This is a genomic window from Bacillus cereus (assembly GCF_002564555.1).
Classification (GTDB): Bacteria; Bacillota; Bacilli; order Bacillales; family Bacillaceae_G; genus Bacillus_A; species Bacillus_A cereus_K.
This window is the reverse complement of the sequence record NZ_NUVD01000089.1, coordinates 113,920-162,248: the sequence shown is the minus strand read 5'-3', so window position 1 is coordinate 162,248 and position 48,329 is coordinate 113,920. Positions and strand designations below refer to the sequence as shown.

Genomic DNA, 48,329 nt, shown 5'->3' with positions numbered 1-48,329 from the left:
TTATTCAAAAATATTATATGTATTATTCTTCAAATTATGTTTATCCACTTTAAAAAATTAATATACTTAATTTATATTTAACGAAATCAAGTAACAAAAACATTATTATATCAACGTTTTTGTTACTAACTTTTATTCTCCGCTCCGTTTCACCATAATTTCCCATTGTAATTCTTAATATTTAAATGTAATATTATATTGTCTTACTATCTATTTATAACTCACACACTAACTAGAAAAGGGAACTCTATATGAGTTCCCTTTTCTAATTACTATTACACAACACATCAGAAATTTTATACGATGATGCAAATCATTATTTAGTATTTCGTTTCTACATTTGCTACTCATGCGAATCATTCTAGTGTAATTGTGTTCACCGAAGTAGTTTTATTCTTTTTTCATAAAAAGAATAAAACGGAAATCTAGCAAAATGCTAAATTTCCGTTTTCCTCTTTACATATTATTTTTCCTCTAAAAATTCAAATGTATTTTTAAATTCTTTATCATTCACCTTGATATCCGCATCTTTCAATAAATCAGTGACTACTTGCTGTTTCCATTTACCTGTCGTATCTTGTAGTCTTTGTTGTTCTAAATCTTTACGAATTTCACCCTTTACTTCATCAAACGGCTTCAATTCTTTTTTATCGGTCACTTTAATAATATGGTAACCGTAAGATGTTTTAACGGGCTCACTTACTTGTCCTGCATCTAATTTATACGCAGCTTCCTCAAATTCTTTCACAGTTTGTCCAGGAGCAAAACCTGCTATTTCGCCTCCCTGTTCCTTTGAACCAGTATCTTCTGAGTATTGTTTCGCTAAAGCCGCAAAATCTTCACCATTATTTACCTTCTCTTTTACTTCTTTAGCGGTTTTTTCATCTTTCACTAAAATGTGACTTACTTTTATTTCTGGTTTATAGTTATCTTTTACATCTTTTTCTGTGATAGTCGCTTTTATCGCTTTCTCAAATGCGATTTCTGGCTTCAATTTTTCTTTTAATTCATCTTCGTTTTTCAATCCAAGTCGTTCTAAAGTCGAGTTAAAGTTGTCACCCATTTTATCCTTTGCTTCTTCTACTTGTTTTGTTGCTTCCTCATCTGAAACTTTATATTTATCTAGCAACGCCTTACTTAACACCATTTGGAATAAAGTACTTTCCCCATATTTTTGTCTTAATTCTTTACTTAACTCTTTCTCTGTAACATTTCCTACTTTTGATGTTACTACGTTGTTTGAGAAACCACATGCACATGCAACTAATGCCAGTACCACGCATGAAATAATCGTTCCCCAAAATAGCTTTTTCTTTTTCAATTCAAATACCTCACTTTTATCATTATGCAAAAGTAACTATACACTGTTATTGTGAAAATAGTGTGTTTTCCACATGTAATTCATTTCATTTGAATCAAGTATGTACCATATTTTTCATCTACAAATGTAAAGAGTCTTCTCACTATTCATTAGTGAGAAGACTCTTTACACATTCCTAAAAAACATTTAACTAATATGATTACCTTATGATTAAATGTTTTTCCGGTATCCAACTACTTTGTCCGATATCTACCGCACCTTTTACTCTTCCCCACACACGAAAAGATTTTGATCCATCTATATTGCCTTTATAATGAATACATTCAGGCTCTCCGTAATAATTCACTCCGTACCCGACAGGATATTTTGAAGAAGCATAATACCATTTTACATCAAAATGTTTTAAATATGCCCACTGCTTATCATTCCCTAAGCAAATCATATCTTTATCGCCACCTCCCCAATAACCATTTAAGATTAAATACGGGATTTTCTGAGTGATTGCACCTGTAAACTGAGGATTTTCAGGATTTTCATATAAATTTATACCGTATCCATCTGGATATTTTGAAACTGCAATACCAATACCATTCGGTTGTTTTGTATCAACTACGTTAGATTGATTTACCTGGTTCGAACCTATGAACCAAGAAAGCGACTTATTTCCTATTAATTGATTCAAATCACATTTCCCAATACCAGGAACATTTCCCGAATCTGTATATTGCCAAATATCACACGGATATGCCGGCTTATTTCCTCCATAACGAGGGATCCATACAAAATCAGCTTCAATATTTCGCGCTCCAAATGATACGTACGTGTGATGCCCAACATATAGACCTATTTTTTTCGCACCTAAACGGCGTAATTCATCAATAAAGGCTTGTGTCCCGCCTTGCATATCTACCATCGTTTGAACTTCGACGTCCGCCACCCAAAACTTAGCTGCTTTATCACCACGATTCCAAAAATCTTGTGCCTCTTTCTTTGCATCAGCAATAGATATAAATCGACAAAATGCATAATTGCCAAATGGTATGTTGCGCTTTTTCATTTCACTCACATAATTTTGATACATAAAATCTACCGTATTTGATCCATCTTGAACTCTAGCTATAACTAAATCTAGCTGAGGTGCTGCAATATCCCAATTAATCGTTCCATTCCATTTTGAAATATCTACAATATAACCCATTACAATTCAACTCCTTATTATTATTATTATATTCAAAGCTTGTTTTATTGTTAGCCCCATATACCTAATACTAGCTAGCTATCTATAATATAAATAAGGGAAATCTTTACTTTTTTTAATATATACCCATCAAAAAATACCTCTATCAATTTTACGTTTATTTCATACAAAAAACTCCTACTACATTCATTTGTAAATAGGCTATTAATATCAGTTATTTTTGTTGATAATAGAAAAAACTTTCTACATTGCCTGTACGAGAAAAACACATATAAAGTAGCTACCTTTTTATAATGCTCTAACGCTCATTCTTTATTTAACTTCATACGCTATCCCGCCTTTTTAAAATTATAGTCACTGATTGCTAGCCGATACATTTTGGTACAAAATAATATTAATACATAGAAAAAAAGACATTTTCGATTATTGAAAATGTCTTTTTTCCCTTAATAAAACAACTTTGGTGCTAAACCTGTATTTTGTAATTGTGGATTCTCACTGCTCATAACGCAATCTGTAGAAAATAAAATTTGGATATCACAAACCCCATCCTCCATCACATCACGAAACACATTTGCAGCAACACCTGTAAACGTTTGACATAGATTTGAAATATCATCGTTAAAAAATTGAATCACTTCCGCTTTAAAAACTGGAAAAACAACATTCGATCCACCAGGGAACTGAGGCTGTACCACAACTTGTTCAAAATAAGGATTATTTTCTAGTGCTACTAGAAATAAATGTGCAATTTCAAATGCATCTAGTGGACAAGGAATTGGATTTACAATTTCATTTTCATTATTAGTTACAATAACTGTCACACTTACATTCCCAAATTGGACAAAAGATTTTAGAAGCGTTGCTAACGCTATCGCTTTTTCATTACTTAACGCATGCACTAAAATAATAAAATTTCCACCAACCGGAATAAGTGGACCAACTGTAACAGTCGGATCAGCACCTACTGAATTTATTAGTTCATTAAAATATGTAATCCACGGTGGTGAAAGCTGAGGTTGTACATTTTCTTCCACCCTATTATTACCTCCTCATACAATTCTTACTACTATAATATGTAATGGGACATAAAATACATTAGATAAACCAATCATTTTTCACTTTTATCTATTCTATCAATTTAATATTTTATAGAGTATTCTCAGCTTTCTTCCATATATTTAAGTACTTATACGACCATGAGCTTCTATATTATAATCAACTTAACTAAGATTTCATATTATATAAATACACCTTAATAATCATTTAAATCAAAAGGTGAAGCATATATAATGTGAAATCTTAGGAGCTGATTTTATGAAAAAAAGACCTCTCATGTTTAAAGTTCCACCAAACTCAAAACTAAAAATCACATTCTTCGGTCCTTGCAACGAAGTAATCACAAATGTTTCTATCATTAATCAACTACTCACCTCTAAATGTCAAATTATCACTCAATATCCAACCTATACGAAATATGAAACTGAAGTACGATTATTATCCCATTGTTAATCCGCGTAATTCATGATGCTTACATCTTAAATACTTCGATAACTTAGAAAGAAACGAATTCGTTAACAGACTAAAATTACTCATTTAATTTTAGGTAGAATACTAGCTGATCTATCCGGCCTCTTTAACAAGGAAAATTTAAAATCTCTTTAGTAAATTTCTAATTTAATATTACATGTGAATGAAAAATCACTTCAGATCTTTTGGAGGGATTTTTCATTCACGATTTCCCAATAATTTCTTTACAAAATAAAAAAGTAGCTGTTAAGCTACTTTAAATTCGTTTTATCCCCAAGAGAAATGGTATATATATTCTCCCGCTACATTTTCATTAATTCCAGTAATCCTAACAAATCGCATTAACTCCAACCCTTGGAGAAAATACACCGTAAGTGTTACTGGTACCTGTGACCACATAAATTGATAAAGTTCGTTCACTCTCTGCTTTGTTGAAACAGTTAAATCATATACAGGACCATTATTCCATGCAGAGGTTTGAACTGAAGTGAACGGAAGGTCTTTCCCATTAACTACTATTCTTACCACACTTTGAGTTATGTCCACAACAATCTCCTCCACTATTACAAAATTAGACCTGTTTCCATACTCATATTCTTATAAATATTCTTAGCTTTAATAAATGTTTGAGGAAAATCTCTATTTTCAGTTTAAAAAACTTGAGTTCTACACCATCCCTTTTTCACATATCTTCTTTCATACAATTTTCCGTTTAAAATTACCTTAAATCTTGCTCGAACAACCTAATCACAAGAAAAATTCCTTTATAATACAATTAAGTAATTTATAGGTGTGTTATTCATGACAGATACATTAAGACTCGTTATCTTTATTATTGTTGCAATTATTAACTTATACCTAGAGTTTAAAAAACCTAAAAAAAGTATATTATCAATTGTTTTTCTATCTATACTCCTCATTGGGGCTACAGGATTAATCAAAGATATTTTATCCCGACTTTTATAAAACTCAATATTCCATGAGTGGAGCAGTTAGCTTTTGCTAGCTGCTCTTTTAGGAAGGATTTCCTTCCTATTATCAAATTGGTAAAGTTCAGAAAGGGAGTGTACTATGGCAGAAATTAAAGTGAGCCTTACACAATTTTTAGACTTCACACTGAAAAGTAGTGCTGCTAAAACAACCTTTGTAAAAAATCTAAAATCTCAACCTGAATACCAACCAATTTTTGATTACTGGAAACAATTACGAGAAAATGTTATTAAATTCCATCAAAATAAACTACCTTTTGAATGTTTCGAAACATTAGTGCAAACAGTTGATCAGAAAAAAAAGCAAAACTATATTGATGTCATAAAACAGTACAAAAAATTTATTAAAAACAAAGACATCTCTTGGTTCGATCCAGGTAAATCACATTGGATATCAGATGATTTAATCGTCCGCTCATCACCTGAACTCGGTTTGCTCATTAATGATGAGCCGCATCTTATCAAACTATTTTTCAAAGGAAAAAGAGAGCGAATTGATAAATACAACATCAACTCAACACTAACATTATTAAATGAATCAACATTTTCAAATGAACATAACGATGTGAATTATACAGTCCTTAACATCCAAAAGAACAGAATGTTTACGAATAACTCTATTAATAATGAGCATTTAATAGCACTTGAATCAGAGGCTAACCAGTTTTGTTATATATGGAATAAAATGTAATAGATACGATTCATCTCTTTCAATACCTTGTTCATGCATAATTTGAAAACAACTTCAATCAGTTTCGTTTCATTGAAGCCTACCTTGTATTGTGTCTCAAAACAAGGTAGGCTTCAAAATAGTTTCGTTCCCCATTTCAACAGCCTAATACACGCGGCAACTTTACTTTTGGAACCTCCCTAATGTTCACTTCAATTATGCCGAATATCTTTGGAATGGCGTAGGCAAAAAAATTCGCATCCATACACAGGATCAAAAACCTCTTCTGGAAAGAGATTTCTGGTTTTGCCCTACTTAAAATGGCCCCCCCTGCAATCTCATAAGTTTGACACAACTCCAGAAAAAGCTTATAAAGAAAAGTGAGGTTCCTGATATTCGGTTCCATGATCTAAGGCATACCCATGCAACACTAATGTTGAAACAAGGTATTCATCCGAAGAGCGTAAGTGAACAATTAGGACATAAAAAAGTAGGTATCACACTGGACACCTACTCGCATGTCGTACCAGGCCTACAAGAAAAAGCAGTCGAAGATTTTGCAAACAATCTATTTCAAAAACACTAATGTTTGCAAAATGTTTGCAATTACGGATTTTGCATAAAAATACTAGCTTATCCGTGTGACATTGAGAGGAGCCAAAAACATGAGAGAAATCAAATCTGAACAAGAATTCAAAGACATCATCGCAAGCGAGGAGCCTGTAGTTGTTAAGTTCTTTACTACATGGTGCCCAGATTGCGTACGCATGGACAACTTTATCGGAGATGTAATGGAAGAGTTCAATAAATTTGAATGGTATTCTATTAATAAAGATGAGCTCCCAAGTATTGCTGAAGAGTATCAAGTAATGGGTATCCCTAGTTTACTTGTATACCAAAATGGTGAAAAACTAGGTCACTTACATAGCGCTAATGCAAAAACTGAAGAGCAAGTTACTGAGTTTTTAGAAGCATACTAAGAAACGAAAAAAACCTCTGATAATTTTTCAGAGGTTTTTTCGTTTCTTTTCAAAATATCCTTTGCATTCGTGTCTTTAGGGCAATTGAACATAATAATGCTTTTCTCCTCTCCTTATCCAAGAAATTATTTTTATCATTCCTTTTATATAAGTCCCACAAGGAATTGCAAACGATTATTTTGTGAAAAATATATATGAAAGGAATTATGCGAATCATTATTCTCGCCACCTTTCCCTATACCATAATCTTCGTTAATTGCTTAACAACTTTCTGCTTTGTACTTTTCAACATTTTTTTCCTTAACGAAACTTTGTTATCCCCTACTTAAAAAGCTATAAAACGTCAACAATGTTTGTATAGACCCACACAAGTTTCGTTTGATACTCTATGTATAGAAAGAAATTCCTCTAAAGAAAGGTGAGTGATTAAATTGGATACTCTTTCTCATAAAGAAGCTGATAAAGGTGCTATTGTCAGCATTATGGCCTACATATTTTTATCCTCTATGAAAATCATCATCAGTTATATTACCCTCTCTAGCGCATTGCGTGCTGACGGTTTGAATAACTTAACGGATATTGGTGCTTCTTTAGCAATATTAATTGGTCTAAAAATTTCTCGTAAGCCTCGCGACCCAGACCATCCATATGGCCATTCTCGTGCAGAACAAATCGCATCACTTGTTGCTTCTTTTATTATGGCGACTGTCGGATTAGAAGTTGTTGTTAGTGCCATTCAATCGTTTTTAAATCCGAAACAAGCAGCGCCTAATATACTTGCAGCTTGGGTTGCTTTATTTTCTGCTGTCGTTATGTACGGTGTTTATAAGTATACGAAAAAGATTGCAGCGCGAACAAAAAGTAAGTCATTAGAGGCCGCTGCAAAGGATAATTTATCAGATGCACTCGTAAGTATCGGTACAGTAATAGGTATTGTCGGTTCACAGTTTCAAATGCCTATTTTAGATCCTATTGCCGCTTTAATTGTAGGCCTTATTATTTGTAAAACTGCATGGGAGATTTTCGTAGAAGCTTCTCATATGCTAACAGATGGAATTGATCCTGATAAAATGGAAGAATATGCTGATGCAATTGAACATATTTTAGGTGTAGAAAATATTGTAGATATTCGGGCCCGCATGTATGGGAATCAAACGTATGTTGATATTACTATCGAGGTAGATGCTCGTATGGATGTTGGAGAAAGTCACTGTATTACTGACAACATCGAAGCTATGCTTCGAAAAAAGTTTGGAATTTACCATGCACATATTCATGTTGAACCACTGGAAAAAGAACCTATTATGACATAGGTTCTTTTTTAATGAACGCTTTATGAAATATAACACATAAAACGAGCCAGCTACCGCCAGCTGCCCATCCTGCTAATATGTCAGATGGATAGTGCACGCCGAGATATATTCGGCTAACTGAAATAGATAATACAACAAAGCTTGCTATAAGAATAATCAACAATTTTTTATGCAATGAAATACGCTCTTCAGTAATTGTGACGTATGCAATAAATCCTAAAAAAGCAGTAGCATTCATCGTATGACCGCTCGGAAAACTATATCCAGTTGCCGTAACAAGCTGCGTTACATCAGGTCTTGCCCGTCCGTACCATAGTTTAAGCATACTGTTCAAATAACGTGATCCGTAGTAATTAATTGTTAGAAGTAGTGCACTAAGCAACTTTTTTCTAACAAGAAAATACATTACAAGGATAATGAGTAACGGAAAATATATTCTTTTTGAACCAATAAAAGAAACACAAGTAAAATATGCAGTCAAATAATCGTTTCGGAAACTTTGAATAAAGTGTGCAACTACATTATCAAAGTTTTCGATACAAGTGGTATGATACGAAAGTGATAGTGCGACAAAACAAATAAGTAGGGTAAAGCTTAACAAGTATAAATGTCGATATCGTTTCACATACATAACCTCACTATGCAAAAAATGGAGCGGTTGTTTTAGTTTTCCTCTCCATTTCTTTTTTATGCATAGATTTTAAAAAAGATAATTGTTAATTTTTTGCTCCATCGTCGGAATATCTTCACTCGTTACTGTGAAGCGAATAGTCTTCTCATCTAGATCAAGTGCTTCTGCAAATAGACCTGCTAATCCACGAGATTTTCTATCTACTTCCATAATAATTTCTAGTCTGTCGTAAGCACCTGGCAAGATTAATAATTCTAATTCCTCTAATTCCCCACAATATTTTCCGTAAACTGGAATGAACTCAAATTCTTGTGCGAATGGAACTCGCTTGCGTAATCGATGCGGTAATTCTTCACATTCTATATGACGCGCTTTAAAACCTAATTGATTTACACTATCTAATACACTATTTAACAATGCATTTGGCAACACTTGAATGTAATCACGATCGCTTGGATCTATACTACGTTTAATATCAAGCCCTGTATGTACCCAAACAGTTTTCATACCAAGTGTAAGCGGAGCTTCAACTGGCATTTTAAATGAAAATGGAATTTCCATCTTTTCATTCGGCTCTACAGAAAAAGGTTCTGTTAAACGAACTCGCTCTAAATCATACGTTGCTGTTACTTTTTTATCATCCACTTCTCGTACATAAGAAGTCGATAACGTTAAGTAAATGCTTTCAATTTGTTGGCTAACTGAGCCACCAGTTATATGAACCTTACCTACTATCTCTTCTCCAACAATATACTCATCTTTTTCAAGAACAGTATCTACTTTTGCACTACCAATACCAACGCTTGCTAAAAATTTTTGAAACATGGAGTCTCCATCCTTTCTAAAGCAAAAGCTACATCTTTTTTTAAATCTTGTACATTCTCATAATACGGCGTTTTCATTTGTAACATTCTCATCAGCGTTTCGCGATTATATTTTTCTAGCACTAGCTCTTCATACCATGGTCTCTCTTTTTTTTCAGAAGATTCATAACCAGCATACAATAAAAATAAAGCAAAATGACCAAGCGCATAAAAATCACTACGAAATTGAACTTCTCGCATCAAAGCTTGTTCACCTTCATAAATAGTCGCTCGCTCATCTATTTCATTTTTAAATTTCGCTAATCCAAAATCAATAATACTAACTTGATTTTCTTTCATTAATATATTCGGAATACGCAAATCTCGGTGGATAATACCTTTACTATGAAATACCGAAACAATTTCTAATATTTCGTATAAAATTTCAAAAACTTCACGTTCTGTATATACATGCTCACCTAAAAAAATATAATCTTCAAAATTTTCACCAGGCATATACTCCATCACAAAAAAGCTCTTTTTCTCCCATACGAAATGATCATATAGACTAGGAATTGCACGATGATTTAATGTTTGTAAAATTCTTTTCTCTTGTTCAAATGATTTTCTACCAGACTCATATCTTTGTTTACTTTGTCTTAATTGTTTTAAGACTTTATATCTATTTATTTGCAAATCATTAACGACATATGTAATCCCATAACTGCCCATTCCAATTACTGATTCAATTTTGTAACGTTCTGCTACGATTGTATTTTTTCGCAGTGGTCTATCAAATAAAGCTAGTACACGACGCCATTTCATCAGCTACTTGAAAAGAAGCTACGGCTTTTACGTTTTCTTTTATAATGATGATGCCCATAACCCGATGAACGTCGTTTATAATCGCTACTTGAATAAGAGCGCCCTCTATGGCGATAATCACTGCTCGAATACGAACGATATTTTTTCTTTCCTAACAAAGAATCAATAATTTTTTTGAACATCCCTTCACCTCTTGAGTAAAATTTCCTTTTAATTATACCAATAATTGTCGGCTATGTTTGTGACAAATTTGTAAAGAGTAAAAAACGACGAGTTAAGCCCGTCGTTACTTTCAATCTTCCTCTTCATCAAAAACCTCATCAATCATGCATTTCTCTAATAAATACTCGAATGTAATATCTGCGAGATCTTCAATTTCTTCTCGTTTTGGCACGTAGCCTCTTTCAATTAGTTGCTCATAAAAAAACTCCGCAATCTCTTCCGTATCAATTACGACTTCAATTTCCTTCATGAGCATCACTCCTTTATTTCTGTTTTATGAAAAAATCTCAAAATTATGTATATGAGATTAGAAAAAATAGTTTTTATTTTTTATAGATCATATCATTTGGACAAGGTGCATACGATGGTAGTACAAGCTATTCAAAGGGGGAAATAAGAATGGAATATCAATATGAAGTAGAGCAAACAAAAGAAGAGTTCATGCATGAAGATAAATGGGCAGACTCTCTTATTAAATGGCTTTTTATTTTTTTAATAATTGTAGGCATACCTTATACTGCATATGTTGTTGTTCAATTTATTCTCTCTTTCTAGTTAACTATTTTTTCTCTGTCAATTTAACTAAATAATTATGAACAACATCCATAACAATTTTATATTCTTCATCTTTAAATGTATCGAATAATAATTGATAATCGTTATAAATATCAAGTAACCCATCAATGATTTCTTGACGATTCGTCTTAACACTCACTTTTTTCGAGTTGTTAATTGACTTTAATTTCCCTAAATCCAATTTATTCATACCTGCTTTATCTTGTTTCATTTTCTTCAAAATTGCATTTGCCGTTTGAGCGTTAGCAAGTAAAGTTAAATCTGATTCATCCGCTTCTAACCATTCACCATCCGTAATTCGTGACAATTCATATATTGTATCTTCCCATGCATCATTCTTATATCTCCACACTTCTGTGCGAAAACCAACAATCCGGAAAACATCTTTATCATATCCAGTTACTTGCACGAGATCACCAAATGTGAAATTATAATTTAATTCAATCCACTCAGTGTCACCTTTTTTCATATCTTGTTCAGTAACGGGCTGCAGTGTCTGTTCTACGTAAAATCCATCGTGATTATTTACTTCATATACATAAACTTCATCTAAAACCTTCATATTCGTAATTTTCCCAACGGTTCCATATAGTGTAATCACGACTATGTCCCCTACGTTGTATTTAGGTTGTTTTTTTCTTGCCATCTCTATCTCTCCTTTTTTTGACGTCGTGATTTTGATAACAGTATATGCAACCTGCACAAAAACGCTTATCACAGAAGCTTATATTCATAAATTTTTTCGATAAAAAAATATCACTATATAAAATTTATGTGAAACGCAAAAAAGCTAGTGAATAGACTAGCTTCAAATCAAGAAATTTTATATAAAAACATACAGAATGCTTCACTTTCAAAAAGTAATGTATTCTGTATGTTTTCAAATCATTTTTATCTCTCTTGTATGTATAAATCCCACGCTTCATCAAATATAGACATACTTTCTAGCATTCCACTTAACTCTAAGTATGAGCTAATTTCATCATAATCTTCAGATTGCTTCGGAAAACTTAAATCATCATACATTGCCTCTGCTAAATCTGAAATATCATTTCTAAATAAAGCTGCACGATGCTTCATCATATAATGGTAAAATGTCTTTTTCAAAAAAATTCCCTACCTTTCTAACTTGGGTACATTATACAAGGCAAAAAAGAAAAAAACCAGCATAAAAGCTGGTTAAAAGTCGAAATAATTCCTTTTTAACAATCGTGGTCTCCCCATCAACTCTTCATATGTTAGTTGTTTTGGCAAGTCTTTTGTATAAATTAAAAACAGTTGATCTTCAATTTCTTTTACAGTATGGTCAGCTTGATAGTCCATTCCACATGAGGAACAAGAAATACATGGTGTCTCTTGGATTTCAATGGCTTTCGTACCATCTGGCAGTTCCCAATATACAGTATTTAAGCCTTCTTTCGCTTCTGTACTGTCACACCACATACAATTCATACTGCATCACCCTCAGTTTTTTTGTCATTTTCTTCTAATTTAGCCATTTGCGATTGATATTTTTTATCTTTTAATTGATCGCGCTTATCACGTTTATCTTTTAAAGATGCATGAGTTTCATTATCTTCATAGTCTTTACGACGATGCATGCGCTGCAAGTCGTCTGGAACAAGGTTAAATTTCTTATCGCTCATAAGACCTGCGATACCAACGTCAGAACGTTTCTCTTCATAAGTCGGATAAATTTCTTTAAAGTACCCTTCTGCTCTTCCTGGAATGTAATTTTCTGGTTCTGGATACGTCGTAATTACACCTTCAAAGTTACGAAGAACAACTTTATCCGCACTTTGTGAAATTAAATAGTTCGGCTGTAGCGCAATTTTCCCGCCTCCGCCTGGTGCATCAACAACGAATGTTGGTACTGCATAACCAGATGTATGCCCGCGTAAACCTTCAATAATTTCAAGACCTTTAGAAACTGGCGCGCGGAAATGTCCGATACCTTCAGATAAGTCACATTGATAAATGTAGTATGGACGTACACGGATTTTTACTAAGTCATGCATTAGCTTCTTCATAATTGGAACACTGTCGTTAATACCTGCTAAAATTACTGCTTGGTTTCCAATTGGAACACCAGCGTTCGCTAGCATTTCACATGCTTTTTTCGATTCCTCTGTAATTTCAATAGAAGTATTGAAATGTGTATTTAACCATACTGGATGGTATTTTTTAATAATATTACATAAATTTTCTGTAATACGCTGCGGGAATACAACTGGTGCTCTCGTTCCGATACGAATAATCTCAACATGCGGAATCTCACGTAAATTTTTTAATACATATTCTAAAATTTTATCGTTAATTAGAAGACCGTCACCACCGGAGATTAATACATCTCGTACTTGTGGTGTTTCACGAATGTAAGAAATCGCATCGTCTAATTGTTTTTTCGGTACACCCATTCCAATTTGTCCACTAAAACGACGACGTGTGCAGTAACGACAATACATTGAACATTGATTCGTTACTAAAAATAGTACGCGGTCTGGATAGCGATGCGTTAACCCTGGAACTGGTGAATCTTCATCTTCATGAAGAGGATCTTCTAAATCATATTTTGTTTTATATAACTCTTCCGAGATCGGTACAGATTGCATACGAATCGGACAGCGTGGGTCATCAGGATTCATTAGCCAAGCATAATACGGTGTAATATTTAACGGGATCGTTTTCGTTGAAATTTTAACTCCCTCTTCTTCTTCAGGAATTAAGTTAATCACTTTCTTTAAGTCATCTAACGTTTTGATCGTATTCGTTAATTGCCAAACCCAATCATTCCATTGTTCTTCTGTAACATCTTTCCATAATTCGATATCCTTCCAGTGACGATTTGGTTTGTATACATCATGTAACATTGCTATTCCCCCTTTTTATACGCTCATCCTTTATATAAGCAATAGTTATGCCAACTTTATATTATTGATAAGTAAATGTGCGGAGAACCCTATTACATCAGCGAAAAAATTTTTTTAAGCGTAGTATAAAATCAATACATATTATCATATTCATTACTTTTTATATATGTAAACGCTCTTTTATTGGTGCAAACACACAAAAACCGCCGATTATTCGGCGGTTTTGTCGTACTTGCTCAGTTTATATTGAAGCGTTTGGCGAGGAATACCTAACATTTTTGCGGCTTGTAATATATTCCCTTCCGTCTCCATTAGCGCTTGGTCTATTAATTCCCTCTCTGTTTGATGCAGCGCTTCTCGAAGCGGTAGTATGCTCTTCTCCTTCGGCTTCGGGAGTTGCTCTTTCCGAAATGTACGTGGTAAACACTTTGCAGTTACTGTACTACCTTCTGTAATAATGACAGCATGTTCAATCGTATGTTTTAATTCGCGTACATTTCCTGGCCAGTGATAAGACTGCAATCTTTCCTTTGCTTCCTTATCGATTTGAAGCACACCTTTCTTATAACTTTTGTTGTATTCTTCCAAGAAATATGACGTTAATAATAATACATCCCCGGTTCTTTCGCGTAATGGCGGGATATATAATGAAAATACATTTAATCTATAATATAAATCAGTACGAATTTTATTCTCTCTTAAACATACTTCTGGTGGCTGATTCATTGCAGTAATAACGCGAACATCTACTTTTCTCGTCTTATTATCACCGATTCTTCTAATGACTCCATCTTCTAATACTCGTAACATTTTCGCTTGTAAATCCAGTGGCATGGAATTCAGTTCGTCTAAAAATAATGTTCCACCATCTACAAGTTCAAATAATCCTGCTCGCTCAATTGCCCCTGTATAGCTACCTTTTGTCGTTCCAAATAATAAGCTTTCTAATAATGATTCTGGCAATGCTGCGCAATTTTGAGCAATAAATGGTTTATTTTTTCGTTTAGAAGCCTCATGAATCGCTTGTACAAATAGCTCTTTTCCTGTGCCAGTTTCACCATATATGAGAACATTCGCATCAGTTGGTGCTACTTTTTGTGCTAATTCTTTCGTTTTTTTAAATCTTACATCATTTGTCACTATTGTCTCAAAAGCGACATGCTTTTTGACCACTTTTTTGCTAGATGATCGCTTTATTTTCGACTGTAAATCGACAATTGTATCAGTAAGTTTTTGAATTGTAGAATAATCCTTGGCAATTTCAACAGCACCAGCAATATTCCCATCTATAAAAATAGGCAACGTCGTATTTACTGTACAAACGTCTTCTCCATTTAAGTTTTGATAATGCTGAACTTGATGTATTATTGGTTTTTTTGTATCTAATACTTTCATCAATGTACTCGTTTCCCTAGTTAAAGATGGGAATGCTTCTAACAAATGCTTTCCTAACACTTTTTCAATTTTGGATCCATCGTGTTTTGCAGCAACTGTATTATAAAAAATTGTAATACCATTTTCATCTACTGCGTGTATAGCCTCATCAATACTGCCCAAAATCGCTTCAATGACTTCTTGTGTCGAAACTGCTAGCAATGTCATCCCCCCTCTTGCCGAAAATCCAGCAAATACTATGCCGGATTTTCGGCATACTTATGTGCGATTATAAGCATGACGATTCCGTTCTATTATTTTGATGAAATTTGTATATATTTCTATTGCTTATTTATGGTTAAGTGAAACTTTAATCAGTGGGGCTTCATTCATCCCCACTGATTATGAATCCGAATCCCACCTAACTTCTTTGCTTTACAGCCGAATTTTGAAGTGGGATCCTTGCCGTTTTCGAATAGCTAGATAAATCTTTCACCCATATATTCATATCTTCCAACTTATCAAAAATGTAGCAATTATTCGCCAGTCTTCCTGTGTATGTATAGCCTAACTGATGAAAGGCTGCATTCATACCAAAAGATAGCGAACGAGCAATCGTATAGGAACAGAAAATAGATTTTTCTTGAAGCTCTTCTTCTAACTTTATTAGTAAGCTTTTCATAAATCCGTGTTTGCGATATTCAGGTAAAGTCGCACAATTCGTTAATTCTGCATTCTCTTCCTTCACATTCAATTCTGCAGACGCTGTACTAATAATTTTCCCCTCAAATTCATAAACATAGTAAATCGTATCGTCTTCTTTCATCGTCTGTAATACATAGCTTGCTTCATTTAAAGGTGTCGGATAAACTTCAAATACTTTTCCAAAGACAGTTGCTAATTCTTCTGCATCTTCTTCAGTCGCTTTTCTTAACAGAAATTTCTCTGGGACTACTTTTTCCTTTACTTCTTTTGCTTTTACACCACTTAAAATAGTATCCTCCTCAGTCCAATACATACTATTTCGTCTTTTATCATTAGTATATTTCACGAAAAAGTATGCATCGTGTCCTTGAAAATAATGTGGTATCGTTGCTTCCAATAAGAAACCGAAAGAGAGCCATGTTGAAACATGCTCTCCCTTCCCTTTTATTATACATTTAGTGAAAGAATGTTTCTCTGCAAGTCCATCAATTGTCTGTATAATACTTTCAACATTTCCAGTATAGTGATCTACTCGAATACGTTTATTAAAATAATCTAAAACACCTTCTACTGTATAGCAATTTGTTTGTTCTTTAAAAGATTCGTAGTATTTCATTTTTTCACCTCACACCAATCTAATAATGTACATGCAATAATTTTTGCAGAAGCAATCATTTTATTAATTTCTATATATTCGTTTGGATAGTGTGCCACTTTCGTCTCTCCTGGACCAAATACTATCGTTGGTACATTGGCGATTTTGGTAAATAAACCTCCATCAGTCCCCCACGGCGATGCTTCTATAATTGGTTCGTTCCCCTCAATTTCAACAAAATTATGTTTAAGTGTCGTTATCAGTTCATGATTTTCTTCAAGTTCACCAGGAACCCATCTCGCTCCAAACCATTCTACTTCTACTGGATTTTCTATAAACCAATTGTCCACATCATTTAATTCACCAATCCAACTTTCAAACTCTTCTTTTGCCGTTTCTATAGTCTCATTCGGTGCAACACCACATCTTCCTTCTAAAATTAACGAATCTGGAACGGAACTTGGCCAACTCCCACCGTCAATTTTTCCAATATTAATTGGGATTGGAATTGGAATACCTTTATATAAAGGATCTGTAATTCTGCTATTTCTTTTCTCCTCTAGCTTTCTTACATGCTCTACAACAAACATACTTTTTTCAATTGCACTAATTCCTTCATAGCGTGTTCCACCGTGTGCTGCTTTTCCTTTCACATGCAGACGAAACCACATAGACCCTTGTTGTTTCGGGAAAAACTTCATATTAGTCGGCTCTGGAATAATAACACCATCTGCCTTATATCCTCGTAATATAGTCGCTAATGTTCCTGCTCCGCCACTTTCTTCTTCTATTACACTTTGAAAATGGATATCTCCTTTTAATTCAACACCAGATTCAATAATCGCTTCCATTGCAAGCATAAGTGCGACATTGCCGCCTTTCATATCCGTCGTGCCACGGCCATATATACGATTCCCTATTTTCTCACCGCTATAAGGGTGATGGTCCCACTGACTTACATCTCCTTCTGGTACTACATCAATATGCCCATTTAATATCATAGATTTCCCATCGCCACTTCCTTTTAAAGTAGCCACAATGTTCGGGCTGTCTGAAAAACTTGTACGCGGTGATACAAAATAAGGGTGATCTTTCATTTTAGAAAAAGAAGGCTCCCAAATATCAAGATCTAAACCTAACTTACGTAGCTTTTCAATCACAATTGCCTGCGCACCACTTTCATCACCAGATACGCTCTTTTCTTGAATTAATCGCTTTAAAAATTTCACACTTTCCTCTTCATGACTCTCAATATAATCGCAAACCTGCTTTTTTAATTGCTCCATATATTACATCTCCCCTCATTCAATTACTAGTAAGTTAGAGCCAATTTTAAAATCAGCTTCCGTATGTTGTTTTATATCTTCCACTGTGTATGGGCTCATTAATTCTTGTAAAATGAGTCCATCCTGCGTCACTTCCATGACTGCCATATCCGTAATAATTAAATCTACACATTTCTTTGAAGTTAATGGTAATGTACACTCCGAAACAATTTTTGCATTTCCGTATTTATCGACATGATTCATCACAACAACGACCCGCTTCGCTTTTTGGGCTAAATCCATTGCTCCTCCGATACCTGGAACACGTTTCCCTGGTACAATCCAGTTTGCCAAATCACCATTTTCACTTACTTGTAATGAACCAAGAATCGTAATATCTAGTAAACCTTTTCGAATCATCCCAAACGCCGTGCAGCTATCAAAATAACTTGCTCCTGTAATAAGAGAAGTTGGTAAGCCTGCTGCATTACATAAATTTTCATCTTCATTCCCTTTACTTGGCGTTGGTCCCATACCAACGATTCCATTTTCTGCATGAAACATAACATTTATATCATCAGGCAAATGATTCGGTACAAGCGACGGTATACCGATACCTAAATTTACAATCATGCCATTTTGTATTTCTTTCGCTGCACGTCTTGCAATCTTATCTCTCACCTCTATGCCCATACCCATTTCCAATTCACTCCTTCCGACGGTACGATATAATTTACGAAAACACCTGGAACGACAATTTCTTCTGGATCTAAACTTCCAAGTGGAACTATTTCTTCTGCCTCTACAATTGTTATATCTCCAGCCATCGCTACGTGAGGATTCATATTCCGTGCACTTTTATCGAATACAAGATTACCAAACGGATCTGCCTTTTTCGCATATACAATCGCGACTTCAGCAGTTAATGCCGGTTCAACTAAATATGTCTTACCGTTCATTTCAACAGTTCGTTTTCCCTCTTCTACAATCGTATCAACACCAACGTCAACTAAAATACCGCCAAGTCCGACGCCACCAGCACGAATACGTTCCGCTAATGTTCCTTGCGGGGAAAACTCAATTTGTAACCTTCCTTCGTTTAGCTGTCTTCCTGCATTTGGATTTGAACCAATATGAGAGGTAATTAATGATTTAACTCTTTCATTCGTAACAAGACGACCAATTCCTACATCAGGAAATCCAGTGTCATTTCCTATTAAATTTAAATTTGTAATTCCTTTTTCTAAAATAGCCTGTATTAAAGATGGAGGGGATCCAATCCCCCCAAATCCTCCGAACATTAATGTCATATCATCATGGAACAAAGAAATTACTTCCTCTATCTCTTTTAATTTACCGAATGTATTCGTAATAGTTGTCATGCGATACTATGCCCTCCTTTTTGCATCATTTCTTCCACGCTTCTTGCAAAAATTGAAAGTAATTCATCTAACTCGGAATATGTAGTTGTCATTGGCGGTGCCACAAGCAGCGCACTATCTTCTTTTCCTGCTTGCCCTGACACAGCTTGGTATAAAAGAAGACCATTTTTTGCTGCAACTGAAATAAGTTCCGACGCTTTTGTAAACGATTGCAATTCTATACCGATTAGCAATCCTTTTCCGCGTACATCAGCAATAATTGTTGACTGTTGTTGGATTTTCTGTAATCCTTTAATTAAATACTCTCCCTTTTCTGCTGTTTTTTCAGGTAGATTATGTTTCTCCATATATTCAATAACGGCTAAAGCCGTTGCTGCAGACAATGGATTTGCACTTAACGTATGTCCGCTCATAACAGAACGTGATCCTCGTAAAATCGGCTCCATAACACGGTCACTTACAATCGTCGCTGCCATCGGTGTATACCCCGCTCCTAAACCCTTACCCAGCGTCATAATATCCGGTTCTACACCCCAGTGCTCCATCGCAAACCATGCACCTGTACGGCCAAGCCCCGTCATTACTTCATCCGCAATAAATAAAATATCATAATGACTACAAATATCTTTAATCACTTTATAATATTCTTTCGGCGGAACAACTGCGCCGCCAGCTGCTCCGATAATCGGTTCAGCAATAAAAGCCGCAATATGCTCTGCACCAATTCGATCAATTGATCTTTCTAGTTCAGTCGCACAAGCAAGCTGACAAGTTGGATATACCTTTTGTACGGGACATCTGAAACAGTATGGAGCTGGTATAGTTGGATAATCTTCCAAAATAGATACGAAACGTTGTCTACGCAATGGATGCCCAGACATTGATAAAGCCCCCATCGTAATACCGTGATAGCTCATCCATCGTGACAAAATTTTATGTTTCCCTTGAATACCGCGCTCCTGAAAATGCTGAATTGCAATTTTCATAGCTGTTTCATTTGCTTCTGTACCACTATTTACAAAAAAGCTCCAGTTCAAATCTCCAACACTTAAATCACTTAACTTCTTTGCTAATTTTTCAGCTGGTTCACTTGTGAACTGGGATCTATATACGAAAGCAATCTCCTCTGCCTGCTTTTGAATAACTTCCGCAATCTCCTTTACGCCATGCCCAATACCTGCCGTAATTGCTCCTGACGAGCCATCAAAATATTTATTACCGTTTTGATCATACAAATACACACCTTTTCCATGTGAAATCATTGGATACGGCTGACCAACAAGTGGTTTAATTAAGTAATCGCGCATAGCGCTCCCCCATTTCTCCAATTTGTATATGTATATGAAGAAAATTGACGTTTCTTTCATCAAAAAGAATCCTCTGCACAAGCAGTGAATTTATCAAAAAACTATTATAAAATATACAAATGAGTGCTAATAAGTATTTTAAAACAGAAAATTCAGAACTTAAAACGAAGACCAACCCTTATCTATACGCTTAAATAACCCTCCCTTATATAAATAACTACATCACTAAATGGTTTCCTAACATAATGCCAGCTTCCCTCAAATGCCGACATTGTGTAAACTTCGACAGAACTCCCGCTAAACTCCTTCCTATTGCCCTACTTTATATTGCATATTTTCAAACAAATTTCGACAATCCGTCATACTAAACGGATAACAACCATTCTTAAAATAACTGATATTTAACATATAGTAACATTAATTTTAAACAAAAAAAAAGAACCGATTAACCACATTAATCAGTTCGGCACGACGCTCTCTTATCAGTTATTACCATTATGAAAAACATAGTACAGATTCATAATGTATACTACAACCTATAGCACATCAACCTTCATAACTCCATTCGATCATTGCCGGGATATCCCCATCCCAAGCTGCACTTCTTCCCTCAAAATAAAGTAAAACTTTAATCAGTGGGGGTTTTCTTCATCCCCCACTGATTATCAGCCCGCACCAATCGGGCTTTTATAGGCAGCCCGACCCCCACCTAACTTCTTTGCTTTCGCTGAATTTTGAGGTGGGGGTCCTACTGCCCGGCAAATAGCGGGATAAAACTATCTTTCCTTTATAAATTATGTAGGACAATTATCACTTTGTATGTGTATTTGCCTATAATTTTTAAAAAAACTAATTTGCTAAGGATTTTGGGCTTATTTTTAAAAAAACTAATTTGCTAAGGATTTTGGGCTTATTTTCAACATATCGATTGATACAAAATTACACTTTGTTAGTATTTCAAATCTCAAATTACTCGTTGTAATAAATCGGCGCCCCCTACTGTAATTGCAAAATCTTGTTCACCTTAACTAAGTTCGCGTATACATCCATAGGCCCCTCTTTACTCAGAAAAAATATCTCTCCATTAAACCCTTTAGAATTTTCAACTTTTCTCCTTTCGAAAAATAAGTTTTTCGCATAACTTCTTTCTCACTTCGCATATAGTTTTAATGATGACAAAGGAGGAATGTTCATGTCTCAATCTGAAATCGAAAAATATGGACAAGAAGCTGTACGTTACGAACAGCTCGCCCGTTACTATCAATATAGTAATCCTAAAAAATATGTAGAAGTATATATGAAGTATTACGATGCGCTTACAAAACTTGTACAGGCATATGAAAAAAGAGATTCACAAGAAGCCGCTCTGCCGTCACATATAAGGATTTTTCATTCCGCTCCAAGCACACCACCGGTCGATATTTTAGTAAACGGACAAAAAGTAATTAAAAATATTTCTTTCAAACAATTTAGCCCCTATTTATCATTAGTGCAAGGTAAATATCGTATAGATATTGTCCCTGTTGGGAACGAAACTCCAATATTTTCAGCCTTAGTACCAATTATGGGAAATCACACTTATACTCTTGCCGCAATTAATAGCGATAATCATCTACAATTACAGCCTATGCTTGATAATACACATTTACCATCTGGCCAAGCAAAAATGCGTTTTGTGCATTTTTCTCCAGATACCCCTGTTGTAAATGTAGATTTAAAAGGTGGTGATCATTTATTTGAGAATGTACTATTTAAACAAATAACAGATTTCATACAAGTCAGCCCTGGTACAGCAGATATTGAAGTTTCCCTTGCAGATAATAAAAAAGTGGTGTTAACTATACCAAAGTTTAATGTTGAACCGAATGTAATTTACACGATTTCAATCGTAGGTTTTTCAACTATGGATCCACAATTAGAATTTGTTACACTTACAAATTAAAACAGTCTACACCATTCATTTGGTGTAGACTGTTTATTTTTGAAATACAATTTGAAATTCTGTCCACTCTCTATCTGAACGACACATAATAGACCCATTATGTTTTTCTACAATTTGTTTACATACAAACAATCCAATACCAGTCCCTAACTTTTTAGTAGTTACAAATGGTTCAAAAATAGTTTCTACATTTTCCACTGGAATCATTGGTCCATTATTTTTTATCACAATACGGATATCTTGCTCTTCTTCAAAAATATCAATAATAATTTTCCGTTCTTCTTTCATAGATTCAAGAGCGTCAATGGAATTCATTAAAATATTTAAAAATACTTGTCTCACTTCACTCCGATAACCATCGAGCTGAATTGGATACGGCAAATTCTGTTCAATCGAAACATTTGCATTAACCAAACTCGGATATAAGAACTGAATGATATCTTGAAACAAATCATTAAGCCAAAATCGTTCCGATTCATTCCACATTTCTTTTTTTGATACGAGTAAAAATTGCGAGATTCGAAAATTTAATTGATCTAATTCATGCGAAATAATATCTAAATACGATAAACTTGGGTGATCTGTCTTTAATAACTTGACGAATCCCATAATTGAAGTAAGCGGATTACGAAACTCATGTACAAAACTAGCTGACATTTGTCCTAAAATTGTTAGTCTCTCTTTATGTGTTTCGTTAATATATTGCTGTTTTTCCTCTAAATTCCTCGTTATAATTTCCGAGTATTTTAAAACGGTATAATAAATTAATTTGTCAAAACAAGTATGTATTTTGGCCATAATTGGTTTCAATTCACGAGCACTAACATCTAGTTCACACATAGCTTCAAAAAGCTCATTTCGTCCCACATTTGCATTGTATACAAAATCTCCAATATTCGCATCTGCTCCTGCACGCTCAATAGCAATTTTTTCACATAGTGGCTGAAGATATGTAATGTCTTTCTCTTCCAAAGTAAGTTCAATGATTAGCTCTAATAAATCCTCTCCATTTTGAACTACTTCTAGTTTAAATGGATCTTTTTCGGAAATTATCATTTTGTTTTTCCAGTTCTCTACGAATTGGTGCCTGTTGTTTTGCAAATGCGAACAAAATACTTCTTTAATATCCTTATCGATTGGAAAAACCCCCATTTCCTCCATTTCCATACGACGAACACCCTTTATATTTTGAATATTAACACAAAAAATGCGTTTCGTTAATAGATTGTTGTCACATTTTGTTAATATCTGTTGATAAAATTTTTTTCTATTCCTGCTTTAATCGTTTGTATCCCTATACCTCTATTTCGTTCTTATCGTTTAATTTTTTTCGTAATCAAAACGACTTTTTTTGCATCATTTTCAAATCTTGCGTACAATAAGAAATGAAAGGTGTGAAAAATATGGTAAATAAAAATGTGGAAGACTATCTCCAAGAAGGCATTTACGGCCAAAAGCAAAACAAACCAGAAGAACGTAATATGTACTTAACTACATTACGCGAACGCGTAGAAATCGCGTTGACTATCGGTCAAGTAATGCAAAGTAATGTGTATTCTGAAGTAGCAGGTGGCATGCGCTCTTCTCAATCATTACAAATATTCCTAAACGGTAGCATTGCTTACCCACATTTATCAAAATACATTAAATTGGCAAATGAAAAAAATGTTCCTTTCACGATTGTTCAAAATAAAGGAACTGAAACACCCATCGGCTTAGTACTATCTCATAGCACTGCCGTAGATAAAGAACAAATTTATGTCGAAGATAATATTTTCAAACAAGAAATGAAATAAAAGGTACACTTGGTTAAATTAAATAGTTCCGAGAAACGTAGAAAAACAATAAAAAAACGAGTATGGAATCGTAAACATTTCCTACTCGTTTTTTATTGCTATCTTTAAGCTCTATCTACTTTATTTTTTAATACACACTAATTTCATTTCTGTCATTTCTTCAATTGCATATTTAATACCTTCACGCCCTGTGCCACTTTCTTTTACACCACCGTAAGGCATATGATCTACTCTAAAGGTTGGGATATCATTTATCATGACACCACCAACTTCTAACTCGTCAATTGCACGCATTGCTTTAAATAAATTATTTGTAAATACTCCTGCTTGTAGACCGTAACGTGAATGATTTACTCGCTCTATAGCCTCATCAAATTCTTTAAATGTATTTACTGTCATTAATGGACCAAATACTTCTTGACACTGTACAGATACATACTCCGGAACATTTGTTAATACAGTTGGTTCAAAAATCCTTTCATCACGCTTCTTACCACCGTATAAAACTGTTGCACCTTCCTTGATAGCTTCTTGCACCCACATTTCCATTCGCTCTACATCTTTTTTCGAAATTAAAGCTGATACATCCGTTTCCTCAATCATTGGATCACCAACAATAACTGTTTCCATCGCTTTCTTTAGCTTCGAAAGAAATTCATCCATTCTCTTTTCGTGTACAAAAACACGTTGTACCGAAATACAAACTTGTCCATTATTAACAAACGCTCCCCATTTTACACGTTCAATTATCTCGTCTGTTAACTCTACATCTTCATCAATAATAACAGCAGCATTTGATCCTAATTCTAACGTAACCCGTTTCAATCCAGCCTTTTCCTTAATCCCAATTCCAACTTTCGGGCTTCCAGTAAAAGTAATAGAAGCCACATCATCATTTTTAACGATTGCCTCACCAACAGTTGCACCTGGGCCAGAAACGATATTCAAAGCACCCTTTGGCAAACCTGCCTCTTCAAATAATTCAACTAACGCATAAGACGATAATGGCGTTTGATCCGCTGGTTTTAACACAACTGTATTTCCAGCAGCAATTGCAGGACCGACTTTATGTGCTACTAAATTTAATGGAAAGTTAAATGGCGTAATAGCTCCTATAACACCTATTGGTTTTCGAATTGTATATGCAATACGCCCATCTGCACCAGGTGCTGCGTCGAGTGGCAGTGTCTCACCGTAAATACGCTTCGCTTCTTCTGCTGCAAATTTATATGTTTGAACCGTACGATCAACTTCTCCCCTTGCAGCACGTATTGGTTTTGCAGCCTCTTTTGCAATAATCTCTGCAAATTCTTCTCTTCTTTCATCCATTTTTTGCGCAACCTTTTCTAAAATAGTTGCACGATCGTATGCAGATAATTTATTCATTTTTTTCATTGCATTTTTTGCAGAAATGACAGCCTCTTGAACATCCTCTTCCGTTCCTTGTGCAATTTCTGCTAATGTTTCTTCAGAATATGGTGCATACAATGGTTTATATGTGTTTACTGATTTCCAATCTCCATTTATATATAAATGCTTTTTCATAGTTCTTCTCCTTCCTAATATTCATATACAATAATACTACACCTAGTGAAAGGTCTGACTTATGTAATTGTATCATAGCCCTCATCCCTCAAAAAACATTATGCTCAAAAAAACTCTGCCATATAGCAGAGTTTACGAGCTAATTTGCTCTTGTAACGAAATTTGTTTTTCATCTTCTAAAATAACAATTGGTTCTACTGTTTTTGTAACTTCTAACCTCTTAATATAGTGTCCATCTAATTCTTTCACACAAAACTTATAGTTTTCAATTTCAATGAAATCCTCTTCAGTAATCTCTATATTCTTCGTTAAAATCCAACCACCGATTGTATCAACACCATTATCATTTATCGTTAAACCTAATAACGTATTAACCTCACTTACAAGTACTTTTCCCTCTAGTATCGTTCTCGTTTCACTAACTTGTTGAATTTCTGGCTGTTCATCCGTATCAAATTCATCTTGAATATCCCCAACAATTTCTTCTAAAATATCTTCAACAGTAACAAGTCCAGATGTACCACCATATTCATCTATCAATATAGCAATATGTGTTCTTTCTTTTTGCATTTTTACAAACAAATCATGAATTGGGATAGAATCGATAACTAAAATAATTGGTCTAACATATTGTTCTACTTTCTTTTTACTAACAGCTTTATGTTGCACAAAATCTGTAAAAATATCTTTAAAATTTACAAAACCTATTACGTGATCTTTATCGCCATCAACAACTGGATATCTCGTATATTTTTCCTGAGACATTTTTTGCAAAGCTTCTTCAGCAGGCATTTCTTTACTAATAATATGCATCTCAGTTCGAGGCACCATTATTTCTTTTGCAATACGATCATCAAATTCAAAGATTTTATTTACATACTTATATTCAGACTGATTAATCTCACCATTTTTATAACTTTCTGAAACTAACAATCGTAATTCCTCTTCTGAATGAACCTCATCATGCCCTTTCGGCGGTTTCAAACCTAACAACTTCGTAATCATTCGAGCTGATCCATTTAAGATCCAAATAAATGGGAATGCAATACGATAAAAGCAAATTAACGGCTTTGCAATAAACAAACTCACTTGTTCAGCTTTTTGAATCGCAAATGTCTTTGGGGCCAATTCCCCTACTACAACATGTAAAAACGTAATGAACAAAAACACTAAAATTACAGCAAAAATGTCTGCAAGTTGAGTAGAAATGTTCCAATTTGCAAAAAGCATGTCGAACATTTGCTTTAGCGCAGGTTTACCAAACCACCCAATTCCTAGAGCTGTAACTGTTATTCCTAGCTGACAAGCAGATAAATATTCGTCTAAGTTTGTAATGACTGTTTTGACCGATGTTGCACGGTTATTTCCCTCTGCAATTAAATAGTCAATTCGTGAACTCCTCACTTTAACTATTGCAAATTCTGCTGCAACGAAAAATGCCGTTAAGGCAATTAAAACAATCACTATACTTATACTATATATGTCCAAATACTTTTCCTTACTTACAGTGTAAGCAAGGAAGCCACCTCCTACTTAATTTTATTCAAGTGAAGTAAGCATTCTGATACTCTAACAAAATTCTACATTAGCAACCACCTTTTTATATATTATATGCATACATAAAAAAGATATTTATCATTATGATAATCTAATTCATTTACCCTCGTCAAATCGAATTATTCTAAATTTTAAAACATGAAACCTTGTATATAAACGATATATTCTTCCTAACTGTATTTCGTGAAAAAACACTTTCTTTGCCGATTCCACACTTCTTTTGTCACACAAGAAGGGAACTTACTTCATAGATCGAAATCATTCAACAGGATATATATAGGAGGGATTATTTTGGATTATAAAACACCATTTATCGCAAAAAAATTAGGTGTTAGCCCAAAGGCTGTTGTCCGGATTGCACAACAATTAAATCTTACGATAGAAAAAAATAAATACGGCCACTTTATTTTTACACAATATGATGTAGATAAAATGTTAGAATACCATCGTTCTCAAATGAAGCAGTCTCACAACTCTCAACCCACTCAAAAAATATCATCAAATGACGTTGAAGAATTAAAAACTCAAGTAAGCACAATTATTCAAAACTCATCATCGAATGATTTCGAGCAATTTGCTTCTCAATTAAACACAATTACGAGAAGGCTCGATCGTATGGAAGAGCAAATGCAAGATAAGGCAAATGATGTCGTTACGTATCAACTCTTACAACACCGCCGTGAAATGGAGGAAATGTTAGAACGAATTCAAAAGCTAGAAGCTACCCTCAAAAAGGAAGAACCTATATATATTACTCCTGATATAAAACCGACATATGAAAGAGAAAAGAAGCCAAAGCGTCGCAAAATGATTTTTAGTATATTTGGATTATGACTTTTAGACCCTTATTAAAATAATAAGGGTCGTTTTTTTATGAAGAATACTTCCATTTTAAGATACCATTATCTATACATATTCGCTTCCAATCACTTTGTTAACATAATATTTTTACTGTATTCTGCAATTAATGCCTGTGCATGAGCATTCCCTTGAATCACATCGCGAAATTCTTTTAAAGAATATAAATGCGTAACTCCTTTTCGAGCATGAATTCGCACTGGTACACCTTGTAAAGTATCATGAAACTGAAATGGATTATCTATCGGTTCAATTGGAAAACCGAGTGTAAACAAATACATATACATTCTTTTCGTAACTGCTGCAATATACCATTCTGCTTTCGTTTCTAACGCATGCATAAATAAAATAGCTGTTAGCCTTTTGAAATGTCCTCTCCCACGAGACGTTTTCGCAATACTTAACTTACCTATTTCATACACATTTTTCAAATCTTTCACTAAATCATTTTTAGAAAACGGATAGAAAAACTCAGAATTTGATTGTTCAGGTACTGTATACTTAATACACTCTACGGTACCTATATGATGCTCATCTTCTATTAATAAAAATCGTGATGGATTTAAATTACGTTCTACGAACATTAAGTTTCTTTCTTCACAAAAATCTCCCCATAGTTGCTCGAACCAAAAATGTTCTTCCTTTGTTTGAACACGCTGGAACATATTTACCCGCCTTTCCCATCGCCGCTCTGTTTTGATAACGCTTTCACTTTCTATCATATAAGAACAAATCTTCGTATGCAACTAAAAATATTTATGACTTATTATATTCTGCAAAACGAATTAAATTCCAACTTAACCGTCTTTTATCTCACATACCCAGTCCTTCTAACAACATGTGTATAAATCACTTCATACATCCTTCCATACAGCATATAATTCTTCTTAACCTAAAGAAATCCTTTATGAAAAAGGATTTCTTTTACACCTTTATACTTTTTAACCACTTCTCAAAAATTTGCACCATCCCATGTTTTCCAGCTAATTTTTCTTCCCCTTGTTTCGTCTTATATGGGTATAATTGCAAGAAAACACCGCATCCAGACTCAATTTTTTTACTATGCATATGGCTTCCCGGATATACACAAATCACTTCATAAATTGCCCTTCGATGAAAAATACGCTTTCCATTTTGTTCTTCTACATACTTTATTGACCAGTACTTATACATTTGCTCAGTTGCTTTCGTATTTCCAACGTGCTGAAAGATATTGTACATCGGGCTATATTTGACTTCAATAATAATTGAAGATTTATATACGTATTTTCCTTCTTCCTTTATATAACAATCTAAACGAATATCTGGCTTCTTTGTGTCTTCACCATTATAAAAATTACTCCCCTTACTTAATGCAATAAGAGGATGTGTTTCAATTAAGTCATTAAATGCGACATGTACCATTATATCATCTTGATGTAAGACTACTGTCGTTCCATCTTGTAATCCATCTACATAAAAATGTTCTTGTATTTGTTCACGAATGGAATGCTCAGCTTCAAAACCAATTTGCTGCAGCATGGAAATAACGATAAAAAAAGCGTAATATTCATACACTAAAAACGTTGGTTTATAAACAAATAATAAAGATGGAGATTGATCCGTATATTGTGGAAGTAAATCTAAATGATGTAGTAATTGTTGATGTGGTATCGGTAAATCGTGTGAGTTCATGTTACCCGTTTCAGAAACTTCACTCCAAAATGGAGAATACATTAACGTTTGAAAGTACTGTATACTTTCATGTACAATATGCGCTAATATTTTATATTCTTGTATTTTCACAGAACTTTTCCGTAAATCCGCTTCTTTTAGTAAATGTATATTTTTATATTTTTGCTTCTCTCTATCCGTCACAGATCCATTTCGCTCAATTGTTTGCATAATCGTTTTAACAGCTTGAAATTCTTCTGATTTTTTCTTTTTCGCTTTTTCTAAAATTTCAATTGTTTGACGTAAAAAACTTTCGGCCTCAAGTAGATACTGATGAAATTGCATCGCTTTAAATTTAAGAAATGCATTTTCCTTACTATTTTTTTGTTCTATAAACTTGCGGTTATAATATTTTGCATAAGGTTTTCTTTCCGCCATTACAGTTCCTTTTCTCGTTACCTTCCGTTCCTTCATTTCCCATTTATATTCATGTATAAATTTAAAATTCGATTCTATCTTCTTAAAAATTTGCTTTATCTTTTTCATTTTTTGCGGTAACTTTCTTAATAACACTAAATAAGAAGAATCCTCAATATCACTTAGTATAGAGAACGTCTTCTTATAATAACCTCTATCTAAAATCAACTCATTTAAAATGGACTTTACATAATTTTGAATCATTTCAAATTGATCATCAAAAAAATTTTTTGGAACGACCTGAAAAGCACCATAATACGTTTTATCTTCTATACGCACTTCAAAATGATATAAACCACAGCGCCATGGATAAAAGAATTCTGTTTTTCCATGTTCATATATTAACACCTTTTGTTTTTTTTCATTTATTTCGTATTGTGACTCTTTTATATTTTTTTGCCCCTCATACACTTTATTCCATATAAAAGTTATATTCACTGGATTCTCATAATAGTAATGCAATCTAATCGGCTTTAATTCTTGTATTTTATAAATACATTGAACTAATGCTGTAGTAGATGTACAAAGACGATTTAATAAAATATGATCCCCTTTCCCTTCTGTTCCAATAATTAACTTTAATACAAAAGGGAATGTTTCTTTCGTATCAACAATTTCTGTTTTATACTGCTCTTCATTTCGCATATCCATACAACTCCAGTTCTCTACGTTTTTCTCTTATATATGCTAAAGAGTGTTCAAATGTAGAGACTCTGCTTGCAAGTGGAGATTGCAAAAGAGGTACTAAAGTCGCTCCCCTTTTTACTTCTTCAGAAAGTAAAGACCCGACCATCATTTCAGTCCCTCTTATTTTCGTCAGTACTCGTTGCTTTATTTGTATATCAAACCCCTCTTCTCTACTAATCATATAGGAATGATTATTTTGGAACGGTATATTTTGCAAGTAAGTAGCAATGGCATTTGCACATCGAAAAGAAATGCCCTTTGACGCATCATGTGATGACAATACAACATGTAACTTATCTAATAGCTCTAACTCTTCTTCAGAAAACACCTCAATCATCGCTTTATTTCTGATCCAATTTATCCGAAACTCTCCCGCTGTTACTTTCAGTGGTGGTTGTAATGCAACTTTCTCTTGTTCCATACACATTTCACAAAACGGGATTTTTTGTAAAATTATTACATTTGTTCGGTCTAATATTCGATCGGAGAGCTCTTTCGTCGTTTCATCAAAATTTATAGTACCTACAAATATAATATTTTCTCCAATTTCGATTGTTGATGGAATTGAATTTTCTGCCTCCTGTACACCCTCATACAAATTCAAAATACGATTTTCCTTTTCAAGTTGAAGAACAGATAGAAATGGCGTAAACCAATGTTCAATATGTGACATGTTCATTTCATCAAACACTATAATATACAATTGATTTTGATTTTCTTTTGCCTTCATTAATGTCCTAACTAACTTTGTTTCACTTTCAATAAAAGTGCCATTTGGGTGAAGATATCCGAGCAAATCATGTGGTTCTTGATACGATGGAGAAATCGGAATCCAAACCAATTCTTCCCCATACTTTAATCCAAGTGCTTCTGCATAAGCTTGCACAAAACGTGATTTCCCAACGCCCGGTATCCCACCAAGAATCGTTAACATATTTGTTTTTACACTTATATGAAAATTATAAATGTCCGTCTCATCCAAATATAGCCCTTTATGGCGCACCATACTTTGCACATACTGTAAAAAGGAGGATTCACGTTCATCCCATTCCCATTCATCCTTTTGTACTTTTATATCCTCTACTTCAACTAGCTTACCTTCTTCAGTCATTCGTTTTTTTAATTGCTCATACACTCGATTACTTACAAAATACAATTGATCTTCTACCGCTATTTCTACATGCTTCATCCAGTCATTAAAGTCTATATACTTACATTCCCGTTGCTGTTCAAAATATGCGATTGAACTAATTGATGATGACTTTAAAGATATATTTCCATATAACCTTCCATCGTGCCACAATAATTCGGGAGGCTCAAAATCTTTCGGATATTTTGGCATTAGAAATGACAAATAACCATTATTAAGTTTTCTTTCTAAAGACTCTCCTTTTTTGTAATTGGAAACTTTAGGTACTGGAATCATTTTATAGCCGTTTGCCATTTCTCGCGGTTCTTCTGTACAAATTAACTCCACATATATATGTCCTCTTTCATAATAGAGACGAAACATGACCAATTGCTTTTCTAATTTTCTTTTCTTTAATTCCAAAAAGACTTTTTCATTCTTTTTATTACTACATAAACCTTCAAATACGTATGGTTCATTTTTTAATTGCTCTTGTAACGTGAATGGTATTGGCGATAGGCATTGTACAAAGAAATTCTCTCCATTCTTTTCACTCTCTGCTTTTGTAAACTTTCCGACAAACCTCATATAGTACATTCGTTTTATAAAACTTGGCTGAAGAGCTTTATGTAATTTCACCTTAATCACCTTCTTTTTTCATACTATTCTTAGTGTATGAAAAAAAAGAAAAACTAGAAATAAAAAACCTGACGTTATCCGCCAGGTTAATAATAAAACATATATCAATGAGAAGAAAATGATTGTTTCTCTTGTAAAATAGCATTATGAGCAATTTTCATTTTAGCAAGCACATATCGTAATCGATCTTCAGCATTTTCATCTTTATTTTGCTGTAATCCCGCTAAATTCTCTACAGAACTCGCTAAATTTTCAACCACCCCTCGTAGTTCAGGATGATGATTAAAAAAAGATTCTTGTACTAATACTTTCCTTAACTCACTAGCTAATTCAATTATTCTAGACAACTGTTCTTTTTCTTCCATGTTCATCCCTCCTGAATATCTTATGTATTAAATATTCTCTAAACAAAGAAAAAAGCCCTTTAAATTAAAAGGACTTTTACATTTTTATATTTCCTGTCACAAGCATATAAAGTGATGTGATAGCTGCAATAACAATTGCCCACATTACATATCTCTCTATACCTGTAAAACAACGATTCCCTTTTTCTTTTCGTGCAAACACGTAAACAATAATCCCAATTCCATATACAATTGAAACGAGTAGTAAATTCTTTAAACCAGCTGCATAAATAAGCCAAACAGAGTAAATTGAGGCAATTAAAGCTAACAAGCCGTTTTTTACTTTTGCATCTTTTATTTCATTTGTAATGACTAATTTGAATTGGAATAACGCTGATAATAAATATGGTAATAAAATAGATGTTGACGCAATAAAATACATAATTTGATACGTCGATTCTGAAAACAGAACAATTATAAATATAGTTTGGGCAACGATATTTGAAATCCACAATGCCATATGCGGCGTTTGCTTCTTATTTGTTTTCGTAAAGACTTTCGGAAACACGCCATCTTTTCCTGCTACGTGAGAAATTTCAGAAACAAGTAAAAACCAGCCAATTAATGTACCTACAAGTGAAGCAACTAACCCGATATTAATTGCAATTGCCCCCCATGGTCCAACAACATGTTCTAATACATGTCCCATTGACGGAGTTTCTAAAGCGGAAAGTTCTCCTCGTGTCATTGCACCCATTGACAGAACAGAAATTAAAATATAAATAGACATTACTAAAATCAGCCCAAGTACTGTCGCTTTTCCTACGTCACGGCTATTTTTCGCTCTTCCAGATAATACAACCGCTCCCTCAACCCCTATGAATACCCATAGCGTTACAAGCATTGTATTTTTCACTTGACCTAGTACAGAGGAAACTGAAATTGTTCCTTCGCCCCAAAAGTCATGTGTAAATGTATCCCAACGAAATGCCGTTACCATTACGGCAATAAATAGTACAATCGGAACTAATTTCCCAATCGTTGCGATAACATTCATTATAGAAGCTTCACGAATTCCAAATAAAATAAGAAAATGCAGCGTCCATAATAAAAGAGAAGCACCGATTATTGATGCAACATTATTTCCACCTTTAAAAATTGGGAAGAAATAACCTAATGTACTAAACAATAACATAATTGTTGCGACATTTCCTAAAATCCCTGCAAGCCAGTAGCCCCAGGCACTGTTAAAACCAATATATTCACCGAAACCAGCACGTGCATAACTATAAATCCCGCCCTCAAGCTCCGGTTTTTGTCTTGCTAACGTTTGATATACAAGCGCGAGCGGAATCATTCCCATTGCTGTGATACACCAGCCAATTATTGTTGCACCACTGTTTGCTCCTACTGCTAAATCATGCGGTAAACTAAAGACACCGCCACCAACCATCGTTCCAACTACTAATGCGATTAATGGAAAAAATCCTAACTTCTTTTCTATTTGTACCACCCCATCTGTCATTCTAGGTGTTATGCTCGTTCAACTATTAAAGTCACCTTTTCTCTAATAGACGTCTCTCTTATATTTTTTCAGGAAAACATTACTTATTCTAAAAGAAAATGAAGAAAAATGGAATACTTTTTTGAAAAAATGTATAAGTATGCACAAAAAAACCGTTCATTTTGTAATGAACGGTCATTTCACACAAATAAAATTGAATATTTATTGTAAAATTAACGAAGTAATTTCTCTTTTCTTAAAAATTCTTTTGCAACATCTTCGCTCTTTTTACCATTTACATTTACTTCATAATTCATTTTTCGCATTTCTTCATCTGTAATCTTTCCAGCCAATTTATTTAACACCTTTTCTAGTTCAGGATATTTCTGTAACGTCTCTTTTCTTAATAAGGGTGCCCCTTGATAAGGAGGAAATAGCCCTTTATCATCTTTTAGCACTTTAAGTCCGTATTGCTCCAATTCACTATCTGTTGAATATGCATCAATTACGTTAACATCCCCTGATTGAATCGCGCTATAGCGTAATTTCGGTTCCATCGTTTTAACATTTGAAAACTTATAGTTATATAATTTTTGCATACCTTTATAACCATCTTCACGATCAGCAAATTCTAATGTAAATCCTACTTTAGCATTTTGTGCAAAATTTCCCAAATCAGAAATTGTATTTATATTATTTTGATCTGCTATTTTTTTCGGCATGGCTAATGCATATGTATTGTTATACTCCATTGGCTTTAACATTTTCATATCATATTTCTTTTCCATTCCAATGCGAGCCTGCTCATATACTTCATCACGATTTGTGCTCTTTGGTTCTTCTTTCACAAACGTAGATAACGCTGTTCCTGAAAATTCTGGGTATATATCAACCTCTCCTGATTTCAAGGCCTCAAATACAAATGCTGTTTTTCCAAGACCCGGCTTTAATTCTACGTGTAAATCTGTATCCTGTTCAATTAATTGCTTGTACATTTGAATTAATATTTCTGGCTCAGATCCAAGTTTGCCAGCAATAACAATATCTTTCTTTTGTGTATTCCAAAGAAATGGAGACACGACTACTACAACAACTATACACATCGTCACTATAACGCGCTTAGAGGAGCGTTTCGGGCTCTCTAGCATGCGAAGTACTATATCAAAGAATAAAGCGAGTAACGCGGCTGGTACGGCTCCTAAAATGATAAGCGCATGATCGTTTCGATCGATACCAAGTAATATGAGTTTACCGAGCCCACCAGCGCCTATTAGAGCTGCCAATGTAGCTGTTCCTACAATTAATACCATCGCCGTACGAATACCAGCCATAATAATTGGCAATGCAAGAGGAAGTTCTACCTTCCACAACCTTCTCCAGCTATTCATCCCCATAGCTTTCGCTGCTTCTATTAGAGATTCATCTAATTCCCGTATTCCTGTATATGTATTTCGTAAAATAGGTAATAGTGCATACACAACTAATGCGATAATAGCCGGGAGTTTTCCAATTCCCACCAACGGGATTAATAGTCCAAGTAACGCCAGTGATGGCACTGTCTGCATAACCGCAGAAGTTCCTATTATAAATTCAGCCATTCGTTCTTTTCTCGTTAATACAATGCCAAGCGGCACCGCAATAATTACTGCAAAAAATAGTGAAATAAGCGATATTTGTAGATGCTCACTTAATGCACTCAGCAATTCTACTTTTCGTTCTTGGAACGTTTGAATAAAATCAGTCACTGTTTAGCCTCTCTCCTTCATTTGTTCAACAATATAATTGACAATATGACGACTTGTTAATGCTCCAACATATTGACCATCTTCTTCAACTGGGACAACCTCTTCAACTTGTAATCGAACTAGCGCTTCTTGTAAAGAAGCATGTATTGAAAGTGTATCCCCTTCTACTTGCATACTTTCGTCAAATGTCAATACATCTTCTATACTTTTCCCCTCATACCAAGGTCGTCCACGATTTCCAATGAATTCCTCAACAAATTCATTTTTCGGGCTATGTATAATGCCTTCTGGTGTATCTAATTGAACAACCTTTCCTTCTCTCATAATACAAATTCGATCTCCAAGAGATAAAGCTTCTTGCATATCATGAGTTACAAACACGATTGTTTTTTGAATCTTTTTTTGTAATTGTACAATATCCTTCTGCAGTTGTTCCCTACTTAATGGATCTAACGCACTAAATGGTTCATCCATAAGGACGATTTTCGGGTTTGCGGCTAATGCCCGTACGACACCGACACGTTGTTTTTGCCCTCCTGACAATTCATCAGGCATACGATCGCGATATACATCTGGTTCCAACCCAACCATATGTAAAAGTTCATCAACACGATTTTTTATTTTTTCCTTACTCCATTTTCTCATTTCAGGGACAACTGCAATATTTTCAGCAATTGTCATATGAGGAAACAAAGCGATTTGCTGCAGCACATACCCTATATTCCAACGTAATTCGTTTATATTATATTGTTGAATATCTTTTCCATCGATTAAAATTGAGCCTTCTGTCGTTTCAATTAAACGATTAATCATCTTCATTGTCGTTGTTTTCCCGCAGCCACTCGGACCAATGAGAACAAAAAATTCTCCTTTTTTAATTTCTAAATGCAATGAATCCACTGCTTTTGTGCCATCTTCATATGATTTTGACACATGATTAAATTGAATCACAAACACAACTCCTTTATTGTTGTTTCCTTTATTTTGCTGGAATATAGACTTCATTTCAAATGATACGCATTATTCTATAAAGAGAAACTTTAATTAGAGAGGACTTTGTCCATCCCTCTCTAATTATTAGCACACACCAATCGGGCTTTTACGGGCAATCAGGCGTCCACCTAACTTCCTCACACGCGCCTAATTTTTGTGGTGCGTGTCTTACTGCTCGCAAATAGAGGGATAAAAAAAGAGCTCCCATTTGAGCTCTAACGGTCGAACAGTATCGTTTTCATAATAGCAACATATTCACGCACATACATTTTTCTCTTAGAACGACTTGGTGTTTCAGCAGCTAATGCCTCCATCTTCATTCCTAAACGCTTTGCAATTATTTTCGTTCGATATAAATGATACGTGTTACTTACAACTACCGCATGTGTTACATCATATAAATCCATACTAAACTTTATATTTTCATACGTATTTGTAGAACGGTCTTCCAATAAAATTCGACTCTCGTCTATACCGTATACCATTAAATAGCTTTTCATACTGTGAGCTTCTGGTATATCTTCATCTTCCCCTTGGCCACCTGAAACAATTACTTTCGCCTCAGGATGAGAATATAAATATTCCAACGCTACATCTAAACGATTTTGAAGAGATAAAGACGGTCTATCTCCAAATAACTTTGCACCTAATATAAGAACGTATGGAGAGTGATTACTCACTTTTTCACGAGCAACTTTATTCATTCGAAATGTCATATAAATTATGTATAGTGGCGGTAGTAAGAAGATTATAAATAAGATCCATTTGTTCATAAATAAATTTGCACTCCCTTTCTTTTTATTATATAGAAAAAGAAAGGGAGGCAGAAGTGTTTTTTCAAACGATTGATTTATCACTCAACTCCTAGTTGTTTTTTCACCTCTTTATATACGCTCATATATGCTTTTAATTCTTTAACTAAATCATGAATTAATGGTTTTGCTTCTTCTCCTAGTTCACCATCTTGCACGTGTAAGCCATCTAGTACAACTTGTTTTGGGATTGCATTTGCATAAACGCCTCTGGCAACAGTACGCATACTATTCAATGCATTTATTCCCCCTTTACCGCCTCCAGCAACTGCTAACAAAGCAACAGGTTTATGAATGAATTCACTGCTACTTAAATAATCTAACGAATTTTTCAGCGCTCCGCTCATCGCATTATGATATTCTGGTGTACATAATACCACTCCATCCGCAGCTTTCACTAACGCTTTTAAATTTTTTACTGCCTCTAAATCACGTTGCGATTCTTCTCCGTTGTATAATGGTAACCCTTCTATTGCTAAGTCATATAACTCCCCTTCAAATTGATCTGCAATATATTTTGCTACCACGCGAGTTCTACCGAATTTTCTTGGTGTACCGTTAATAACGACTAGTTTCATAATCAATTCTCCCCTTTGTTTTCAAGTTATACTTATATATTATCAGAAATTTCTATATAAAATACAATATATAGAGTGAACTACCTTGATAAAATAGTATGATAAACGAAAAAAGAACTCATACTTTCGTATGAGTTTCGCACAATTACTTTTCTTCAACTTTCTGACTCAATGTACCTATACTTTCATTTGCTTCAAAATGGTTATACGCTTTTTTTGCTAATTCTTTTCGTTCTTGTGGTAATTCTATATATTTCATTACGTTTTCTATAATTTGTTCATACGGAGTAAATATAATTCCTGGCCACTCAATCTCGTCTTCTGGATTACTATTTTCCGAAATAATAAATTTCTTATTTGCGACTGCATGAGAAATCCGAGGTGTTTCAAGAATTCCTGATAAATAAAAATGAATATTTAATATAATTTTAGACCTAGCAATTAACTCATTCCTAACAATTCCCCACGCATTATTTTTAAAAACAATATTTAAATTTGGAGCAACTACTTTTAATTGATCAAAAATAGCCTGCCGTCTCGGATTAAGAGTACCTATAAACAGGATATCAATATCTTCAGAGATCTCATCTTCAAATACATCTTTTTTTATTTCTAAAGTTGGAGCATATTTCATTCCTACATGTTTTATTTCTTTTCCTACCCCTTTTTGTTTTAACCATTCTATATTTTGTTTACTATAGTCCCAAATCACTCTATCTCTTAATAATAATAAATAAAGCGGGTTCGCATATGGACTTCCTTCGTATAGTTGTTCTAAATTATATATAATTGCATCTTTCGGAAGAAGGCTCGGGTTATATGCATACGTATATGCTCCAAAAACTATTGTATTTTTCACATTTTCTAGTATTGTTTCTGATATTATTGCTGTCTTTCCCTCCTGCTCCAATCGCCATTTTAAAGCTCGCGCAACATCTATGAAACTACCATACGTCTTTGGGCATATAAAAAGACAATAATCATATTCTTTATTCAAATAAGCTTCCATTAATCTCAAGTTATTTTTATATAAATCCTCATCAGGATGTCGAACTAACAACTCATTTGCATGTTTTTTTGCCACTTTATATAATCCTGCGTAATAAGCAGCAATGCACCTTCTTAATTCGATTCTTTGTCGATGCTCTTCTGGTACATCCATATTTAAAAGAAGATTCGCGATACAATACGCCTTTAAATGATCACGATCATAATAATAATCTAGTAGTGGCATCAATTCTTCATACGTATTTCCATGCACCGATTCCCCTAGTTCAATCGCCCATCGTATTAATTCCATGATTCCTCCACTACTCCTTTAACCAAAAATGTATTTAATAAAATTTCGCATTGCTTTCTACCATATTTGCTATATGCAGCGGTATCTTTTCTTTTATCGATTCCAAATACTTTTGTGACATTGCACCTAAATGTTTTTTGTGAGGTATATAGAAAGCACTTATAGAAATTTCATAGTCAAACAAGTAATCATACACATGATAATCTACAAATAGAAGATCATCTTTCGGGAAAGGAACTTCTTTCCCTTGCAGAGCATACATCAAAGCAATATTATTTTGAGATTTTAGTCGATACATTCTTGCAAGTTGGTATAATGGTTCAGCTCGATTTGGTCTATATTCCCACGCTTTTTGAAAATAAAGAACTGCTAATGCTACATATTGCTCTTCTTGTTTCTTAACTTGTTCTTTTTCATCCGCCTCTGTTACTTCATGTTGTTTATTTGCTGAACGATTTGCTAACTGTTCATAACAAAATCCTATTCGTAATAACGAATAGAATACTTCTTCAACCCACCCTCCAGCTTCCACTCGTTTTTTGTACCATTTAATCGAATCTTCAAATTGATTTAGATGATAATAAGTTTGAGCTAAATAAAATAAATACCTTATATACAAATCTGGCGTAGTTTCCGGATCATTTATCCCCTGTAACAACAACCTCTCGTCTCTTTCAAATTTATCGCCCTTACTTCCACCATCCCCAGGATCATTAACGACAAGAGACTCTAACCTAGCTACTCTCGTGTTGTAATTCGCTCCAACTTTTGAACGATCTATATCCCAATACTCATGAGTAACACCGACAGATTTCCATGGTAAAGAAGCTTTTAAAAGACGTGTAAGCCAATATTTAATATGAATATCATATTGCAATGTAAGGTAATGATCTTCAGTTAAGCTACTTTTATCAAAATCTGGCTCCACTTCTAAAATCATGTCCGCATCAAGTATTAATAAATAATCTGCTTCCGGATACGTTTTCTGTGCCAATGAAACAGCTAAACTTCTGTTATAACCAAAATTTTTAAATGGCTCATGATGGACCGTTCCCGGTATCTCATTTTCCTTGCACCAATTTTCAATGATTTCAGGTGTACTATCAGTAGATCCGGTATCACAAATAGAAACAAAATCTACAATTGATTTTGTAGCATTTAAACATCTTTCCATAATTCTAGACTCATTTTTTACAATCATACAAAGACATAACTTCTTTTCTTCCTTTACATTCCTCACCTGCTTATTTCCCATTTAACCACCTCATAATTTATTAACACGCCCTTCTCATATGTAACACCATTTCTTATCTACATTGATGACATAATCACCCTTTTACTATTTATGAAAACTTCATTTTATTTATTCTTATTTTTATGTTGGGACATCTTTCATGCCATCCAGTTTTGGATCTTCTGCAAATGCTTTTTCAGTTAAATCCATTAACCCACCGTGGATAACGGATTAGTTCGCCCATACTTTCTATGTATACAGATTAAACAAAAATTGGAGGGCTATATTCACTACTACAAAAGGATTAAGACAAAATTAAAAGGCATGATTCCGGTTCGATACCGAAATCATGCCTATAAACCTAACTTTTTATTATTTAAAGAGCTTCACACCGACGTTGCTTTAAACAAAGTAAATTATTTGCTATCGCAATTACACTTGTGCTGTTTAAAATCGATTACCATACGCCCTTGAATTCTACCTTGTTCCATTTCTTCAAATACATCCTGTACTTCATCTAGAGGACAAGTTTGAACAACCGGCACTACTTTGCCTTCTGCGCCAAACATAAATGCTTCCTCTAAATCCTTACGAGTACCGACTAGAGAACCAACTACTTCAATTCCGTCTAGTACAAGTCGTGGAATGTTTAAGTCCATAGTTTCTACCGGTAAACCTACCGCAACTACTTTACCGCAAGCACGTACTGCATCAACTGCTGAGTTGAAGGCTACTTTAGAAACTGCTGTTACTACAGCAGCATATGCGCCACCCAGTTCCTCTTGTACAATTTTATCAGCAGGACCTTGAGAAATTGGATTGATAGTCATATCAGCACCAACCTCTTTTGCTAATGCTAATTTATCATCATTTATATCTACTGCAATTACCTTTGCACCAAATACATTCTTCGCATATTGGATAGCTAGATTACCTAATCCACCACAACCATAGATTACTATAGGTTGACCAGGTTTAATATCTGATACTTTAATAGCTTTATATGTAGTTACACCTGCACATGTAATTGACGACGCTTGAGCAGGATCTAATCCTTCTGGTACTTTCACTGCATAATCGGCTGTAACGATACATTGCTCAGCCATACCACCATCTACTGAATAACCAGCATTCTTAACTTCACGACAGAATGTTTCTCTACCAGTTACGCAATATTCACAACGCCCACAAGATTGAAACATCCATGCGATACTTACACGGTCACCAACCTTAAGTGAAGTTACACCATCAGCAATTTTAGTAACAATACCTACACCCTCATGACCAAGTATACGGCCATCCGTGTTACCAAAATCATGATTTGCAACGTGTAAATCAGTGTGGCAAACTCCACAATACTCTACATCTACTAACGCTTCTCCTGAACGTAACGGACGTAATTCTTTTTCAATCACTTCGATGTTCGCTTTGCTGTTTTTATTAACCACTACTGCTTTCATATGTGATCTCCCCTTTAGTGTATTAGAGCTTTAATGAGTTCATCTCTCAACTCTTGTCCTCACTGTTTTAGCTAATTCTTGTGCTAAATTTAAGTGTTCAATCATCATTACATGTTTATCATAGCATGTAATTTTACAAGTTTATTGTAAAATATTGAACAATATTTGAATTATTAGCCAAATCGTTTCGGGGATGTATTCGAAGAAAAACCTTTATTTAGCATTATAATATATTTTATTTATTCTTATGTACTTTGTCGTAAACTCTCCATAACATGTAACACTTCACACTTATTTCTATTCCCCCCCATGTTTCACTGCGTATAATGCAGCTTGTGTACGATCATCCACTTCCAATTTTGCCAAAACATTCGAAACATGTGTTTTCACAGTTTGTTCTGTAATATGAAGCTCTGCTGCGATTTCCTTATTACTTCTTCCTTTCGCAATTTCACGAAGTACTTCTTGCTCTCTTTTTGTTAACATAGAAAACGGATTCTTTTTTTCTTTTTTAACTGCCAAACGCCCTAATAATGCAGGTGTTACTTTCGGATGGAAATTCGTATTCCCTTGATGTACTGCAATGATAGAAGCAACAAGTTGCTCAGGTTGTACTTCTTTTAATTGATAACCATCCACTCCAGCTTCGAGTGCCGGTAAAACATAATCTTGCTCCGAAAAACTACTTAGCATCAGTATCTTTATCGTCTCATCGTATTCTTTAATACGTTTTGTTGCCTCAATTCCATCCATCTTCGGCATAGATACATCCATTAGTACGACATTCGGTTTTTCTTTTTGTACAAAACATAGTGCCTCTTCACCATTTTCAGCTTCCCCAATAATTTCAAATTCTTCTCTTGTTTTCAAAAAGAATACAAGTCCCCTTCGAACGATATGATGGTCTTCAACTAATAGCAATTTAATCTTCACCTATCTTCTCTCCTTCAAACCGGTAATTGAATTTCTATTTTTGTACCTTTTTTCGGCTCTGTTGTTATTTGAAACGCTCCCCTCATTAATTCAATTCGTTCCTTCATACTTTTCAAACCAAGTGCAGATTCCCTTACTTGCTCTTGTATAAATCCTATTCCGTTATCTTCTATGTAAAAATATAACTGATTATTTTCTATCCTTAAATGAACATACACTTTTTCACACGAAGCATGTTTTTTACAATTATGTATCGCTTCTTGACTAATACGCCATAAAACTTCTTCTATTTCATCTCCAATTGAAACCATTCCATCAATTCGAACTTCCACATGAATCCCTAACAGCTTTCCGTAATTTTGAATTGCTTCTGCTAATCCTTTTTCTAATCCTTCCGGCCTTAATTGCCAAATTAAAAGTGTCATCTCTTGTAATGCTTCTTGTGACAATTCTCCAATATAACTTAACATCTCTTGCAAGTCTCTATCTTTCGTCATATTTAGAGTACCTTTAGCTGTTAGCATAATTGCAAATAACAATTGTTTAACGGAATCATGTAAATCACGAGCCAGTCGATTTCTTTCAGCTACAACTACGTATTTACGTTCTTTCTCCACTAACTGAATACGTTGTATTGTCGTTCCAATTTGAAATGCAATCGATTCTAATAACGCTAACTCTTCCTCAGAAAAATGTGTTTTATGAGGCGAGGCCACATTTAATAGACCGAACTTCTCTGAACCAGATCTTAGCGGAATTGTTGCGTGATGTGTAACATCTTTTGTCTCACCCAAATGACATTCAATCGCATCTTCTATTCGTTTACATTCAATAATATTTGTTGCTTTTTCTAATCTCCCGTTCACAAACCGTTCTACACACCAGCAATCCCCTTCACACATCGGCTGTTTCTCTTGCCACGTAAGAGCTGGTGGTAAGTTTTGATCTACAAGCATACGATGCTTTCCTCTTTCATCAATGAAAAATATCCACCCTGTTTGTAAATTCATAACTTTTAACAATGTATGTAACACTTTTTCTAACATGTCCTGTAAATTAGTTGCTTCATTTAATAATTCAGCAATTTCTTTTAATGCTTCTAAACGATGCATCTCTTTTTCATCAAAATTCATTCTCATCACCAACTACCATTATAACATTTAGAAATTTCTAAATTCTACAAATAGAAAAAGAACTGAATTTCTTCAGCCCTTTTTCTATATCAATGTTCACTTCAACTTTTAGCAGCATAATTCTTGTTATTGAAATATGCCACGTTGTAATATTAATTTCTTAGAAGATCCCCATTTGCTAATCTACAAATCCAAATTCTAAATAAATACAGAAATTAACTAGTTTTCTTTAACTATCTGATAAAGATTGTCCCCCTTGAATATGCTGTAAATTTTCAGTAGTAACGAACATATTCGCTGCGGGCATTTGTACTTGATTTTTATGAACCATAGACATTAACTCAAATCTTACTTGTCTAGAAGTTTCAAAATAATCTTCTGGCTTAATCAAACCTGTAATACAAAATTCATATCCAACATATTTAAGGTTAGGATTTAAGTCTGTAACACCAACATATTTAAACGGCTCAGCTGCCTCGTCCTCTACTCTATATAGACTTTGATCCAATTTCTCATTACAAATAACACATACTTCCTCTAATAATCCCTTAACTCTTGTGGGATCTTCCTGATAGCTTACCGTGATCCTTTCAATCACTCGCATCCATCCTTTATTAAAATTCTGTATCGTTCTAATCTCCCCGTGTGGTATGGTGAGTAGTTTTCCTGACCATTCACGAATTTGCATAAAACGAATACTAATTTCCTCAATCGTCCCTGAATTGGTTCCGTTAAAAGTAACAAAATCGCCAACACGAAACTCTTTGTCCGCTAATCTTGCGAAACCTAATATAACATCTTTCAGCATCTGTTGTGCCGCAAAACCGATGACAACTCCTGCTATCCCTGCACCTGCAAGAATACTTTTTATATCTACAAATTGACTAATTAAATATATGATCAGACTGAAGATAATGATATATCTAAAAATAGATCGAATTACACTTTGAATTGTCTGCTCTACCTCTTCATCAAAAAAGCTCGATTTTCTAAAAAACCAATCAATAATACGGTTTATAACAAACGAAATAATAATAAGAACTAAAGCAAATAGTAAAAATCTTAAGAGTAAAAACTCCCTTACATAATTAAAAAACTCCTCACTATACGTTAATAAACTCATCTATCCACTTCCTTACTAATGAAAATTTCATACAAAGTTGATTTATCGTAATTACATATTGATCGTCTGAAAACTTGTTAAATGTTCTTCTATAAATATACCCTTTTTCATAATTTAAAGGGAGATGACAATAGAATTTTTTATAAACGACTTTATTTTAAGTCTGCAATACTCCCCACGTTAAACGGAAAAAAGAGACCTTTTTGAAGGCCTCCTTTCATTTCACTTCTGCATGTAAACAAGATTTAAAATGCCCAAGTGCGAATTCATGTCCTTGCGCATTAAAAGATGCAACTGCCTTCTCATAAACAACAATTTTAAACCCTTTATTATACGCGTCTACTGCCGTATGAAGAACACAAATATCAGTGCAAACACCTACAAGATGAACTTCTTCTATTCCTCTTTCTCTAAGCTTCATCTCTAAATCCGTTCCAGCAAATGCACTGTATCGCGTTTTATCCATGTAATAGACATTCTCAACATTTTTATATTTTTCATATACATCTTGTAATTCACCGAATAAGTCTCTTCCATTTGTACCTGCTATATTATGCGGTGGGAATAACTTCGCTTCTGGATGATATACATCGTTTTCTTCATGTTTATCAATCGCAAATACTACGTAATCTCCATTTTCAATATATTGCTTCGTTATATGTACAATTTCCTTTTCAATTTCTTGGCCTGGTTTCCCGCAAGTTAAAGCACCTTTTTCAGCTACAAAATCATATGTATAGTCAATATTAATAAGAGCTCGTTTCATAACTACTATCTCTCCTTTTTCTGTTTCACAGTAAACAATAGAAAATTTGTTATTACGACATTGTATGTACTATTCGACATTTCAAATGAAATACCTACATTTCCCTTGCAAAACTTACCTCAATCCGAGTTTATCATAAAACAGATACACAAAGACAAAACATACCGTTCCTATTAGCATATCATGGATTCGATAATGAAGCGTAATTTGAATAACCTCCTGTATAGTTAACCAAATTACTGACATCATCATACTAATCAAGACGATACGAGCGAACCGATTCACATCTTCAACCTCTTTCTCTGTCATAGTAGTAATAAGTGATTTCTTATTACTACTAGAACGCAAAACAAATTATTCACTATTACATCATTAAATCCAAACAAAAAACACACTACTTTTGGAGTAATGTGCCTTTTATCCATATTAAGACGCTGGCTTTGTCTCAAACGACGCTTGATTAAAACTTATAACTTTTCCTTTCGGATCATTGTTTTCAAACTGAACGGCAGTAATTGTATGACTACCTGTCTCAAGAGTCTTTTCTTTTAATTGTACTGTTGTCTGTGTTGTACTAGTTAATTGATGTGTATCTGCATACACTTGATCTACAAATACGAATGTGTCTTTATCGTTTTGAAAATTAGAAAGTTCTAGCTCAACTTGCTGAATTAAAGTGTCCTTTTTGATAAATACAGTCGGTATATTGCCATTTTCAGAAGTTCCATCTGGTGTTTTTACTTTTACTTCCCCTTCACCAATCGGCGTTGCTCCTTCAGGAAATACGATTATATTCTCATCACTTGCATTTACAACTTGTTCTTTCTGATTAGATTGTGCATCTTCTTTTTCCTCTGGAGCAGCACAACCTACTAATAACAATACAGACAATCCAGCGATTATGAATTTCTTCAAAATTCATCCCCCCTGTAATTTGATTATAATTTATTATACAAAAATAACTTTTTAATTTTAAGACTACTTTTAACACTTTCATGAACAAATAGAAACTCGCTCACGATTAATGTATCATACTTTCCTTAATAGAACATTAATTTTTTTTATGAAATAAATAGTAATTCCTTCTTATCTATCATTTTAGCCCAACATATTAATTAAATACCCCCAAAAATAAAAAGACATTGTTAGTTCAATGTCTTTTCTATAAATAGCATTTAAAAAACAAATGTTGTAATCTCATCTACTTCTTTTCTTGGAAGTTTCTTCGGCTTATCTTTCGGAAATCCGAGTGAAATAACCATATTTATTTGTTTTTCGGGCCCAATTTGTAAATATTGTCGCAACTCATCTTGCGCTAATAGTACCGGTCCTGTCATTGGACAAGTACCAAGCCCCTTTGCATGTGCAGCTAACATTAAGTTTTGCGCTGCTAAACAGCTACTCTTAATTCCTTCTTCTTCCCAAACTGAATCTGGCACAAAAGCAATTGGATCAAATATCTTTTCACGAAACTTTGATTCATATGGTGTTGCCAAACATACAATTAATACAGGCGCTTCTGAGAAAGCTGTCGCATATGGCCCGAAAGAACGTGTAAGTAATTT

49 protein-coding genes and 2 pseudogenes (1 of these 51 running past the window's edge) are annotated in these 48,329 nt (G+C 34.2%); 10 read left to right on the top strand and 41 right to left on the bottom strand.

The window, feature by feature from the left end; genetic code table 11:
* Positions 1-463: 463 nt before the first annotated feature.
* From COI75_RS20480 to COI75_RS20470, 3 genes are all read right to left on the bottom strand, one after another.
* Complete coding sequence (locus COI75_RS20480; protein ID WP_000727493.1) at positions 464-1,321, bottom strand: peptidylprolyl isomerase PrsA; 858 nt, start codon at positions 1,319-1,321, stop codon at positions 464-466.
* Between the two features lie 199 nt (positions 1,322-1,520).
* Positions 1,521-2,519 (bottom strand): glycoside hydrolase family 25 protein, encoded by a 999-nt coding sequence (locus tag COI75_RS20475; RefSeq protein WP_000540648.1) that lies wholly within the window; start codon positions 2,517-2,519, stop codon positions 1,521-1,523.
* A gap of 446 nt (positions 2,520-2,965) precedes the next feature.
* Complete coding sequence (locus COI75_RS20470; protein WP_000392285.1) at positions 2,966-3,556, bottom strand: hypothetical protein; 591 nt, start codon at positions 3,554-3,556, stop codon at positions 2,966-2,968.
* Positions 3,557-3,836: 280 nt separating this feature from the next.
* Between COI75_RS20470 and COI75_RS20465 the strand changes: the two genes are divergently transcribed.
* Positions 3,837-4,031: a hypothetical protein gene (locus tag COI75_RS20465; RefSeq protein ID WP_002095674.1), complete on the top strand. Its 195-nt coding sequence runs from the start codon at positions 3,837-3,839 to the stop codon at positions 4,029-4,031.
* A gap of 285 nt (positions 4,032-4,316) precedes the next feature.
* Here the strand turns inward: COI75_RS20465 and COI75_RS20460 are convergent, their stop codons facing one another.
* Complete coding sequence (locus tag COI75_RS20460; protein WP_000355697.1) at positions 4,317-4,595, bottom strand: hypothetical protein; 279 nt, start codon at positions 4,593-4,595, stop codon at positions 4,317-4,319.
* A gap of 525 nt (positions 4,596-5,120) precedes the next feature.
* On the opposite strand from COI75_RS20460, the gene COI75_RS20450 reads away from it, so the two are divergent.
* From COI75_RS20450 to COI75_RS20435, 4 genes and pseudogenes are all read left to right on the top strand, one after another.
* Complete coding sequence (locus COI75_RS20450; protein ID WP_000807979.1) at positions 5,121-5,729, top strand: hypothetical protein; 609 nt, start codon at positions 5,121-5,123, stop codon at positions 5,727-5,729.
* 298 nt (positions 5,730-6,027) lie between these two features.
* Positions 6,028-6,294 (top strand): annotated as a pseudogene (locus COI75_RS20445) (tyrosine-type recombinase/integrase); the annotation flags it as partial.
* Positions 6,295-6,373: 79 nt separating this feature from the next.
* Positions 6,374-6,688: a thioredoxin family protein gene (locus tag COI75_RS20440; protein ID WP_001206939.1), complete on the top strand. Its 315-nt coding sequence runs from the start codon at positions 6,374-6,376 to the stop codon at positions 6,686-6,688.
* Between the two features lie 431 nt (positions 6,689-7,119).
* Positions 7,120-8,001, top strand: a complete 882-nt coding sequence (locus COI75_RS20435) for a cation diffusion facilitator family transporter (RefSeq protein WP_000380391.1) — start codon at positions 7,120-7,122, stop codon at positions 7,999-8,001.
* Here the strand turns inward: COI75_RS20435 and COI75_RS20430 are convergent.
* The 5 genes from COI75_RS20430 to COI75_RS20410 form a co-directional block, all read right to left on the bottom strand.
* Positions 7,991-8,626 (bottom strand): phosphatase PAP2 family protein, encoded by a 636-nt coding sequence (locus tag COI75_RS20430; RefSeq protein WP_000833361.1) that lies wholly within the window; start codon positions 8,624-8,626, stop codon positions 7,991-7,993. The two genes, COI75_RS20435 and COI75_RS20430, sit on opposite strands and share 11 nt — an antisense overlap.
* A 75-nt stretch (positions 8,627-8,701) precedes the next feature.
* Entirely contained in the window at positions 8,702-9,457 is a 756-nt protein-coding gene (locus COI75_RS20425) for a sporulation protein (protein ID WP_000486618.1), read from the bottom strand.
* Positions 9,439-10,260 (bottom strand): serine/threonine protein kinase, encoded by an 822-nt coding sequence (locus tag COI75_RS20420; RefSeq protein ID WP_000872052.1) that lies wholly within the window; start codon positions 10,258-10,260, stop codon positions 9,439-9,441. Before COI75_RS20420 ends, COI75_RS20425 begins: the two co-directional genes overlap by 19 nt.
* Positions 10,260-10,442, bottom strand: a complete 183-nt coding sequence (locus tag COI75_RS20415) for a hypothetical protein (protein ID WP_000473370.1) — start codon at positions 10,440-10,442, stop codon at positions 10,260-10,262. The genes COI75_RS20420 and COI75_RS20415 overlap by 1 nt, the downstream gene beginning before the upstream one ends.
* Before the next feature lie 110 nt (positions 10,443-10,552).
* Positions 10,553-10,732, bottom strand: coding sequence for a YozD family protein (locus COI75_RS20410; RefSeq protein ID WP_000658452.1), 180 nt, complete (start codon positions 10,730-10,732; stop codon positions 10,553-10,555).
* 149 nt (positions 10,733-10,881) lie between these two features.
* Between COI75_RS20410 and COI75_RS20405 the strand changes: the two genes are divergently transcribed.
* Positions 10,882-11,037: a DUF3930 family protein gene (locus tag COI75_RS20405; protein ID WP_002095676.1), complete on the top strand. Its 156-nt coding sequence runs from the start codon at positions 10,882-10,884 to the stop codon at positions 11,035-11,037.
* 4 nt (positions 11,038-11,041) lie between these two features.
* On the opposite strand, the gene COI75_RS20400 is transcribed toward COI75_RS20405, so the two are convergent.
* The 10 genes from COI75_RS20400 to COI75_RS20355 all read right to left on the bottom strand — a co-directional run bounded on the left by COI75_RS20400 (position 11,042) and on the right by COI75_RS20355 (position 20,556).
* Positions 11,042-11,704 (bottom strand): hypothetical protein, encoded by a 663-nt coding sequence (locus COI75_RS20400; RefSeq protein ID WP_000101493.1) that lies wholly within the window; start codon positions 11,702-11,704, stop codon positions 11,042-11,044.
* Between the two features lie 245 nt (positions 11,705-11,949).
* On the bottom strand, positions 11,950-12,165 hold the full coding sequence (locus COI75_RS20395; protein WP_000750716.1) for a YozE family protein: 216 nt from the start codon (positions 12,163-12,165) through the stop codon (positions 11,950-11,952).
* 72 nt (positions 12,166-12,237) lie between these two features.
* A complete protein-coding gene (locus COI75_RS20390; protein ID WP_000995758.1) occupies positions 12,238-12,510 on the bottom strand; it encodes a YokU family protein in 273 nt (90 codons plus the stop codon).
* Complete coding sequence (ablA, locus tag COI75_RS20385) at positions 12,507-13,928, bottom strand: lysine 2,3-aminomutase (RefSeq protein ID WP_000902135.1); 1,422 nt, start codon at positions 13,926-13,928, stop codon at positions 12,507-12,509. The genes COI75_RS20390 and ablA overlap by 4 nt, the downstream gene beginning before the upstream one ends.
* Positions 13,929-14,138: 210 nt before the next feature.
* Positions 14,139-15,530: an arginine utilization transcriptional regulator RocR gene (rocR, locus tag COI75_RS20380; protein WP_080013211.1), complete on the bottom strand. Its 1,392-nt coding sequence runs from the start codon at positions 15,528-15,530 to the stop codon at positions 14,139-14,141.
* 193 nt (positions 15,531-15,723) lie between these two features.
* Positions 15,724-16,623 (bottom strand): putative beta-lysine N-acetyltransferase, encoded by a 900-nt coding sequence (gene ablB, locus COI75_RS20375; RefSeq protein ID WP_000878580.1) that lies wholly within the window; start codon positions 16,621-16,623, stop codon positions 15,724-15,726.
* A complete protein-coding gene (locus tag COI75_RS20370; protein ID WP_000436703.1) occupies positions 16,620-17,888 on the bottom strand; it encodes a peptidase in 1,269 nt (422 codons plus the stop codon). Before COI75_RS20370 ends, ablB begins: the two co-directional genes overlap by 4 nt.
* 15 nt (positions 17,889-17,903) lie before the next feature.
* Positions 17,904-18,566, bottom strand: a complete 663-nt coding sequence (locus COI75_RS20365) for a CoA transferase subunit B (RefSeq protein ID WP_000525246.1) — start codon at positions 18,564-18,566, stop codon at positions 17,904-17,906.
* Positions 18,551-19,249 carry an acetate CoA-transferase subunit alpha gene (gene atoD / locus COI75_RS20360; protein ID WP_000208100.1) on the bottom strand — a complete coding sequence of 233 codons (699 nt, stop codon included), beginning with the start codon at positions 19,247-19,249 and terminating at the stop codon, positions 18,551-18,553. The genes COI75_RS20365 and atoD overlap by 16 nt, the downstream gene beginning before the upstream one ends.
* On the bottom strand, positions 19,246-20,556 hold the full coding sequence (locus tag COI75_RS20355; RefSeq protein WP_001205900.1) for an aspartate aminotransferase family protein: 1,311 nt from the start codon (positions 20,554-20,556) through the stop codon (positions 19,246-19,248). Before COI75_RS20355 ends, atoD begins: the two co-directional genes overlap by 4 nt.
* Before the next feature lie 1,192 nt (positions 20,557-21,748).
* Between COI75_RS20355 and COI75_RS20345 the strand changes: the two genes are divergently transcribed.
* Positions 21,749-22,498, top strand: a complete 750-nt coding sequence (locus COI75_RS20345; RefSeq protein WP_000083274.1) for a DUF4397 domain-containing protein — start codon at positions 21,749-21,751, stop codon at positions 22,496-22,498.
* 33 nt (positions 22,499-22,531) lie between these two features.
* On the opposite strand, the gene COI75_RS20340 is transcribed toward COI75_RS20345, so the two are convergent.
* Complete coding sequence (locus COI75_RS20340; protein ID WP_000425080.1) at positions 22,532-23,665, bottom strand: BA2291 family sporulation histidine kinase; 1,134 nt, start codon at positions 23,663-23,665, stop codon at positions 22,532-22,534.
* A gap of 236 nt (positions 23,666-23,901) precedes the next feature.
* Between COI75_RS20340 and COI75_RS20335 the strand changes: the two genes are divergently transcribed.
* Positions 23,902-24,294 (top strand): YueI family protein, encoded by a 393-nt coding sequence (locus COI75_RS20335; protein ID WP_000247556.1) that lies wholly within the window; start codon positions 23,902-23,904, stop codon positions 24,292-24,294.
* 120 nt (positions 24,295-24,414) lie between these two features.
* On the opposite strand, the gene COI75_RS20330 is transcribed toward COI75_RS20335, so the two are convergent.
* Complete coding sequence (locus tag COI75_RS20330; RefSeq protein WP_000716464.1) at positions 24,415-25,839, bottom strand: aldehyde dehydrogenase family protein; 1,425 nt, start codon at positions 25,837-25,839, stop codon at positions 24,415-24,417.
* A 132-nt stretch (positions 25,840-25,971) separates the two neighbouring features.
* The gene (locus tag COI75_RS20325; RefSeq protein WP_002095678.1) at positions 25,972-27,327 is read right to left on the bottom strand and encodes a hemolysin family protein; all 1,356 of its coding nucleotides are present in this window, start codon (positions 27,325-27,327) and stop codon (positions 25,972-25,974) included.
* A gap of 360 nt (positions 27,328-27,687) precedes the next feature.
* On the opposite strand from COI75_RS20325, the gene racA reads away from it, so the two are divergent.
* Entirely contained in the window at positions 27,688-28,230 is a 543-nt protein-coding gene (racA, locus tag COI75_RS20320) for a chromosome-anchoring protein RacA (protein ID WP_000385000.1), read from the top strand.
* Positions 28,231-28,322: 92 nt separating this feature from the next.
* Here the strand turns inward: racA and COI75_RS20315 are convergent, their stop codons facing one another.
* The 11 genes from COI75_RS20315 to COI75_RS20265 form a co-directional block, all read right to left on the bottom strand.
* Positions 28,323-28,919 carry a hypothetical protein gene (locus COI75_RS20315; RefSeq protein ID WP_000487802.1) on the bottom strand — a complete coding sequence of 199 codons (597 nt, stop codon included), beginning with the start codon at positions 28,917-28,919 and terminating at the stop codon, positions 28,323-28,325.
* Between the two features lie 259 nt (positions 28,920-29,178).
* Positions 29,179-31,029 (bottom strand): hypothetical protein, encoded by a 1,851-nt coding sequence (locus COI75_RS20310; protein WP_001243338.1) that lies wholly within the window; start codon positions 31,027-31,029, stop codon positions 29,179-29,181.
* On the bottom strand, positions 31,019-32,839 hold the full coding sequence (locus tag COI75_RS20305; protein WP_000766200.1) for an AAA family ATPase: 1,821 nt from the start codon (positions 32,837-32,839) through the stop codon (positions 31,019-31,021). Before COI75_RS20305 ends, COI75_RS20310 begins: the two co-directional genes overlap by 11 nt.
* Positions 32,840-32,943: 104 nt before the next feature.
* Entirely contained in the window at positions 32,944-33,204 is a 261-nt protein-coding gene (locus COI75_RS20300; RefSeq protein ID WP_000391451.1) for a hypothetical protein, read from the bottom strand.
* Between the two features lie 76 nt (positions 33,205-33,280).
* On the bottom strand, positions 33,281-34,708 hold the full coding sequence (locus COI75_RS20295) for a basic amino acid/polyamine antiporter (protein WP_000129454.1): 1,428 nt from the start codon (positions 34,706-34,708) through the stop codon (positions 33,281-33,283).
* Between the two features lie 212 nt (positions 34,709-34,920).
* Positions 34,921-36,432, bottom strand: a complete 1,512-nt coding sequence (locus tag COI75_RS20290) for an ABC transporter permease/substrate-binding protein (protein WP_000129153.1) — start codon at positions 36,430-36,432, stop codon at positions 34,921-34,923.
* Between the two features lie 3 nt (positions 36,433-36,435).
* Entirely contained in the window at positions 36,436-37,383 is a 948-nt protein-coding gene (locus COI75_RS20285; RefSeq protein ID WP_000614086.1) for an ABC transporter ATP-binding protein, read from the bottom strand.
* A gap of 257 nt (positions 37,384-37,640) precedes the next feature.
* A complete protein-coding gene (locus COI75_RS20280) occupies positions 37,641-38,198 on the bottom strand; it encodes a YdcF family protein (protein ID WP_033657167.1) in 558 nt (185 codons plus the stop codon).
* 80 nt (positions 38,199-38,278) lie between these two features.
* Positions 38,279-38,815, bottom strand: coding sequence for an NADPH-dependent FMN reductase (locus tag COI75_RS20275; RefSeq protein WP_000780360.1), 537 nt, complete (start codon positions 38,813-38,815; stop codon positions 38,279-38,281).
* A 145-nt stretch (positions 38,816-38,960) separates the two neighbouring features.
* Complete coding sequence (locus tag COI75_RS20270) at positions 38,961-40,115, bottom strand: hypothetical protein (RefSeq protein WP_000420432.1); 1,155 nt, start codon at positions 40,113-40,115, stop codon at positions 38,961-38,963.
* Positions 40,116-40,149: 34 nt separating this feature from the next.
* The gene (locus COI75_RS20265; protein WP_000527130.1) at positions 40,150-41,370 is read right to left on the bottom strand and encodes a tetratricopeptide repeat-containing glycosyltransferase; all 1,221 of its coding nucleotides are present in this window, start codon (positions 41,368-41,370) and stop codon (positions 40,150-40,152) included.
* 237 nt (positions 41,371-41,607) lie between these two features.
* Here COI75_RS20265 and COI75_RS27705 point away from each other — a divergent pair.
* Positions 41,608-41,694, top strand: a pseudogene (locus COI75_RS27705) (IS3 family transposase); the annotation flags it as partial.
* A gap of 71 nt (positions 41,695-41,765) precedes the next feature.
* On the opposite strand, the gene adhP reads toward COI75_RS27705, so the two are convergent.
* From adhP to COI75_RS20225, 8 genes are all read right to left on the bottom strand, one after another.
* Positions 41,766-42,809: an alcohol dehydrogenase AdhP gene (gene adhP, locus COI75_RS20260; protein ID WP_000649131.1), complete on the bottom strand. Its 1,044-nt coding sequence runs from the start codon at positions 42,807-42,809 to the stop codon at positions 41,766-41,768.
* A gap of 297 nt (positions 42,810-43,106) precedes the next feature.
* The gene (locus COI75_RS20255; RefSeq protein ID WP_000694622.1) at positions 43,107-43,742 is read right to left on the bottom strand and encodes a response regulator; all 636 of its coding nucleotides are present in this window, start codon (positions 43,740-43,742) and stop codon (positions 43,107-43,109) included.
* A 14-nt stretch (positions 43,743-43,756) separates the two neighbouring features.
* On the bottom strand, positions 43,757-44,854 hold the full coding sequence (locus COI75_RS20250; protein WP_170958515.1) for a GAF domain-containing sensor histidine kinase: 1,098 nt from the start codon (positions 44,852-44,854) through the stop codon (positions 43,757-43,759).
* 250 nt (positions 44,855-45,104) lie between these two features.
* Positions 45,105-45,998: a mechanosensitive ion channel family protein gene (locus COI75_RS20245; RefSeq protein WP_000055414.1), complete on the bottom strand. Its 894-nt coding sequence runs from the start codon at positions 45,996-45,998 to the stop codon at positions 45,105-45,107.
* A 217-nt stretch (positions 45,999-46,215) separates the two neighbouring features.
* A complete protein-coding gene (locus COI75_RS20240; RefSeq protein ID WP_000816756.1) occupies positions 46,216-46,764 on the bottom strand; it encodes a cysteine hydrolase family protein in 549 nt (182 codons plus the stop codon).
* Positions 46,765-46,878: 114 nt separating this feature from the next.
* Positions 46,879-47,073 (bottom strand): hypothetical protein, encoded by a 195-nt coding sequence (locus COI75_RS27700; protein WP_080013213.1) that lies wholly within the window; start codon positions 47,071-47,073, stop codon positions 46,879-46,881.
* 117 nt (positions 47,074-47,190) lie between these two features.
* On the bottom strand, positions 47,191-47,679 hold the full coding sequence (locus COI75_RS20230) for a hypothetical protein (protein ID WP_000713448.1): 489 nt from the start codon (positions 47,677-47,679) through the stop codon (positions 47,191-47,193).
* 260 nt (positions 47,680-47,939) lie between these two features.
* Positions 47,940-48,329 carry the 3' portion of a nitroreductase family protein gene (locus tag COI75_RS20225; protein ID WP_001105301.1) on the bottom strand. 258 nt of this gene lie beyond the right edge of the window, so 390 of the gene's 648 nt are visible here — the last part of the coding sequence; the start codon falls outside the window, past its right edge — the gene reads right to left on this strand; its stop codon occupies positions 47,940-47,942.

Bases quoted from the DNA above. Each gene is read 5' to 3' on its own strand.
- COI75_RS20475 (WP_000540648.1), bottom strand. From the start codon at position 2,519: ATGGGTTATATTGTAGATATTTCAAAATGGAATGGAACGATTAATTGG.
- COI75_RS20465 (WP_002095674.1), top strand. From the start codon at position 3,837: ATGAAAAAAAGACCTCTCATGTTTAAAGTTCCACCAAACTCAAAACTA.
- COI75_RS20450 (WP_000807979.1), top strand. From the start codon at position 5,121: ATGGCAGAAATTAAAGTGAGCCTTACACAATTTTTAGACTTCACACTG.
- COI75_RS20440 (WP_001206939.1), top strand. From the start codon at position 6,374: ATGAGAGAAATCAAATCTGAACAAGAATTCAAAGACATCATCGCAAGC.
- COI75_RS20425 (WP_000486618.1), bottom strand. From the start codon at position 9,457: ATGTTTCAAAAATTTTTAGCAAGCGTTGGTATTGGTAGTGCAAAAGTA.
- COI75_RS20420 (WP_000872052.1), bottom strand. From the start codon at position 10,260: ATGAAATGGCGTCGTGTACTAGCTTTATTTGATAGACCACTGCGAAAA.
- COI75_RS20415 (WP_000473370.1), bottom strand. From the start codon at position 10,442: ATGTTCAAAAAAATTATTGATTCTTTGTTAGGAAAGAAAAAATATCGT.
- COI75_RS20410 (WP_000658452.1), bottom strand. From the start codon at position 10,732: ATGAAGGAAATTGAAGTCGTAATTGATACGGAAGAGATTGCGGAGTTT.
- COI75_RS20405 (WP_002095676.1), top strand. From the start codon at position 10,882: ATGGAATATCAATATGAAGTAGAGCAAACAAAAGAAGAGTTCATGCAT.
- COI75_RS20400 (WP_000101493.1), bottom strand. From the start codon at position 11,704: ATGGCAAGAAAAAAACAACCTAAATACAACGTAGGGGACATAGTCGTG.
- COI75_RS20390 (WP_000995758.1), bottom strand. From the start codon at position 12,510: ATGAATTGTATGTGGTGTGACAGTACAGAAGCGAAAGAAGGCTTAAAT.
- ablA (WP_000902135.1), bottom strand. From the start codon at position 13,928: ATGTTACATGATGTATACAAACCAAATCGTCACTGGAAGGATATCGAA.
- rocR (WP_080013211.1), bottom strand. From the start codon at position 15,530: ATGACATTGCTAGCAGTTTCGACACAAGAAGTCATTGAAGCGATTTTG.
- ablB (WP_000878580.1), bottom strand. From the start codon at position 16,623: ATGAAATACTACGAATCTTTTAAAGAACAAACAAATTGCTATACAGTA.
- COI75_RS20370 (WP_000436703.1), bottom strand. From the start codon at position 17,888: ATGGAGCAATTAAAAAAGCAGGTTTGCGATTATATTGAGAGTCATGAA.
- COI75_RS20365 (WP_000525246.1), bottom strand. From the start codon at position 18,566: ATGGGTATGGGCATAGAGGTGAGAGATAAGATTGCAAGACGTGCAGCG.
- atoD (WP_000208100.1), bottom strand. From the start codon at position 19,249: ATGACAACTATTACGAATACATTCGGTAAATTAAAAGAGATAGAGGAA.
- COI75_RS20355 (WP_001205900.1), bottom strand. From the start codon at position 20,556: ATGCGCGATTACTTAATTAAACCACTTGTTGGTCAGCCGTATCCAATG.
- COI75_RS20345 (WP_000083274.1), top strand. From the start codon at position 21,749: ATGTCTCAATCTGAAATCGAAAAATATGGACAAGAAGCTGTACGTTAC.
- COI75_RS20340 (WP_000425080.1), bottom strand. From the start codon at position 23,665: ATGGAAATGGAGGAAATGGGGGTTTTTCCAATCGATAAGGATATTAAA.
- COI75_RS20335 (WP_000247556.1), top strand. From the start codon at position 23,902: ATGGTAAATAAAAATGTGGAAGACTATCTCCAAGAAGGCATTTACGGC.
- COI75_RS20330 (WP_000716464.1), bottom strand. From the start codon at position 25,839: ATGAAAAAGCATTTATATATAAATGGAGATTGGAAATCAGTAAACACA.
- COI75_RS20315 (WP_000487802.1), bottom strand. From the start codon at position 28,919: ATGTTCCAGCGTGTTCAAACAAAGGAAGAACATTTTTGGTTCGAGCAA.
- COI75_RS20310 (WP_001243338.1), bottom strand. From the start codon at position 31,029: ATGCGAAATGAAGAGCAGTATAAAACAGAAATTGTTGATACGAAAGAA.
- COI75_RS20300 (WP_000391451.1), bottom strand. From the start codon at position 33,204: ATGGAAGAAAAAGAACAGTTGTCTAGAATAATTGAATTAGCTAGTGAG.
- COI75_RS20295 (WP_000129454.1), bottom strand. From the start codon at position 34,708: ATGACAGATGGGGTGGTACAAATAGAAAAGAAGTTAGGATTTTTTCCA.
- COI75_RS20280 (WP_033657167.1), bottom strand. From the start codon at position 38,198: ATGAACAAATGGATCTTATTTATAATCTTCTTACTACCGCCACTATAC.
- COI75_RS20275 (WP_000780360.1), bottom strand. From the start codon at position 38,815: ATGAAACTAGTCGTTATTAACGGTACACCAAGAAAATTCGGTAGAACT.
- COI75_RS20270 (WP_000420432.1), bottom strand. From the start codon at position 40,115: ATGGAATTAATACGATGGGCGATTGAACTAGGGGAATCGGTGCATGGA.
- COI75_RS20265 (WP_000527130.1), bottom strand. From the start codon at position 41,370: ATGGGAAATAAGCAGGTGAGGAATGTAAAGGAAGAAAAGAAGTTATGT.
- adhP (WP_000649131.1), bottom strand. From the start codon at position 42,809: ATGAAAGCAGTAGTGGTTAATAAAAACAGCAAAGCGAACATCGAAGTG.
- COI75_RS20250 (WP_170958515.1), bottom strand. From the start codon at position 44,854: ATGCATCGTTTAGAAGCATTAAAAGAAATTGCTGAATTATTAAATGAA.
- COI75_RS20245 (WP_000055414.1), bottom strand. From the start codon at position 45,998: ATGAGTTTATTAACGTATAGTGAGGAGTTTTTTAATTATGTAAGGGAG.
- COI75_RS20240 (WP_000816756.1), bottom strand. From the start codon at position 46,764: ATGAAACGAGCTCTTATTAATATTGACTATACATATGATTTTGTAGCT.
- COI75_RS27700 (WP_080013213.1), bottom strand. From the start codon at position 47,073: ATGACAGAGAAAGAGGTTGAAGATGTGAATCGGTTCGCTCGTATCGTC.